The organism is Aeromonas sp. MaB10011B (assembly GCF_017939325.1).
In the GTDB taxonomy this organism is placed as follows: domain Bacteria; phylum Pseudomonadota; class Gammaproteobacteria; order Enterobacterales; family Aeromonadaceae; genus Aeromonas; species Aeromonas caviae.
The window spans coordinates 2310-57068 of record NZ_JAGKRK010000072.1; the positions used below are offsets into that span (position 1 = coordinate 2310).

Below are 54759 nucleotides of genomic sequence, written 5' to 3' on the forward strand. Positions count from 1 at the left end.
ACCTGGATCGCATGGATCTGATGGCCAACACCACCCTCAATATGCCGCTGCAGAACGAGGTGTCACGGTATCTGCAGCAACTGGCAGACCCTGCATTCGCAGCCCAGGTGGGCCTGTTCGGTGAGCGCCTGCTCTCGCCGGAGAAGACGGGTGATGTGAAGTACAGCTTTACCCTGTTCGAGAAGACGCCGGAAGGGGTCAAGGTGAGGGTGCAGACCGACAACACGGACCAGCCGTTCGATATCAACGAGGGCAGCAAGCTTGAACTGGGATCCACCGCCAAGTTGCGGGTGCTGACCACCTATCTCGAGATTGTCACCGAGTTGCATGACAGCTACGGCAATATGCCGGTGGAGAGCCTGCGAAAGATCGAAGTGTCCGATCAGGACAACATCAGCCGCTGGGCCATCGCCTATCTGATGAGTGCCAAGGACAGAAGCCTGCCGGTGATGCTGGAGGCCGCACTGGACCGCAAGTATTCCGCAAGTCCCTATGAAGGCTTCTTTACCGGCGGTGGCATGCACACCTTCAACAACTTCCGCAAGGAAGACAACGGTCGCATCCCGCCCATTCGCGATGCGCTGCGGGAATCCATCAACCTGCCCTTCGTGCGCTTGATGCGGGACATCGTCCGCTACAGCCTCTACAAGGAGGGAAATCGTGCCCAGTTGTTGAAAGATGACAGGGATCCTCGCCGTACCGAGTACCTGGCCAAGTTTGCTGACAAGGAGGGCCAGACCTACCTGCTGAGGTTCTGGCGCAAATATCGTGGCAAGAGTGCAGAAGAGCAGCTCGATACCTTCCTCGATGGTCTCAAACCCAGCGCGGTGCGTCTCGCCGCCGTGCATCGCTATCTGATGCCGGAAGCCTCCCAGGCCGACTTTGCCGCTTTCCTGGCCAAGCGCCTGCCGCGGGAGAAATTGACCGAGAAGCGCATCGAGCAGCTCTATACCAATTACGGCCCTGGCAAATATTCTCTGCCGGATCAAGGTTATATCGCACGGGTGCATCCACTTGAGCTGTGGTTGCTTGCCTATCTCAAGGAGTTTGACAAGGCCACCTTTACCGATGCGGTAACCGCCAGCCGTGACGAGCGTCAGGAGGTCTACAGCTGGCTGTTCAAGACCCGTCATCGCAGTGCCCGGGATAGCCGGATCCGCACCATGCTGGAGGTTGAGGCCTTCCTCGACATCCATCAGCGCTGGGCTCGCCTGGGCTACCCGTTCGATCACCTGGTTCCGTCCCTGGCGACCGCACTGGGCAGCTCGGGCGATCGTCCTGCAGCGTTGGCCGAGCTGATGGGGATCATCCAGAACGGCGGCATTCGTGCACCGACTTTGCGCATCGAGCACCTCTCCTTTGCCAAGGGGACCCCCTTCGCCACCGTCTTTGAGCCGGCGAACACCCAGGGGGAGCGGGTGATGCCTGCCGAGGTGGCCAACGCCTTGCGCAATGCACTCTCCAAGGTGGTGGAAGGGGGGACGGCGCGGCGTATCGCCGGGGCCTTCGCCTTGCAGGATGGTACTGTCCTGGCCCTGGGGGGCAAGACGGGGACCGGGGACAACCGGATCGAGACGGTTGGTCGCTACGGCAATGTGACCAGTTCACTGGCTCGCAACCGGACTGCGACTTTCGTCTTCTACATCGGGGATGATCACTTCGGCACGCTGACGGCCTATGTACCCGGCAGCCAGTCCGACAAGTTCCGCTTCACGTCGGCGCTGCCTGTACAGGTGCTCAAGGGGATGGCCCCCCTGCTGGTACCCTATCTGCAACCCGCTACTCACACCCAGTGCATGGCGGGCAGCTGAGCGGACATCGCATGAAAAAACGGGGCCATTTCGGCCCCGTTTGATTGTGTACTGCACGCCGCCATGAGGTGGACGTGAGTCATCACTTACAACAGATCTTCAATTTCACCGCGCAGGTACTGGTACATCTCGCGATAGGCTACCGGCGGCTTGTTCAGCTCCCGCTCCTTGTTGGCGGTGCGGATCAACTGGCGCAGCTTCTGGCGATCCAGCTCGTGGAACTGGGACATCAGCTCGTTAAGGGCGCTGTCGCCTTCGGTGATCAGCCGCTCACGCCACTGTTCGAGGCGGTGCAGGCGGGCGTTCACGGTGGAGTGACGCATCTTGATGATGGAGAGGGCCTCTTCGATGGGGGCGATATCGCGGCTACGCATCAGACGGCCGATGAACTGGAGATGGCGGCGGAAGGACTCATCCTTCTTCGGCTTGAGCTTGCGGCCCAGCTCGACCGCTTCGGCAAGCTCTTCATCCAGGGGGATCTTCTCCAGCTCGCTGTGACTCAGGGAGACGATCTCTTCCCCCATCTTCTGCAATGCCTCGGCATCACGCTTGAGTTGGCTCTTGCTAGGGCCCCAGTCTTCCCACTCGTTGTCGTCTTGATATTGACTCATCGGTCTCTGTATTCCTGTCATTCACGTTTGGCGGATATGTTACCAGCTTCTCCCGCTGGGCGCAGGGGTCTGATATGCTTAGCCCCTTTCCTTCCCTTCATACAGATGTGAGTTATGGACCAGCAAGATCAAATCCGCCAGGATCAATCCCATCTCGAGGCCGTGGTCGCCGAGGCCCTTGAGATAGCGAAAGGGCTGGGCGCCGGGCTTGCCGAAGTCTCCATCAGCAAACAGACCGGCCTCTCGGTGAACACCCGGGGCTGCGAGCTGGAAAGCATCGAATTCAACAAGGATGGCGCACTCGGCATCGCCGTCTATCGCGACGGTTGCAAGGGGTCCTCCTCCACCACGGATCTGACCAAGCCGGCCATTCGCGCCGCCGTGGAAGCGGCCATGGAGATCGCCCGCCACACCTCTCCCGATGACTGCGCCGGTCTTGCGGATGCGGATCTGCTGGCCTGGGATGCCCCGGACCTGCAACTGTGCCACCAAATCGAGCTGGATCCCCAGCGTGGCATCGCGCTGGCCATCGAGTGCGAGCGGCTGGCCTTGGGACGGGATGCCCGCATCAAGCACTCCGATGGAGCCAGTTTCTCCAGCCACCTGGGCGTCAAGGTTTATGGCAACAGCCACGGCTTCGTCAAAGGCTATGCTGCATCGCGCAACTCCCTGAGCTGCGTACTGATCGGCGAGCAGGATGGCGACATGCAGCGCGACTACGGCTACTCCTCCAGCCGCTCCCTGGACGGGCTGTGGAGCCCCCAGCGCATCGCTGACGAGGCGGTGGAGCGCACTGTTTCCCGCCTGGGGGCTCGCAAGATCAGCACCCGCCATGCGCCTGTGCTATTCCACCCCGATACCGCTGCCGGTCTGTGGGGCCATCTGGTGATGGCCATCAGTGGGGGGAACCTCTATCGCAAGTCGAGCTTCCTGCTGGACAAACTGGGCAAGCAGATCCTGCCCGAGTGGCTCACCATCCAGGAGTTCCCCCACTTGCCGGGAGGACTTGCCAGCACCCCGTTCGACGGGGAAGGGGTTCGCACCCGCGACATGGACATCATCCGCAACGGCGAGCTGATGAGCTGGCTGCTCACCTCCTACTCCGCCCGCAAACTGGGCCTGACCACCACGGGCCACGCTGGGGGCATCCATAACTGGCAGGTCTCCAATACCGGCCAGGACTTCCAGGGCATGCTCAAGGAGATGGGTACCGGGCTGCTGGTGACCGAGCTGATGGGGCAGGGGGTCAACATCGTCAATGGTGATTACTCCCGCGGCGCAGCCGGTTTCTGGGTTGAAAATGGCGAGATCCTCTATCCTGTGGAGGAGATCACCATTGCAGGCAATCTAGCCGACATGTTCAGCCATATCGTGGCGGTGGGCAGTGATGAGGATGAGCGTTCCAGCCTCAAGACCGGTTCCGTACTGGTCGAGCAGATGAAACTGGCGGGGCACTGATCCCCTCCGTCCGATCTGGACTATGGTGTCTAGTCCTGAGATAGGTCTACACATTTTCAGCTAGCTTTTAGCACTCAGAACCCCCGATGCGTCACATCAGGGGTTCTGTATTTCAATGCCTGATGCGGTTGCTCCAGGTTATAAGTATCCACTGCCTTTCGCACTTTTCCCCGCCTGCGCCAGCCTCTGCAGGCTTTGCAGCAGTGACTCTCTTTTCAAGATCTCAGTGCATTTTGGTGACAGTTATGAGTATCTGTCATCAAGCATTTGACCCCGTGTTGTTCATGCAATGACTGATACAACCCCGAACAATACTGCACCTGGTGGTCCGAATGATGAATAAGCTCTCCGTGGTCACGTTGTTGCTTCAGTGTTTTCTCGATCACCATCGACTCGGCATTCATCTCTTAGTTGCCACTATTTTGCGTGAGAAGGTGTGCGTCACCTAGCTCAGGTAGAGCGGCCCTGAGTGTCATAACGCGTCTGCGTCTGTTTATAGGTGAGCTTGCCTTCTTCAATCTGCTCGACCAGGGCCAGTTTAAAAATCAGAGTAATTGTGTTGTGTTCGTTTACGCCCTGTCCCATCGAGATCTCCATCTATTCGGAGGAGAAGATGCAAACCATATTCAGGCAGATGCGCCGATCAGACGTCGGCCAGCTGCAATGCCTGGCGGTAGTACTCGTTGGCCTTGTTGGTCAGGCGGCGCTTGTCCATCACCTGGCCGAGGGCGTGGTAGAGGGCGGCATCAGGCGCCTTCGCCACTTCCTGCTCCAGCAGCCGCTGGGCGTCGTCCAGCTGACCGGCCAGCAGGCAGACCCGGGCCAGCGCCGCTTCGGCGCCCGGTTGATCCTGGATCTTTCTGAGCAGGGTCAGCATGGGCTGGTAGTCGTCCAGTTTGAGCTTGGGCAGACGGGCGAACAGCTCGGGGGAGGGATCCTTGCGCAGGGCCTCCAGCCAGAGATCGGCGGCTTCGGCATCGGCCCCCAATCGGCGCAGGCGATCCCCGTAACTGGCCAGCAGCACGGGATCCTGGCGCTGTTTGCGGGGCAGACCCTGCCAGACCGTGCGCAGGGTGTCGAGGGAGCCGCTGGCGGCCTCCAGACGACCGCACCACGCCTGGTGCAGCAGGGTCTCTTCCTGCTGAGCGGTCAGCTTGCCCACCTTGCGCAGGGCAGGGGCGAGATCGATGAGGGCCGCCCAGTCTTCACGGGCCAGATACACCTGACGCAGCTGATCCAGCACCATGGGGTGGCGCGGGTTGAGGGCATAGATGGACTCGAGGCGACCGAGGGCGCTGTCGTACTGGCCCTGCTCAATCTGCAACTGGGTCTGGATCAGGGTCAGTGCCAGCTCTGCCTTGGGGTTCTCTTCCTGAGCTTTCTGCAGGTAGTGATCCCGGCGCACGTCATCGCCCCGGGCCTGGGCCACCCGGGCGGCGCTCAGGTAGTTGAGCAGCGGGGTGTCGCTGTTGTCTGCGCCCTTGATGAGGAGCTTCTCGGCCTGGTTGTAGTGCCCCTCGGCCATGGCCAGGGTGGCATTGACGGTTTGCAGGTTGGCCTTGCGGCGGCGGCGCGAGCCGAACCAGCCCTGGGTCTTGCGGCGCAGGCCGAACAGGCGGGCCAGCACCCATTCCACGATGAGCAGGGCACCGTAGAACAGCACCGCCAGGATCACCGCGCTGGTGACCGAGGATTCCACCGTGTAGTTGCCCAGCGAGATGAGCACATAGCCCTTGTTGCCGGAGGCTTCGGGACCGAAGATGAGGCCCGCCACCATCACGGCGACTATGACGATCAGACGAATCATGGTCTCCTCCTCAGTTGCCGGCCAGGATGCGTTGCAGGCGTTCGGTCAGCACCTGTTCCAGCATGGTCTGGGTCTTGAACTGATCCGGGTAGTCAAACTGGATCTGCTCGCCTTTGAGCTTGTCGAGCTCGGACTGCATGTACTGGGTGGCGCTGTTGTCGGCATCGAAATACTGGGTCAGCCAGCGCTGGGCCTTCTCCAGGCTGTCGACATAGAGGGACTGCTGTTCACGATAGACGGCGAGCTGGGCCTGCAGCAGCTTGGTCTTGAGGTTCTCCCGCAGGAAGATCTCCTGCTGCGGGGAGAGCAGGGCTTCCACGGCGCCATCGCGGCGACGAATGGTGATGAAGTTTTCGGTGAACTTGACCCAGTTCTTCTTCAGGTTGCTCTGCCACTCGTCCGGGTTGGTGCTGACGGTCTGGTCGGGCTCGCTCTTGGCTTCCGGCATGCTGACGGTGGAGAGGGGCAGCAGCTCGATCTGGTCCGAGAGGGCGGCCAGCTTCAGGGTCAACCCCTCGCGATCGACTCGCGGCATCCCCTTGAGCTTGGCGATGTCTTCCGCCAGCGCCTTGCGAATGGGCATCAGGCTGGGGTCGTTGAGTGCCTTGATGCGCTCGTCGGCGTTGCCGAGCAATGTGATGGCGGAGACGATGTCGTGTTCGAGCCACAGCTTGCGGCCCGCCATGCGCACCAGGTATTCGGATTCGGCCAGCATCCAGTCATTGGGGCGCTTGTCGTCCAGATCCAGCACCTTGGTCTGCAAGGCGTCCAGCGCCTCCTGCAACTGCTGCTGGCTCTTGCCGAGGGCACCGATCTGTTCGGCATCCTTGCTGCTGCCCTGATCAATCCTGGTCATGGCGTCGGCCAGTTGCTGCTTGAGGGCTACCAGTTCGGCCTGCTGGGCAACGGCGTTCTGGTGTCCGTGCACATAGAGACCACCGGCCAGCCCCAGGGCCAGCAGGATGGCGATGCCGCCAAGCACGGTGCCAGAGCTGCCCTTCTTGCTCCCTGTTGTTCCGGGAGCGGGCTTGTTGTTGTCGGCCACGGTGGCCGCGGCACTCGGCTGGACTTCTTGCTGTTCAGTCATTCCATCTTCCTCAGTTCCAGGGCGGCCACCAGAGCCTGGTTGGATGCACCTTGGGCAATCACGATACGGGTAAAACCAGCCCCTTCTGCCATCTCGGCCACCCGGGGACTGGGCACCACCAGCAGGCGGTCATAAAGCCAGGGGTGCTGCGGGCCGGGCACCAGGGCCAGCAACCGCTGCAACAATTCGCCACTGGTGATGAGCAGGCTGTCGAGCCCGGCTGCCTGCCAGTGGCGGGTCAATGCGTCCCCGTCAAGATCGGGGTAGTGGCGCTCATAGGTGGCACAATAGTGCACCAGTGCGCCCCGTGAGGCCAGCGTCCGGGCGATGAGATCCCGCCCGTCGTTGCCGCGCAGGATCAGCACCCGGCGGCCACTCACCCCTTGCAGCGCCGGCAGGGCCAGCAGCCCTTCACTGCGGGGATCGGCCGGGCACAGGGCCTGGATGCCCGCCTCGGCGAAGGCATCCGCACTCGCCTGGCCGACTGCAAAGTAATCAATATGTGGCCAGGTCTGACCAGTTTGCAACAGAAAATGATGTGCAAAATGAACGGCATGCATGCTGACGGCGATAACGAGGTCCGCCTCTCGCAGCATGTCACCCAGGTGAGGGAGGTCGCATCCTGGCCGGGTTTCCAGCAACGGACAGCAGAGCGGTGCATGACCCAGCTGGTGCAGCATCTGCACCAGCTGGTTGGCCTGGGCGGCCGGGCGCACCACCAGGGGGACCATCAGGCGGCGCTCCAGGCAGATGACCGTGAACCTGGCTGTGCTGCACTCATGCCCGGTAGACCTCGGCCAGGATAACGTCGGCGCCGGCGGCCAGCAGGCGCTGGGCCAGGGTGTGGCCCAGCGCCTCGCCCTCTGCCAGGGGGCCGCGGATCTCATCGCGAATGACGTGGCTGCCATCCGGGCTGCCCACCAGGCCGCGCAGCCATACCTCTTCTCCCTGTACCAGGGCATAGGCCCCGATGGGCACCTGACAGCCACCTTGCAGGGCGCGGTTCATGGCGCGCTCGGTCAGCACCCGGATGCGGGTCTCGGGGTGTTCGAGCGGCGCCAGCAGGGCGTGCAGCTCAACATCATCCAGGCGGCATTCGATGCCGACCGCCCCCTGGCCGTTGGCGGGCAGGCTCTGCTCGGGTTCGATGAAGGCGGCGATGCGATGGGCCATCTCCAGTCGTTTCAGGCCGGCGGCGGCCAGGATGATGGCGTCATATTCACCGGCATCCAGCTTGGCGAGGCGGGTGTTGACGTTGCCCCTCAGGTCGCGGATCACGAGATCAGGGCGGGCAGCGCGCAGCTGGCACTGACGGCGCAGGCTGGAGGTGCCGACCACGGCCCCTTGAGGCAGCTCGTCTATCTGGTTGAAATGGTTGGAAACAAAGGCATCACGTGGGTCTTCGCGCTCACAGATGGTGTGCAGGCCGAGCCCGTCGGGGAACTCCACAGGTACGTCTTTCATGGAGTGGACAGCGATGTCGGCACGCCCTTCCAGCATGGCAGTCTCCAGCTCCTTGACGAACAACCCCTTGCCGCCGACCTTGGCGAGGGGGGTGTCGAGGATCTTGTCACCCTGGGTGCTCATGGGCACCAGTTCGACCTGCAGATCCGGATGGAGTGCCTCCAGCCGATCTTTCACAAAATTGGCCTGCCACAGGGCCAGTGGGCTCTTTCGAGTGGCAATTTTCAGGGTTCGGGCTGCCATATCAATCAGTTGTTTCATCTTTTGAGAGGAAAACGATCTTACCACCCTTTGCAGGGGCTTTCATGGCGCAGCCCGCAAAAGCGGGGCCAAGCTCAAAAACGGGGGCTGAAAATTATTTTCATTCAGCCAATAATTGATTTTAAGCCATTGAAAATAAGCAGCTTTATTGCTTTCCGTTGATACCGTTACGGACGGGGTCAGAAATAATCCGGTGATTGTGTGCGGGCTTGTTTACCACTGCTGTTTGCATTGTTAACATGATCACACTTTTTTGACGTCTCCCCGTTTTGGTGCGTCATTTCTCTTCCCCATAGGTAGGGCATTGCTGGTTAAACTCGACACGCTGGTGGCGCGCTACGACGAACTCAATCGTCTCAAGACGCAACGAGCGCTGGATCTCATGAGTCGCTACGGGCAGCAGGTTTTCCACTTGCTGCCTGTCATGCTGCACTTCAATCACCCCCTGTTGCCCGGTTATGTGGCAGGGGATGTGCCTCATGGTATCTGGAGTTTTGTCGCCAACGAGGCCCAGCAGGCCTTCATCCAGGATCTCTGCCAGAACGCCAACTGCCAGGGCGGTCTCAGTACCCACGACAAGTCCATCCAGGGCCTCTACTCTATGGGGAGCACCTCCTCCATCGGTCAGTGCTGCCACTCGGATCTCGACATCTGGGTCTGTCATGTGGCTGGTCTGTCGAGCGAGCGCCTCGCCCTGCTGGAACAGAAGTGCCAGCACCTCTCCATGTGGGCCGAGCAGCGGGGGGTCGATCTCAACTTCTTCCTGATCCCCGAAGACAAGTTCCGTCAGCGCAACGATGCCCAGATGCAGGGGGAGAGCTGCGGCAGCGCCCAGCACCTGCTGCTGCTTGACGAGTTCTACCGCAGTGCCATGCACATCGCCGGCAAGCGGCTGCTCTGGTATCTGGTGCCGGCCGAATATGACGATCACTACGACGACTACGTCAATGGCCTGTTTGCCCACGGCAAGTTGAGCCAGGATGACTGGCTCGATCTGGGGGGCTTTGATCGCATTCCTGCCGAGGAGTATTTCGGCTCCGCCCTGTGGCAGCTCTACAAGGGGATCGACTCCCCCTACAAGGCGGTGCTCAAGTCGGTGCTGATGGAGGCCTACTCCCACGAGTATCCCAACACCCGGCTGCTGTCGGTGACCAGTCGCGACTGGTTCCAGCACAACGAGGGGATGCACTACCGCCTCGACAACTACTGCCTGATGCTGGACAAGGTGACCAACTACCTCAAGTCCATCGGCGACATGCAGCGCCTCGATCTGGTGCGTCGCTGCTTCTATCTGAAGGTGTGCGACGGGCTGAGCCATCCCAAGGAAGATCACTCCCCGGACTGGCGCCGGGAGCAGATGGCCCAGCTGGTGGCCTACTGGGGCTGGAGTCCGGAGCGACTTTACCACCTTGATCACCGCCAGGAGTGGAAGGTCGAGGACGTCAAGGTGGCCTACGCCGAGTTGTTGGAGGCCCTGATGCAGAGCTACCGCAATCTCATCCAGTTCGCCCGGCGCAACAACATCAGCGAGTCCATCAACCCGGAAGACATCGGCATCCTGTCGCGCAAGCTCTATGCCGCATTCGAGAGCCTGCCGGGCAAGGTGCAGCGCATCAACCTCAAGATTGCACCGGATCTCGGCGAGCCGGATCTCAGCCTGGTACAGGTGCCCCACGGCCGCCTGAATCGCGCCGGCTGGTATCTCTACAAGCATTCCCTCGAACCCGCCGACATCATCGGCCGGGCGCCGCTCGAATATAACGGCTACATAAGCAAGCTGGTGGCCTGGGCCTATTTCAACGGCCTGCTGACGCCCCAGTCCCGGGTGCACCTGTTCAACCAGGGCTCGGATCTGCACATCGACAACCTGCATCAGTTTTGTCGCGATCTCTCCGGGACCTTCCCGGTCAAGTATCCCCGTGCGACCAACCTGGCCCTGAGCCGGCCGTGCGAGATCCGCCAGCTCTCCATCTTCCTGAACCTGGAGACGGACCCGTCCAGCCACTGGGTGGGGCAGGTGATCGAGTTCGATGCCAACGCCGCCGATGTCTTCTCGTTCGGTCGCAACCAGGAGTGTCTGGTGGGATCCGTGGATCTCGTCTATCGCAACTCCTGGAGCGAGATCCGCACCCTGCACTTCGAGGGAGAGGAAGCCGTGGTGGACGCCCTCACCACCATCCTCGGCAAGATGCACCAGGACGCCGCGGCCCCCGAGATGATCGAGGTGTTCTGCTACAGCCAGCACTTCCGCTCCCTGGTGCGCACCCGCTTCCAGCAGCTTGTGGCTGAATGCATCGAGCTGCGTCTGGCCCGGGACAAGCAGCAGCTGGTCAAGACGCTGGCGCTCGGCAAGGAGAAGTACGGCATCTTCTTCGAGCGGCGCGGGGTGTCGGTCAAGAAGCTGGAAAACGCCATCGACTTCTACCGTCACATCTCCCACAACAAGCTGGATCACCTGCCGCTGCGCCTCGACAAGACTCACAGCCAGCACCTGCCCGGCATCGTCGACGCCTACGCCAGCGAAGGGTTGGTGCAGTTCTTCTTCGATACCCGGGATGCAGGCACCAACATCTATATCCTGGACGAGGCGAACCGGGTGGAGATCTACCAGCACTTCGCCGGCAACAAGGACGAACTGGTACAGGGGGTGAACCGGTTCTACACCTCGGGTCACGAGCGATTCAGCAATGCGGGTCAGTTCAGCAACTTCAACCTTCCCCAGTACTACGAAATCGTGCAGGTGGGTGACAAACTCGATGTGATCCCCTACCGCAGCCAGAGCCCGCAGCGGGACAATCCGGGGGCGGCCCGGGAAGTGGGATGATGTGCTGAGAACATCGCCGGGAAGATAGCAAACGGCCTGCTGATGCAGGCCGTTGTCGTATTTGGGGGGCTGTCAGGCGCTTAGGCGGGCCAGCAACCAGCTGCGAATGTCGCCCAGCTGGGGGCGGCAGATCTCGTGGCGCATGGGGTATTCGTGCCACTCGGGGCTGAGTCCCACCGCTTCCAGCCGGTTCTTGGCGTCCCAGCCCATGGAGAGGTTCACCACGTCGTCATAGATGCCGTGCATGTAGCAGATGGGCAGGGCGCGGGCCGCCTCGCTCATTTCGCCGGGCAGGGCATCGGGTACCGCCAGATAGGTGGACATGCAGAGCAGGCCTGCCAGTGGCACCGGATGGCGCAGGGCGGTGAAGGAGGCGATGACGCCCCCCTGGGAAAAGCCGGCCAGCACGATGCGCTCGGGGGCGAAACCCTCGGCCACCAACTGTTCGATCAGCGAAGCGATACGGGCCGCTGACTCCCTGACATGGGACTCCACGGCGCGATCCGCCGGATCCTCGAAGCTCTTGATGTCGTACCAGCCGCGCATCCGGTAGCCCATGTTGATGGTGATGGGGCGCTCGGGCGCATCCGGCAGCAGATGGCGGACGGGCAGGTCGGCGGGCAGGGCCAGCGCCTCCACCAGGGGGGCGAGGCCGGCGCCGGAGTCCCCCAGCCCGTGCAGCCAGATCACCGCATGGCGGGCACCTTCGGGATGCAGATCCGTCATGAGAAGACCACGGGCTCGCCGGCCTGGGTGGTGCAGGCCCGGGTCAGCAGGGCCTTGAGCTCGTCGCCGAAGCGGTTGTCGATCCAGCTGTCACCGCGCAGCTCGAAGTGGAAGCCGTTCTCCCGGGTGGCGACCCAGATCTGGTGCAGGGGCTCCTGCTTGTTGATGATGACCTTGGTCTTGTTCTCGAAGCTCAGGGTCAGCACCCCGCCGGCGCGTTCGCAGTCGATATCCGGATACCCCTCGTCGATGGTGTCTTCCACATACTGGAAAAAGGCGTCGGTCAGGGCGTGATACTCGTGATCCTTCATCGGTTTATCCTGTTGCTTTTAACAATGTGAGTGCGATTATAGAGGGCCAAAAATTTTTTCGCAGCGAACCATTATGATTACCCAGTTCACCAAGTGCCTGTTTGCCGCGTCGCTGTCGCTCGGGTTGGCCGCCTGTGGCCTGACGGGGCCGCTCTACATGCCGCCGGCCGAACAGCCCGCACCTGCAGAGCAGACACCGCCCAAGACAGAGAGTACACCGCAAGCCGCCTCGCCTGCGACCGCTACACCGGCCTCAGAGGCCGCGCCGCAATAATCTAGGAAGGAACCGCCCCCTTGGATCACTTTAACTACGACGCAGACGGTCAGCTTCAGGCCGAACAGCTTCCCCTGCAACAGCTTGCCGACCAGTACGGCACTCCGCTCTATGTCTACTCCCGCGCCACCCTGGAACGCCACTGGCATGCCTTCGACCAGGCGGCTGGCGACATTCCCCACCTGATCTGCTACGCGGTCAAGGCCAACTCCAACCTGGCCCTGCTCAATCTGCTGGCACGCCTCGGTTCGGGCTTTGACATCGTCTCCGGCGGCGAGCTGTCCCGGGTGCTGGCGGCGGGCGGTGATCCGGCCAAGGTGGTCTTCTCCGGCGTCGCCAAGAGCGAAGCCGAGATGCGCCTTGCGCTGGAAAAAGAGATCCTCTGCTTCAACCTGGAGTCCGAAGCCGAGCTGGAGCGCCTCAACCGGGTCGCAGGCAGCATGGGCAAGAAGGCGCGGGTCTCGGTGCGGGTCAACCCGGACATCGACGCAGGCACGCACCCCTATATCTCCACCGGCCTCAAGCAGAACAAGTTCGGCATCCCCATCGAACAGGCGCCCGCCATCTACCGCAAGGCAGCGGCCATGGCCCACATCGAGATCAAGGGGGTGGATTGCCACATCGGCTCGCAACTCACTGAATTGAATCCCTTTATGGAGGCGGCGGACAAGCTGCTCAAGCTCATCGACGAGCTGGCGGCGGAAGGCATCCACATCCATCACCTGGACGTGGGCGGCGGTCTGGGGGTCAACTACGGCGCCGAGCAGCCGCCGCACCCCACCGAGTATGCCGAGGCGCTCAAGCAGAAGCTGGCGGGCCGGGATCTGACCCTCTTGTTCGAACCGGGCCGCGCCATCGTCGCCAACGCCGGTGTGCTGCTGACCCGGGTCGAGTTCCTCAAACCCGGCGAGACCCGCAACTTCGCCCTGATCGACGCCGGCATGAACGATCTGCTGCGCCCCTCCCTCTACGGCGCCTGGATGAACATCATCGAGGTGGACAGCCGGGCGACCCACGAGAAGGCACTCTATGACGTGGTGGGCCCGGTGTGCGAGACCGGCGACTTCCTCGGCAAGGAGCGTACCCTGGCGATTGCCGAGGGCTCCCTGCTGGCGGTGCGTTCCGCTGGCGCCTACGGCTTTACCATGTCCTCCAACTACAACACCCGACCCCGTGCGGCCGAGGTGCTGGTGGACGGTGACCAGGCGCACCTCATCCGTGAGCGGGAGCAGTTGGCGGATCTCTGGCGTGGCGAGCACCTGCTGCCGTGATGGATGGATTTTCAGCGTTCCTCCATGTGAGAGCGTGATTAACGGTGAGACAGGAACGCGCGATGTTGATTGAGTTTTCCAAAATGCACGGCCTCGGTAACGACTTCATGGTGGTGGATGGCGTCACCCAGAAGGTGTTCTTCAGCAACGACATCATCAAGAAGCTGGCGGATCGTCACTTCGGTATCGGCTTCGACCAGCTGTTGCTGGTGGAGCCGCCCTATGACCCCGAGCTCGACTTCCACTACCGCATCTTCAATGCCGACGGCAGCGAGGTGGAACAGTGCGGCAACGGGGCCCGTTGCTTCGCCCGTTTCGTGCGTCTCAAGGGGCTGGTCAACCGGGATCGCATCGCGGTCAGTACCGCCCGGGGCCGCATCACCCTGCAGCTAGAAGGGGAGAATCAGGTCACGGTCAACATGGGGGTGCCCCAGTTCGAGCCGGGCAAGATCCCGTTCCGTGCCCAGAAGGCGGAGAAGACGTATCTGCTGCGGGCCCAGGATCACACCGTGATGTGCGGTGCCGTCTCCATGGGCAACCCTCACTGCGTCATCGAGGTGCCCTCGGTGGCCGATGCGCCGGTGGAGACCCTGGGACCCATCATGGAGCGCCACGAGCGCTTCCCCGAGCGTGTCAACGTCGGCTTCATGGAGATGGTCAACGCCAGCGAGATCAAGCTGCGGGTCTTCGAGCGCGGGGTGGGGGAGACCCTGGCCTGCGGGACCGGGGCCTGTGCGGCCGTGGTGATAGGCATCAGCCAGGGCAAGCTCAAGGAGCGGGTCACCGTCACCCTGCCGGGTGGCAAGCTGACCATCGCCTGGAAGGGACCGGGTCAGCCCGTCTACATGACGGGGCCGGCCCAGCACGTCTTTGACGGCCAGATAGAGTTGTAGACAAGGAGCGGGTGATCCCGCTCCATCAACGGATCATATCGGGGCCCTTGGCCCCTTTTTCGGATGGATCAACCAAGTTATGAGCGAACTCAAACGGCAGGAATCACTGGTGGATGAAGCCACAGTGCTGGAGTACCTGGCCCGTTATCCCGAGTTTTTCCTGCGTCACGGGGCCATGCTGGACAAGATCCGCATTCCCCATGGGCAAAAGGGCACCATCTCCCTGGTGGAGCGCCAGCTGGACAGACAGCGGGAGCGCATCGAGCAGCTGGAGCAGGAGATCACCGAACTGATGGGGGTCGCCAGCGAGAACGAGCGGATCTTCCGGGTTTACGCGGATCTCTACGGGGAGATCTACGGCTGCCAGACCTTGTTCGAGCTGAGCGCCGTGATGGGCAAGGCCTTCGTCCAGCGGCTGCGACTCACCGGCCTGCGGCTCTGGCTCAATCCCAGGCATTTCCAGCTGAGCGGCCCCGAGCAGCGTTTCCTGGCGCAGGGCAAACAGCTCGAACAACTGCTGGGGCAGCGCCTGCCCGGCACGGACTACTATTTCGGCCGCCTCAACCAGAGCGAGAAGCAGGTGCTGTTTGGCAATGATGTGCTGGTCAACTCGGTGGCCCTGATGCGGCTCGGGGAGCTCGGCGTGCTGGCCTTCGCGAGCTCGGATCCCAGCCACTTCACCCCCCACAACGACACCCTGCTGCTGGGTCAGCTGGGGCGTCTGTTGCAGCTGCGTCTGCCCGAGCTGGCCCGTGGCTAAGGCAACGACCCGATCCCCTGCCAGGACGCCCCCTGCCGCCGACCCCCTACCGGTCGCACTGGCGGGGGAGCTGGACGCCTTTATCGAATACCTGCGGGTCGAGCGCCAGCTCAGCCCCCACACCCGCAGCAACTATCAGGCCCACCTGGAAGCCATGACCGCCGAGCTGGTGAAGCTCGGGGTCGACGACTGGGCCCGGCTCGAGGCGAGCCAGGTGCGCAGTCTGGTGACCCGCATGCACAAGGGGGGGCTGGCGCCCCGTTCCCTTGCCACCAAGGTGTCGGCCCTGCGCAGCTTCTGCGACTGGCAGGTGCGCCAGGGGCGGCTCACCGCCAACCCGGCGCGTGGCATCGTCACCCCCAAGCAGGGGCGGCCCCTGCCCAAGAACCTGGACGTGGACGAGATGTACCAGCTGCTCAACATCACCGACGAGCAGGATCCGCTGGCGGTGCGGGATCGCGCCATCATGGAGCTGATGTACTCCTCCGGCCTGCGCCTTGCCGAGCTGGTGGGGCTCAACCTCGCGGACGTGAAGCTCGAGGAGCGCCAGCTCAGGGTGATCGGCAAGGGCTCGCGGGAGCGGGTGCTGCCCATCGGGCGGATGGCGGTGGAGTGGTTGCACAAGTGGCTCAAGGTACGCCCCCTGCTGGCCGGTGACGAGGGGGAGGCATTGTTCGTCTCCAAGCGCAGGCAGCGGCTCTCGGCCCGCTCGGTACAGGAGCGGCTCGACGGCTGGGGCAACAAGCAGGCGCTCAATGCCCACGTGCATCCCCACAAGCTGCGCCACAGCTTCGCCACCCACATGCTGGAATCCTCCGGCGATCTGCGGGCGGTGCAGGAGCTGCTGGGGCATGCGGATCTCTCCACCACCCAGATCTATACCCACCTCGACTTCCAGCATCTGGCCAAGGTATATGACAGTGCCCACCCGCGGGCGAAGCGGGATCCGGAAACGCCGGAGGATGAGTGATGTGGTGTGTGATCTGCGGAGATGACAATCTCCACGTCGCCCGGGTCAGGCGGGAGCTCGCAACGCCAGAGGATGAGGAGTAAAGAGGAACAGCCATGCAGTTTTACCGTCGCTGGCAGCCGGTGGCCGCCATCTCGTTCGATCTGGACGACACCCTCTATGACAACGGCCCCGCCATCGCGCGGGCGGAACAGTGGATGCTGGACCACCTGCGCAGCGAATACCTGGCTACCGCCATGCTGGACAAGCCGCGCTGGCTCGCGCTCAAGCGCCAGTTGCTGCTGGACCACCCGGCGCTTAGCCACGACGTCAGCCTGGCGCGCCAGCGGGGCATTCGCGAGGCTCTGGTGCAGGGGGGCATGGAGCCCGGGCTGGCGGAGCAGCAGGCCAGGGCGGTGTTCACCGGCTTCATGGCCGAGCGCTCGAAGATAGAGGTGAGCGAGGCGACTCACGCCCTGTTGGCTCGTCTGGCGGCGCGCTACCCGCTGGCGGTGATCACCAACGGCAACCTGGATCTGGAGCAGGCGGGTCTGGCTGGCTACTTCACCCTGGTCTGCAAGGCGGGAGCGGGAGCCAGAATGAAACCGGCACCCGACATGTTCGTGCAGGTGCAAGAGGCCCTGGGGCTGGCCCCCGGCCGCATCCTTCATGTGGGGGATCACCCGGTGACCGACGTGCTGGGGGCCAGGCTGCACGGCTTTCGGGCCGCCTGGCTCAACGAGAGCGGTCAGTCCTGGCAGTCGCTGTCGCTGCTGCCGGATGTGGAGCTGGGGCAGTTGCAGGATCTGGCCACCCTGCTGCTCTGAGCTGGGGATGAGGGACAGATTCCGTGATCTATATCTGACAATAACAACAAGGGAGCAAGGGCGTGAAGGGAATGAAGGGTGTCATCTGGCTGGCGATCCCCGTGGTGCTGGCGGGATGCGATCTGGTGCAAGACCGTTACCGGATGGAGTTCAGGGACGGATCCTGGCGGGAGATCGCCATCTCCCCGTTTTCCAACGAGGCGCGCTGGCGCGAGGGGTGTGCCACCGGCGAGATCCAGGTGGACATGACCCTGCCCCTGAAACGGGGCAAGGTGGTGAATGGCCGGGAGCAACTGCTCATCGGCGGCGAGCTGTTCGAGCTGGAGGATGCCCGTCTCTATCGCGGCAACGGCATGGTGCTCGGGCAGGCCCCGGACCATATCCAGCGGGGCCTCAAGGGGCTGGATGTCTGCCGAACCCTGCGCCCTGATCGCGGGGCCCTGCCCAAGCTCAAGGGCAAGGGATTTGGCGACTAGCGCTTCTGCTGCTTGAACGGGCAGGAGGCGTCGCCGAAAGCAGTGGGCAGCTTGATGGCGTGGGGGGGTCACAGGCCCGCCACGTCGGATGCCTCTGGGCAGCCCCCGATGCACGGGGCCCTGCCCAGGCTCAAGGGCAAGGGGTCGGCGACTAGCCGACCTGCTGCCTGAATCGGCGGCAGGCGTCGCCAAAGGCGGTGAAGAGCTTGATGGAGTGGGGGTTCTCGCTGGCCTTCCACTCCGGGTGCCACTGCACCGCCAGCAGGAAGGGGGAGAGGGCGGGAGCGTGGATCGCCTCGATCAGCCCGTCTTCGGCATGGGCCAGGGGGGCCAGCCCCTTGGCCAGCGTCTTGATCCCCTGCCCGTGGAGGGAGTTGACCGGAATCGACGGCTGCCCCATCAGTTCGGCCAGCCAGGTGCCGGGCACCAGCTCGACCTGATGGCTCTCGCCATACTGCTCGTCCACCGGGTCATCCGCATCCTCCCGATGATCGTCATAACCCGGCTCGCAATAGACCTTCTGGTGAATGTCCCCCCCCAGGGCCACGTTGATCTCCTGCATGCCGCGGCAGATCCCGAGGATCGGCAGGCCACGGTCGAGGGCGGCGCGCACCAGGGGAATATCGAACAGATCCCTGTCCCTGTCCTGGGGCTTCTCCGGGGTGAGGTTCTCCTGGCCATAGAGGGCAGGATCGATGTTGGATCCGGCACCGCTCAGATAGACCCCGTCGGCGAGGTCCAGATACTGCTCCAGATCCTCGGTGCCACAGCAGGTGGGCACCAGCAGCGGCACGCAGCCGCTGATCTCCACCAGAGGCTTGATGTATTTGTGGGTCATGACCTGGTAGGCGTGGCCACTGCGGGTCTGGGCCCCCATGGTCATCAGCACGACGGGTTTGTTATGGGAACTGGGGTTGGGCATAGGTCACCTTGGCTATCCTTGGCGGTCTCATCCTGCGCCTTGGGAAGGCCCTTGCCGCCTCGGCTCGCAAGGGCATGCCTCAAGGCATGGTCGTGGGATCAGGGTCGCGCCAGCGTGCCAGAATCGTCGGTCAGCCTTGGCAACGACAGCCTGGATCCTGTCTCCAGTCTGCCAAGGCCGTTCAATATGTCAAACAAAATGATGCAATTATGTTAACCATTGATGTCGAGATACGGCTGCGAGTCCCATTTAAAGGGACTTGAGGGGGGGGGGCTGGTGCGGTGAGAAATTTCATGGTGGATATATTAAACATCTGGCCGGGCGGCCGGATAGCAGAAGGGGCCCACAGGGCCCCTTGTCGACTCAGGCGTTCAGGATGAAACGTTCGATCACCTGGGCGACCCCGTCTTCATCGTTGCGCCCCGTGGTGTGCTGTGCCAGCGCCTTGATCTCGTCGGTGGCGTTGCCCATGGCGACCCCGAGTCCGGCGTAGGCGATCATGTGGTGATCGTTGCCCGCATCCCCCACCGCGATCACCTGGGAGGCATCCAGCCCCAGGTGCTCGGCCAGGGCGGCGACGCCGGTGCCCTTGTTGCTGCGCTTGTTCATGAACTCGAGGAAGTAGGGGGCGCTGCGCACCACGGTATAGCGCTCGTGGAGTTCGACGGGCAGCTGGGCGATGGCACGGGAGAGCAGGGGCTCTGGGTCAATCATCATCACCTTCATGATCTGCTCGTCGTCGGGCAGGGTGGCGAAGTTCACCAGGTTGATGGGTTGACCGATGAGGCGGGATTCGTGCTCGGTGTAGGGGCTGATCCTGGGGCTGATGAGCCCCTGGCGGACGGAGAAGCCGTGGATGTTCACCCCCAGCTCACAGGCCAGGTGGGCGATGGCACGGGCATCGCTGCCGGTCAGCAACTGGCTACGGATGATGCGTTGCTCGGACACCTGCTGCACCAGGGCGCCGTTGTAGCAGATGACGTAGTCATCCTGGCCGGTGAGGCCCAGCTCGGTCAGGGCGGCGGTCATGCCTTCCAGCGGGCGGCCGGAGGCCAGCACCACGGTCACGCCCCTGGCGCGGGCTGCCGCGATGGCGGCCTGGGTGCGGGGGGAGATTCGGCCCTCTGGGGTCAGCAGGGTGCCATCCATATCCAATGCGATCAGCTTGTACATCTTCTCACTACCTGAGTCTGGCCGGCCCGCCCGATGGGGCCATGGGGAGGCCGAGTGTAGCGAAAATCGCCGCCGGGATCACGCCGCCTGCCGAAGCGGGGGCACGTTGCCCCTCAGCGCTGGCCCTGGTAGGGGGTCAGTTGCAGCTGATCTTCCCGGATGGCGAAGTGGATGGGGCCGTGCTCGATGTCGACCCTGTTGTGGTGATGGGCCATCTCCACCTCGACGCCGGGGAAGAGGCGCTGGGTGGCGATGATGTCCATGTTGGCCATGAGCGCCTGCAGCTCCCGCTGCGCCTCGGCGAGCTGCTCGTCCAGGCTCTTGCTCTCGTCGAACTGGCGGGTGCGCAGCGCCTTGATCTTCTGCAGGGTCTCGGGATTGCGCTTGTCACGGGGCAGTTGCAGCAGCCGCAGGATGAGATCCTGCAGCTTGTCTATCTGCTCGGCGCAGGTCTGTTTGCGCTGGCGCAGCGCCAGCTCCTGTTCCTTCTGGCTGAAATAGCCACCGAGGATCTGCAACCGGGTCCGATTGGCCGCCGAGGCTCCGAGCACCGGTGCCATGATGAGCCGGTTGGCGATGTTGATGCCGCCGATGAGGTGCCCCTTGCGCATGGCGCTGTCCCCCACCTTGAGATCCTGGCCGCTGCGGCAATAGCAGTGACTGAGCTGGCTCAGGATATGGATGTCGCCATCGGCCTCCAGCCTGGCGTACTGGGCATAGCTGGCGTGGATCTCCCCCCCGGCGTTGAGGTGGCAGAGGTATTCGTCGTCCGCCAGCTTGCGCCCTATGATGCCGTTGCGCACCGTGATGGTGCCGCCGGATTCGATGTAGCCGCCCTCGACGAAGCCGCCGATCACCACGTCCCCGCTGGTCTTGACGCGCATGCCGGGCATGACGTCCCCGGTGACCAGCAGCGATCCCTCGAACTCGACGTGGCCGTGGCGGATGTCGACCTGCTTGACGTTGAGTACCTCGTCGACCCGCATCCCGGCACGCTCCTGACAGGGGAGCCCCGGGCGGGTCGCCAGCAGCAGGTCCGGATCCTCGGGGGAGAGGCAGGTGCCATCACCCGGCGTCATGGCGCTCTCCTTGCCGTGGCGGGCGGTCAGGGTCTGGCCCGTCACGGTGAAGCCGTCGATGCCCTGGGTGGCGGGGTGCCTGCGCATCAGCAACGCCCCCGCCTTGACGGTGAGCAGGGTACCGAGGTCGCGCATGTCCACCTTGCCGTGATCCCGCTCCTGGGGTTTTAGGATCCGCTCGGCTGCGGTCTCCACCAGCCGCTCCAGGCGGGTATCCAGGCCGTGCCTGGCGGCCTTGCCGAGGGCGATGACGGGATTGAGCTGGACACCGGGTGCCGCCTCACCCGCTGCCTGGATGGCGGCGGCAAGCAGCCGCTCGCTCACCCCCTGCTTGACCGTGCTGGCCGCCAGGGCCTCCTGCAACTGGGCCAGGGTCAGGGGCTGGCCACCCCAGTCCGCGGTGATCTGCGCCCTGGCGCTCATCTGGTCCTTGTCCACCTGGATGAGCAGCCTGGCATCCTGGCGCCGGGCAATGGGGACTGGCGGATGCGCGGGGGCATCCGGCTCTGCGATGAGGGCGTTGAGCAGGGTGACGGCTTCGCGGATCCCATCGCCGAGGGGTTCGTAGCGCCGACAGTTGGAGAGTCGCAGCAGGGCCAGGACGTCGCTTTCCTGGATGGGCTCGGTGAGGCCCGGGGTGATGCGCAGGCAGACATAGCTCATGTCGGCCGACAGCTGAAACCACGCTTTGCTTAACACCGGGCCCTCCTTCGTTGTCCCTGTCCGGTTTGCCCCATGCCGGGGCCTCTCCTTGCCGGCATCCAATGCCGCCGGGGCGGATCCAACGCGCAGTATTCGGGTATTTTTCCTTCCGGGTCAACGATCTGAATGCAAATGGGTGAGCCGGGTTGAGGAAAAATCGGCTGACGGGAGAGGGGCAGAGCCGGCCATGCCATGGGCTCCATTGCAGTATTTTAGCGCAATATGCTGACGTTTTATGCTTTCGCTATCCAGAGTGTCCATCACGTTGAAGGTGGCGATGCAAATCACCTTGCCAGGCAGGAAGAGAAGGATTTTAATCTGTCGCCGCCCCAGGGCGAGGACCCTGGTCGCCACCGATCAGCCCCTTTTTCTGTCCAACCGAACGAGCCCCATGACCGCCCAAGGCCACCTGCTATTTTCCGTCACCTGCGTCCTGCTTGCCCACAAGGTCGAACTGACTCCGGCCCTGGCCGATGCCAGCCTGTGGCACATCGTCCCCATGGCCCTGGCGAGCGCCCTGCTGCCGGATCTCGATCACCCCCGTTCCCTGCTCGGGCGGCAACTGCCCTGGATCTCGGGGCCGCTCTCCCGGCTGTTCGGCCATCGCGGTTTCACCCACAGCCTGCTGGCGGTGGGGATGGGGGTCTGGGGGCTGGCCCAGGTGGAAGCCCCCTGGTTGCTGTCGGGGGCGGTGAAGGATGCCCTCATCGTGGGCTATCTCAGCCATCTACTGGGGGACTGGCTCACCCCCATGGGCATTCCCCTGCTCTGGCCCTGGCGTCGGCGCTTTCGCCTGCCCGGCCTGCCCCTCAAGAGCGGCGGGGGTTACGAGAGGGCCTTCTGCCTGCTGACCCTGGCGCTCGCCGGGTACTGGGTCCATGGTGGCGCAGGTTTGGCTCACTTCTAGCCCCGGGCGCCCTCCTGGCATGTGGCCGTTCGGGTCAGGGTGAGGTAATCGGCGAGCACCGGCAGCCCCAGCAGGTGGCGGCGCAGCATGTCGAGGGCGGCGAAGGCGAGGATCCGGCGACCGCTCGCGGGATCCGGGTGGCTGACCCTGAGCGTCTGGCCGTGCAGTTGCCCGTCGGCGCAGAGCAGCAGCGGCACGCCGTCCGGCCCGGCACGGCCTATGGTGAGGCTCAGGGGGGCGGCGGGCACCGCCAGTTGAGTCAGATCGTCGCTCAGGGTGTGGCTGAAGCCAGCGGTCAGGGCCGGGTGCCCGTGACACATGGCCAGCAGGGCGCCCCGGCTCTCCCCTTCCTGCAGGTGCAGCGACCGCTCCCCCAGCAGGGCCAGGATCTGGCTGGCAGGCGCCTCGTTGCCACGTCCCACCAGCCAGGGGGCGATGGCCGCAAGCAGCCTCGCCTCGGCGGCGTCCATGTCGGCGGTGCTGGCACCGTGGCCGATGAGCTTGAGCTCGATGAGGGGCATGGAGGAGCGGTAGCCCAGCTCGATGCCGGCAGGCCAGGGGGCCGCATCCAGCATGTCGCTGAGGGCGGACTCCGAGACGCCGAAGGTGTAGAAACGGCGCAGCTCGGTGTCGGTCTCTTCCCCGGCCAGCGCCTTGAGGCGGGGCATGATCTGTTCGCGCACCATCTGCTTGAACTCGAACGGCACGCCCGGGGTGAAGAAAAGCCGGCTCTGGCCGTGGCTGGCCGGGTGGCGGACCACAAAGCCGCAGGCGGTGCCCACCGGGTTGTCGAGGATCTCGCAGTGCCGGGGCAGCCAGGCCTGCTTGGTGTTGCTCCGGGCCATGGTGCGGCCCCGGCTGGCATAGCGTTCGGCCATGGTGGCGAGCCAGTCCGGGAACAGGGTCAGGGGCTGGTCAAACGCCTCGGCCGCGGCCTGGGCGGTGAGGTCGTCCGCCGTGGGGCCGAGCCCCCCGCACACCAGTACCACCTCGGCGCGGTTGGCGCTCTCCTGCAGCACGGCTGTCAGATCCGCGAGGTTGTCCCCCACGGTGGCGCGGCGGCGCACCTGCCAGCCCTGCTCCAGCAAGAGGGCGCTGAGCCAGGCGGCATTGGTGTCCACCACCAGGCCGGTCACTATCTCGTCGCCTGTGCTGATGATCTCGATGCGCATGGGGACTCCTTGGGTGGGGCCAGCCCTCTCAGGGCTTGCCGTGTTCGAAGTAGTAGCTGATCCGGGTGCGGGGGTTGAGGTATTCGAACACCGCCGGGGGCAGGCGTTTGGGCTGGATCACCTTGGCGATGGTCAGCCCGGCCGCGTCGAGGTCGATGATGGCCGCCTCCTGGCGCGGAATGCGGGGGTCGTATACCAGCACGGCGGGGTAGAGCAGGCGGGAGGCGTTGACCGACATCACTAGCCCCACCTGGCCGTTGGAGAGCTGCACCACGCTGCCCGGGGGATAGACCCCCATCAGCCGGATCAGCATGCCGAGGTGATCGGCGTTGAACTGGGACTTGCGCTGCTTGTAGAGGCTGCCGAGGGCCGCGTAGGGCACCTTGGCCTCCAGGTGGCAGAGGTTGTCGTACTCGTTGATGAGGGAGACGATCTGGGTGAGGGGATCGAGCTGATCGCCCTTGAGCCCCTGGGGGCCGGTGCCGTCCAGGTACTCGTGGTGGTTCTGCACTATCTGCTTGGCCGCTTCCGGAAAATCGCTGACCAGCCCCAGCAGTTCCAGGCCGTAGCGGGGATGCTGGGCCATCAGGTTCTGCTCCGGCTTGGTCAGCGGCTCCGTCTTGCGCAGGATCTGGCTCGGGATCCTCAGCTTGCCGATGTCGTGGAACAGGGCCCCCATGCCGACCTGACGGATCGCCTCGGCCGGCAACTTGCACTCCCGGGCGAGCAGCATGCTGAGCACGCTGACGTTGAGGGAGTGAAACTGCAAGCTGTTGCCATCATCGCTGTCGGAGACCAGGTGCAGCACCATCTCGTCCACCGAGAGGAGCTGCTCCGTCATGGCGTTGATCAGCTCCTGTGCCTCGCTGATGGCGTTGAGGGGGCGGGACTGGATCTTGCCCATCAGGTTGCGTACCTGAGCCAGGGATTGGCGGAACTGTTTCTCGCACTGCTGCAGGTCGCGGCGATAGCGCTGCAACTGCTCGATGCGCCGCAGTTTCTCCTGCTGCATCTCCTCCTGGCGGGCGACGAGACCCTCCCCCTCAACCTCATCTGCCTGGGGCTGGGTCTGGCCGAGGGGCTTGGGCGGCGTGTCGCTCTTGTCGGGAATGATGGTCACCAGCTTGAGGCCAAGGCGACGAATAAGCTCGATCTCCTCTTCGCTCTTGAGCTTGAAGCTGGAGAACAGAAACGGGTGCTCACGCCATCCCAAAGGCAGGGAGACATAATTGCCGACTTGCAGCCGTTCTACGGAGATCTTGATTCCTGTCATGGGGTTGGGCACGAGGGACACACTGAGCCGTATGCTAGTCAAAGGGCGGGGTGAATACAAAAGGTATCTGATGACAGCGGGAGCGCTTTATTATAGGCTTCTAGATGTCCAGACATATTTACCGATGCAGTACAGGGAGTCAGCATGCCGATCAAGATCCCGGACCAGTTGCCCGCCGCCGAAGTGCTGGGGCAGGAGAACATCTTCGTGATGACGGAATCCCGGGCCGTCACCCAGAACATCCGCCCGCTGCGGGTGCTCATCCTCAATCTGATGCCCAAGAAGATAGAAACCGAGATCCAGCTGATGCGGATGCTCTCCAACTCGCCATTGCAGGTGGACGTGGATCTGTTGCGCATCGATGATCGGGAGTCGAAAAACACGCCCCAGGCGCACCTGGAGAATTTCTATCACGACTTCGAGCAGGTGAGAGGCAACAACTACGACGGCATGATCATCACGGGGGCGCCGCTCGGGCTGGTAGAGTTTGAGGAGGTGGTCTATTGGCCCCGCATCGTCGAGATCATCGAGTGGTCCCATCAGCATGTCACCTCCACCCTCTTCCTCTGCTGGGCGGTGCAGGCGGCGCTGAAAGCCTTGTACGGCATGGAGAAACAGACCCACGGCGAGAAGCTCTCCGGGGTCTATCGCCACCACCGCCTCGACGAGCACGAGGCGCTGCTGCGCGGCTTCGATGACGAATTCGTGGCGCCCCACTCCCGCTATGCGGCCTTCGACGGGGATCTCATCCGCGCCCACACCGATCTGCAGATCTTCGCCGAGTCGGAAGAGGCGGGCGTCTATCTGGCCGCCACCAAGGATTGTCGCCAGGTGTTCGTCACCGGCCATCCGGAATATGACGCCCTGACCCTGGATGGGGAATACCGGCGGGATCTGGCGGCCGGGCTCACCCCCGTCATTCCGGTCAACTATTACCCGAACAACGACCCAAGCCAGACCCCGCGCGCCACCTGGCGTAGCCACGGTCACCTGCTGTTTTCCAACTGGCTCAACTATTACGTCTACCAGTTGACCAGCTACAAGGTGGAAGACATCGGCAAGGTGTTTACCTACCAGCAGCCCAAGGGATAGAGCCCATCAGTCCGCTCCGGCCAGCCGCCGCCCACGGGTATCGAGCCAGTGACGGTGGCAGGCCAGGGTGAAGGCGCGTGGCCGTCTGGCCCGGATGAGGGTCATGGCCTCCTGCTGGGGCAGCCCCTGGGTCATCAGCAGCAGGGCGGCCGCCAGCCCGGTACGCCCGCTTCCTCCGTGGCAGTGAATGGCAAGGTGCCGTCCCTCGCGTAGCAGGGCGAGCAGTCGGGGTTGCACCCCGGGCCAGGCCTGTTCGAAGGCGGCATCCGGTGCCTCGTCATCCGCAATGGGCAGATGGAACCAGCTCATGCCTCTGGCCTGCACCAGCTGCCCGAGAGAGAGGGGCCCGCACAGGGCCAGCTCCTCCACCGTCATCAGGGTCAGCACCCCGCCGGCACCGGCCAACTGCAACTGGGCAAGGGCGTCGGCCATGGGGACCTGCTGGCTGCCGGGGCAGGGGGTGAGCAGGAGCTGGCCGTCGAGCCGTGGAACGTCCAGGCTCCAGAAGGGATGGGCACTGAGCATGGGGTTCCTCGTGGTGGTCGGGGTCAACGGGATCGGCATCCCGCGGGTGCGGCACAGCATAGAGGGGCCGGAGGCGATGTCAATCTGCGTTGTGTTCGGCCCGGTTTACGGGCAGAGTCTAAAAAAATCGAGCGATGCAAGGAGTAAAGATGAGAAACCTGGATCAACTGGACTTGGACATCCTGGCCCATCTGTTTCGCGATGCGGGCATGACCAACAAGGATTTGGCGGCCCTGGTCGGGGTGGCGCCGTCCACCTGTCTGGAGCGGGTGCGCAAGCTGCAGCAGGATGGCGTGCTCAAGGGGGCGCACTGCGAGGTGGATTACCAGGCCCTGGGCGGACACATCCAGGCCATGGTCTCCCTGCAACTGGCCCGTCACAGCCGCCAGATCATCGATGCGTTTCGCGACGCCATCCTGGCCCTGCCCGAGGTGATCAGCCTGTTCCACATGGGCGGCAAGGATGATTTTCTGGTGCACCTGTGCGTCTCCGATACCGAACATCTGCGCAATTTCGTCTTCGATCACTTCACCTCCCGGGAAGAGGTGGTGCACCTCGAGACCTCCCTGGTGTTCGAGCACAGGTTCAGCCGCTCGCTTCCCTGCTTCCCCCACCCCTGACGGGGCGAGCCGCAAGAAAAAACCGCCCGAGGGCGGTTTTTTTGTGGGCGGTTCCTCAGTTGAGAGCCAGCCGGCTGTCCTGCGCCGTCCGGTAGAGCCCCTGCTGATAGGCCAGGCTGCCCCACAGGACCAGCCCCAGGGTGGCATCCTTCATGGCGCCCGGCTGCGGCGCCGGGGTGAGCGTCTCGGTCGCATCCTCGTAGATGAAGCCTTCCGGCGCCCGCTCGGGCTGCAGGATCACCACATCCTTGCCGCGCATCAGGGCGAAGTTCTTGTCGTATTGCATGATGGCGCGCCCCGGCCAGTCGGCGGGCATGCGGGTGAGATCCTTGCCCAGCATGGGGTAGTCGGCACTTATGCCCATGAGGGAGAGCAGGGTCGGGGCCATGTCGATCTGGCTGACGATGCGAGGGTCCTTTCTCGGTGCTATGCCGTCCCCCAGGATGACCCCCGGGATGTGGAAGCGGGGGATGGGCACCAGGCTGGCTCCCCCGACCCGGCTGTCGTGATCGGCGATGACCAGGAACAGGGTGTCCTGCCAGTAGTCCGATGCCCTGGCCTTCTTGAAGAACTCGCCGACGGCGTAGTCCGCGTACTTGGCGGCGTTGTTGCGGGTCTGCTTGGGCTGCTCGTACAGGGCGATGCGGTTGTCGGGGAACTCGAAGGGATCGTGGTTGCTGGAGCTGAACACCAGGCTGAAGAAGGGTCTGCCCTCCTTGTGCAGCGCCGCGAAGGTCTCGTTGGCCTTGGCCATCAGATCTTCATCCGAGGCGCCCCAGGATCCCTCGAACACCGGGTTCTTGAAGTCCTTCTGCTCGACGATGGTGGTGAAGCCGTTGCCGAGGAAGAAGCTGCGCATGTTGTCGAAGTGGCTCTCGCCACCATAGATGAAGCTGGTGTCATAGCCTCGCTGCTTGAGCAGGTCGGCGATGGTGAAGAAGTTGGTCTGGCTCTTGCCGAGCTTGACCACGGCCTGGGCCGGGGTCGGCGTGAAGCCGGTGAGCACCGCCTCGATGCCGCGTACCGAACGGGTACCGGTGGCGTAGAGCTGCTCGAACGCCCAACCCTCTTTCGACAAGGCATCGATGTTCGGGGTGAGCGGCAGGCCGCCGAGGGAGCCGACGAACTGGGCCCCCAGGCTCTCTTGCAGCAGGATCACCAGGTTTTTGGGCTTGCCCTGGTAGCTGGCCGTGTTGAAGGTCTGACTTGGCAGATCGGCAGAGGTGAAATCCCCGAGAGGGCGGCCGCTCTCCTCGCGGACTATCTCGAGTACCTGATGGTCAGCCATCTTGCCGTAAAACTGGCTGGCGTCCTCCTCGGCCCCCATCTGCTTGATGGCAAAGAAGAGGGAGTAGGCGGAGTTGACGGTGAGGGCGTTGACCAGGGGATCGTCGGCAAAGGCCACCATGGCCGGATTCAGGGCGCGATGGCCGAGACTGGAGCGGGCGCCGAGGAAGCCGACGGCGAGGATCAGCAGGGCGAAGGCGGGGCGCCAGTACCAGCGGGGGAAGCTTAGGTCACGCACCAGGCGGCCGCTCAGCCACCAGCCACCGCCCAGCACGGCGCCGCTGAAGATCACGGCCAGCAGCAGCTCGCCCTTGCGGCCAGCCCACAGCATGGAGAGCACCTCCTTCGGATAGATGAGGTACTCCACATAGAGGCGGTTGGGGCGCACTCCGTATTCGGTGACGAAGGCGGGAGTGGAGATCTCGAGAAAGAGCATCAGCCAGAGCCCCAGGGTGAGCCAGATCCGGATAAGCTGCATCCAGAGCCGCCCCGGCGCGTGGGGCCCGGCCAGCAACTGGGTCAAGACGGCGGGTACGCCCCAGACCCAGCAGAGGGTGGCGACGTCGACGCGAATGCCTTGCAGCAGCATCTCCTGCCAGCCAGAGACGGCATCCACCCGTTCCAGTTGCCAGAGCCCCAGGCCAAGGCGGCTGACGGTCAGGGAGATGAGCGCGATCAATGAAAAGACGGCGATGGGCCAAACCGGTCCCAGCCATTGTCTGATGGTGGTCATATTGTTCCTGCAAACCTGTTTGCGCCCAGTCCCCGGACGCATTGTTGTTATGGTGCAGGAGTATGACAGTGGCGCCTGGCAAAGGTTGCATGGGCATGGGGTATAAAATGGAGAGGTTGGCACGTTTTATGATTTTTTGTGACGGGATGCAGGGTTCGAAGAGAGCATAAAACGCTGGGGAAACTGTGATCCTGCTGGCACATCGAGACAATGGTCGTGCCTATAATGGCGCCGGATTTCTCAATCGGAGCCGAAGGGATGCCGGTCTTCATCGATGTGGAATATATGCAGGGCTGGTCTCTGTTCGTGGTGCTCTCCGACGGCACCACAGGCGTGCTGGATCTCACCCCCTGGCGCGGCCAGCCGCTGTTTGCGGCCATGGAGACCGAGCGTCGCTTCGCCCGTGTCTTCATCGATGATCGCCATCAACTGGCGTGGCCCACGGGCTTCACCCTGGCGGCCCACGAGGTCTACCACCTGATCCTGCCCATCGACGAGCGCGCCGCCTTCCCCGATCGCAACATGCATCGATTCTGACATGCTAACTCGTTGAGTCAGGTAACGTTTTCAGTCACAGACCCGCGTCGGTCAGGTCGTTATCATGACCCCAGTGCGGCGCTTTGGGCGCCCATCCACCACAGCGGGAACATAACAATGAAACAAGGAACGTTGCGTCGTGGCGGCCTCATCGGGGCCGCCCTGTTACTGACGGCTTGCGGCAGCGGGGGAGGCGGTGGCAGCAGTGACCCCCAGCCTCCGGTGGTCAATCCGCCCCCCGCGTCGGCCAGCCGCGCCTGCTACGGCAATGATCAGCCAGCCTGCAACCTGCGCACCTACCAGGTGATGGTGGAGTCCTTCGTTGACGGCGACGGCAGCGCCAACTACGGCGTCGGCTACGGCCCCTCCCGGCACAACGGCGATCTGCAGGGGATCATCGACAGCCTCGACCACATCAAGAGCCTCAACGTCAACGCCATCTGGCTCACGCCGGTGTTTGACTCCTGCGCCGGCCAGGCCGGGGACGACCGGCTGGATGCCACCGGTTACTTCGCCTGCGACTTCTTCAACGTGGATCCCAACTTCGGCAGCAACGCCCAGCTTAAAAAACTGGTGGACGGGGCGCACCAGCGCGGGCTCTATGTCTTCCTCGACGGGGTGTTCGGCCACGTCAACAAGGTGGGGGTGAGCAAGCCTTCACCAGAGGGGCGGCTGCCTGCCTTCAAGAGCGGCGGCGCAGGCTACCCGGGTCAGCTGGTGGATTACGGCCAGCCCGAGAGTCTGGCCTACTTCAAGGAGGTGGCCCGTTACTGGGTCGAGCAGTACGGCATCGACGGCTGGCGCCTCGATCAGGCTTATCAGTTGGGGCTGGATGACTGGCGCGCCATTCGCAGCGAGGTGGCGCAGGCCAGCGCGGCGCGCAAGGCCGCCGGCCAGCAGTGGGGCACCCTCGGCTACATGGTGGGGGAAGTGTGGAAGGGCGCCGACGAGATCCGTGCCCAGGCCTATGGCCCGAGCGACAACCCGGCGCTCTCTTCGGCGTTCGACTTCCCCCTGCGCTACGGCCTGGTACAGGCGCTGGCGGTGGAAGAGTCTGGCAAGGGCGGGCAGGGGGCCAGCGTGCTCGACGCCAGTTGGAACAAGGTGGAGAACTACCCGGACCACGCCATGCCCAACCTGATGCTGGGCAACCACGATCTGGTGCGCTTCGGCGATCTGCTGGAGCGGGGCAACTTCAATGGGGTGGACTACTGGCAACGCCACAAGGCGGCCTTCAGCTTCATGGCCGCCCGCTCCGGTCCCATTACCTTCTACTATGGCGAGGAGTTTGGCGACGAGGTGCCTGGCTTTGCCAGTCAGGTGGGGGGCGACTGTGCGGCCCAGGGGCTCTGCGATGATCACGTGGCCCGCAGCGATGGCAAGGTTCCCGGTGTCACCGGCTTCGTGCCGAGCAGCGAGCAGGCCGAGCTCAAGCAGTGGCTGAGCGATCTGCTGGCCTTGCGCGCCGGGCACCCGGCCCTCTATCAGGGGGAGCGGGTCAAGCTGGTGGCCGAGGGGAGCATCTATGGCGACATCAAGCAGACGGCTGGCGAGCAAGTAGTCTACCTGCTCAACGTCTCCACCACGCCCCAGAGCTACGCCGTGCCGGTCGGCAAGCTGCGCAGCGGCAGCGCCCTGGTGGATCTGCAGAGCGGCGAGAATCTGGCCATCGGTGGCAGCAGCGTGACGGTGGACTTGCCACCCCTCACTGGCCGCTTCCTGCTGGTGCGCTGAGGGAGGCAGGCAACAAAAAGGGCTCCATGATGGAGCCCTTTTTCATGGTGGCGGCTTACTTCTCGATGCCGCTGCCCAGATCGTCCCGGCGGGAAGAGACCGAGGACTCGGCCCCGTGGCGCCAGTGTTCCAGCCGATTGTGCACCCCGCGGCGCAGGCTCTTGAAGCTGGCTTCCAGGTAGTCCACCCCCACCAGGATGGAGAGGGTGACGACGGTGAGCAGCAGCGCCTGATGCAGCATGTCCATGCCGATGAGGGCGCCGAGGGCGGCCAGCATCCAGATGGCGGCGGCGGAGGTCACCCCCAGCACCTGACCATCCCGGGTCATCATGACCCCGGCCCCGAGAAAGCCGACCCCGGTGATGAGCTGACCCAGCACCCGCGCCTGATCGGCGCCCTGAGGACTGACGGCGGCGCCGATGGCGAGAAAGCAGTAGGTGCCGAGCACGATGAGGGAAGAGGTGCGGATCCCCACCGGTTTGCCGCGAAGCTGCCGCTCCAGCCCCACCAGGGTGCCACACACCAGACAGACCAGGATGTTCTCCCAGCCAAGGGGCGCGATGTCCCACCACTGCATTGTCATCATATCCACCTCTGCTCGCGATGCTTGTTATCCTGTCGCGCTCTGCCCCCGGTTCTCCAGCCGCTGGCGGAAGGCCCGGGCGAGGCGCTCGTAGAGGTCCTTTGCCTCCCTGTCTTCAATATCGCCACGTATCCAGGGGTTGTCGATGATTTCCAGCAACACGCAGCCCTGACCCTGCTGGCGCAGATCCACCCCGAACAGGCCGTTGCCGAGCTGGTGCACGGCGCGGCGGGCGGTTTGCAGCACCCGCTCCGGCACTTCACTGAGGGGCAGCGCCTCGATGCGGCTCATGTCGAGGGGGTGTTTGCGGCGACGGATGCGGTTGCCGGGTTCGGGTCGGTAGCGGCGGCAGGCGAACAGCGGCGAGCCGTCGAGAAAGCCGATGCGCCAGTCGAACTCGGCAGGGATCCGGCTCTGGACCAACAGCAGGGCGGAGCGGGCCAGCCCCTCGTCCAGCAGGCGGGCGAGCTGGATGTCATCGCTGGCCATGGCGAGGTCGCGCCCCTGGGCGCCGTCGGGGATCTTCACCATCAGCGGCAGACCGAGGCGCTGCACCAGTTCGTCCACATGCTGGCGGCCGCGGCGGGTCACGACGGTGGTGGGGGGCATGGGCACGCCGCTGCGCACCATCAGCTCGTAGAGATAGAGCTTGTTGCTGCAGGCGAGGATGGCACGGGAGCTGTCGATGACCGGCATCTTGAGCTGCTCGGCACGGCGGGCAAACTCGAAGGTGTAGTGGCCGACCGCGGTCTCGGCGCGCAGCCAGAGGGTGTCGAACTCCGGCAACCGCTCGATGGCCGAGGGGGGCAGGATCTCGGCCTGGATCCCCTGGGCAGCGGCCGCCTTGATGAAACGCTCCAGCGCCAGAGCATCGCTGCTGGCGCGGCCGTCGTTGGGGTCGACCAGGATGGCGAGCTGGTAGCGTGGCGCCGTCTGCTCCTCGTCCCCCGTGCCCACCAGCGCCTGGGCGTGCTGCACCATCAGCGCCTTCTCGCTCGGGCTCAGCGCCAGCGGTGACAGGCTCTCCTGCTGACGCACCGACCAGCCGTGGCGACCGCGCTTGAGGGTCAGCTCCTGCAGCGGCAACTGGCTCAGGCCGTAGTAATAGCGGGCGAGCCCCGCCAGCTCGCTCTGTTCGCACTGGCCGAAGATGGCGCGCACCCGGATCCTGTCTTCGCTCTGCTGGGCCAGCCAGCCCTGCAATTTGCGCCACAGCTTGGCGGGAGGCTGCTGGGGCTGCAGCCGGCTGATGGCCTGCAATCCGGGCAGGCAGTGGTGGCCGCGGGCCTGGGCCAGCAGGGAGCAGTAATAACCGGCCCCCAGGTGTTCCAGGCTGCGGCAGAGGTTGATGATGCGCGGACGCCCCCCTGTGGTGGGCAGACCGTGTTGCAGGTAGGTGCGGGCGGTCAGCAGATAGTCGGCATGGCAGGGCCAGTCGCCCGGCTCCTCGACGATGACATAGGTACTCATATTTTCAGGCTCCACAGAAAGGACTGCCAGAAACGGCAGGATCCCCAGTGGGCTTCGATGCACCGACAAGCACGACAATGGCGCGAGGGGAAACAAGAGGTTACAGTGCCTAATATTCTGCCTTGGTAACTTGTGATACAAGTCGCATTTCTGGTGCTGAGGATAAATAACCGAACAAGGACTCCCCGTGTTGACCGTGCGCGCCGCCCGAGCCGATGATTTGGGCGCCATCGTGAAGCTGGAACGCTACTGTTTTCCCCCCGAGGTCGCCTTCGGCCGCAGCCGCTGGCACTATCTGCTCAATCAGGCCAAGGGGCGCACCCTGCTGCTGCAAGACGAGAAGGCGCAGGTGATGGGCTATTTGAGCGTGCTGGAGCACAAAGGCTGGGATCGTCTCATCATCCAGACCCTCGCCATCCGCTGGACCGTCCGCCGTCAGGGGTGGGCACGCCGCCTGCTGGAGCAGGTGATCCGGGAAGGGCGCGAGGCCGGCTGGGGGGCGATTCGCCTCGAGGTCGCCGACGCCAACCCAGAAGCCAGGACCCTCTATCAGGGGCTGGGGTTTCGCCCCGGGGTACGGCTGCCCGATTATTACGGGCCCGGACAGCATGCCCACCGCCTGGTGCTGGCGCTGGGGGATGAGCGGCAGGCGCCATCATGAGTTGCGAGGACTGCCTGGCCACCGCCATCAGGGCCAAGCTCGGGCGCTGCCCGGTCTGCGCCGCCCAGACCTTTCTCATCGGGGCCGTCGGCTGGCTGGTCTGGTGGTGGTGCGGCGCCGATACCTCGGTCAACGCCCTGACCGGCCTGCTGTTCGCGCTGGGGGGCTCGGGTCTCTTCCTGCTGCATCTGGCGGTGTTCGCATGGCGAAAGCTGGGCAAACGCGACATATAACGTGCTGATTTTTCAAGAAGACAAATAACAATGGAGGTTCACATGATTGCAATGGTAACGGGCGCCTCGTCCGGCTTTGGTGAGGCCATCAGCCGCCTGCTGGTGAGCGCTGGCCACCGGGTGATCGGCACCGGGCGTCGCGCCGAACGGCTGGCCGCCCTGTCCGAGGAGCTGGGCGAGCAGTTCCTGCCCCTGGTGTTCGACGTCCAGGACAAGGCTGTCACCCGCGCCGCCATCGAGGGGCTGCCGACCGAATGGCAACAGGTGGATCTTTTGGTCAACAACGCCGGCCTGGCACTGGGGCTGGAGCCTGCCCACAAGGCGGATCTGGAAGACTGGGAGCAGATGATCGCCACCAACATCAGCGGCCTGACCCTGATCACCCGGTTGCTGCTGCCGGGCATGGTGGCGCGCAACCGCGGCCACGTCATCAATATCGGCTCCATCGCAGGGACCTACCCCTATCCGGGCGGCAACGTCTACGGCGCGACCAAGGCATTCGTGAAGCAGTTCAGCCTCAACCTGCGCGCCGATCTGGCGGGCACGGCCATCCGCGTCACCAACGTGGAGCCCGGCCTGTGTGGTGGCACCGAGTTCTCCAACGTGCGCTTCCATGGCGACGACGCCAAGGCGGCCACCGTCTATCAGGGGGTGCAGGCCATCCTGCCGGAAGACATCGCCAATACCGTACTCTGGATCAGCGAGCAGCCCGCCCACGTCAACATCAACAGCATCGAGATCATGCCGGTGGCCCAGACCTTCGGTCCGCTCCACATCAGCCGTCGCTGATGTCATGACGAGCAGATTCCTGTCCACAAGAGGCGCCTTCGGGCGCCTTTTTTTGATGGGTCTGGTCGCACTCGTCATGGAGTGCAGAAGGAGGCGTGCTGTGACCCGTGCTGAACCGTGGGATGGCCTGCATTTTGCTGTCTTCGGCCCATGGCGGGGAACCCATCCCCGGAGCCGGCGAGGCCGGCAGTGAGCGTGGAGCCTTCATGGATATCAAACCCTATGGTCATCAACTCGCCCAGAGCGCGTCCCAGAACCGAGCCCTGGCGACCCTCAGCGACAGCGACGACAAGCAGAGCGGCTGGTCTCAGCAGGTCAGCCTCTCCAGCCAGGTGCTGACCGGCAAGGCGCAGCAGGCGCTGACCTACGAGCATCTGGCCAGGAACGGCAAGAACACAGTCCTGACCGGTGGCGTCAAGGATGTGCGGGTGCAGCAGATGGTGGACAAGGCCCTGGGCTTTGATCGCAAAAAATTTGACAATCTCGAGCGTCAGCTCAAGGGGATAGCGGATGACAAGACGCTCTCTGCCGAGGAGCGCGAAACGCAGAGCAAGGACCTGGCCGCGCAGCGCGATGCCATGCTCAAGGAGGCCATGGATCGCCTCACCGGCAAATCCGCCTCCTAGGCATGATGTGATTCAAACGGCAATCTTTGGGCGTTAAAGGCAAGGGGTTGCCCCCTTGCCACGGGGCCGGCAGGCCGTGGGAGGCACGGCCTGCCGTGGTCAGAGCTCAGGGACTCTGGGGGGCGATCCCGATGGCGATGGCGGTGGTCTGCACGGCCTTGATCTGGTCCCCCTTGGCGATGAGGGCGAACTGGGCCGGATCCTGCACCTTGAGGGTCAGGGTATGGTCGACCCCCTTGACCCGGATGGTCTGGTGCGCCTTGTCCACGTCGATGACATCGGCATAGATGGTTACCTGCATGCCGGCGCCGGCTGCGGGTTTCTCCCCGGCGGCCGCCTTGCCCCCTTCCACTTCCACCACCCGTTTTCTCACCCCGGCGGTGCCCTTGAGTAGGGTCAGGTCCAGCAGTTGCAGATATCTCAAGGCCACGACATCTCCCACCTTGAGCTGGGGAAGGTTGGTCACCTCCTCCCCGGCGATCAGATTCAGGGTCTGCCCTTCGGCATTTTTCAGGCTGACCTTGCGGGTGGCCAGGTCGATGGCGGTGACGGTTGCCCTGGCGGTCAGTTCTTCGGCCAGGCTGGCTTGTCCGGGGGCCACGGCCACATGGGTGGTGACCTCGGCGGCATAGAGCAGGGGAGGGGCACAGAGGGTGAGGGCACCCGCAATCCAGGCGTGCTTCAGTTTCATGATAGAGACCCTGTGAGTGGGAAAGGGACCCCGGGAGGGGCTTGAGGGGGCGACGAACTCGTCTGCCCGCTATCACCATAGCAAAGCCGGGCAGGAGCGCCCGGCATCGGCAGGCTGGCATCGTATTTTTGACGACAGGCTCCCGTTTTGACCTGATGGCACGGCAGGCGCACAATTCCCCGGCATGCAATCAACCGAGGGCTCTGCCGTGTACAACTTCCAATATGCCAATCCCACCCGCATCTGTTTTGGTGAAGGCCAGATAGCCATTCTGCCGGAGCTCATCCCAGCCGGCAGCCGTCTGCTGGTGCTCTACGGGGGTGGCAGCACCAAGCAGAACGGGGTCTATGAGCAGCTGACCCAGGCGCTGGCGGGACGGGAGTGGCAGGAGTTTCCCGGCATCGGCGCCAACCCCCAGTACGATCAGCTGATGGAGGCGGTGGCCCTGGTCAAGCGCGAGCGCATCGACTTCCTGCTGGCGGTGGGTGGCGGCTCCGTGGTGGATGGCAGCAAGTTCGTGGCCGCCGCGGCCTGCTTCGAAGGGGCGGACCCCTGGGAGATCCTGCTGCACAAGGCCCCCGTCGAGGCGGCGTTGCCGCTCGGCTGCGTGCTGACCCTGCCGGCTACCGGTTCGGAGAGCAACCCGGCCGCGGTGGTGAGCCGGGGGGAGGCCAAGCTCTCCTTCATGAACCCGCTGGTGCAGCCGGTGTTTGCGGTGCTGGATCCCACTACCACCTACAGCCTGCCGCCGCGCCAGGTGGGCAACGGCGTGGTGGATGCCTTCGTTCACATCATCGAGCAGTATCTCACCTTCCCGGTGGGGGGCGAGGTGCAGGACCGACTGGCGGAAGGCCTGTTGCAGGTGCTGGTGGACAACGGCCCGCGGGCGCTGGCGGAGCCCACCAACTACCAGGTGCGCGCCAACCTGATGTGGGCGGCCAGCCTGGCGCTCAACGGCCTCATCGGGCGCGGCGTGCCGCAGGACTGGTCCACCCACGCCATCGGTCACCAGCTTACCGCCCTGCACGGGCTGGATCATGCCCAGAGCCTGGCGGTGGTGCTGCCCTCCCTGCTGCGGGAGCAAGCGGCCCAGAAGCAGGAGAAGCTGGCCCAGTTCGCGGAGCGGGTCTGGCACTCGACCCGGGAGGACAGGGCGCTGCGCATCGAGGAGGCGATTATCCGCACCGAGCAGTTCTTCCGGCAGATGGGGGTGGGCACCCGCCTCGCCGACTACGGCCTGGATGCGCGCTGCATCCCGGGGATCTGCTCCAACCTCAAGCGCTTCGGCCTGACGGCCCTCGGGGAGCAGCAGGACATAGATCCCGACAAGGTGGCCAGGATCCTTTCCCACGCGCTTTAAGTCAGGGGGCCAGCACCTGGCAATCAGAGTGGCGCGGATCCTCTCTCTCGCCCTCTGATCACCGGCTGGTCAACGGAAAAGAAAACGCCCCGATCTTCGGGGCGTTTTGCATGGCGTTGCCTGTCGCACAGCCGCTTATTCGGCGCTGCAGTCCAGCTCGCGCTCCAGCGCCGCCGCCTTCTGGCGGGCCGGGTGGGTGTTGAGCCGCTGCCAGTAGGCTTCAAGGTGCGGGAATTGGGCCAGCTGGCCGCTCTGGGCCAGCAGGTCCACCAGGAAGGAGTTCAGTATGTCGGCGCCGGTGAGGCGATCGGCCACCAGGTAGCGGCGGCTGGCCAGCACCTCATCGAGGTAGCCCAGCACCTTGGCGCACTCTGCCCTGGCGTAGCCCGGCAGGAAGCGCATCGGGCTGCCATCCTTTCGCACGAAGATGTCGAGCAGCAGCGGCAGTATGCCGGAGCTCTCGGCGAAGTGGAGCCACTGCAGGTACTCGGCGTACTCCGGGCTGTCGGGGGCCGGCGCCAGCCGCTCGGGGGCGTGGCGGGCGATCAGGTACTCGGTGATGGCACCGGATTCCGCCAGCACCCGGCCGTCAAACTCGATGACAGGTGACTTGCCGAGGGGGTGGATGGCCTTGAGCTCGGGGGGCGCCAGGAAGGTGGCGGCATCGCGCTGGTATGCCTGGATCCGGTAGGGCAGGCCCAGCTCTTCGAGCAGCCAGATGATGCGCTGGGAGCGGGATTTGTTCAGGTGGTGCAGGACTATCATGGGAACCTCGACGGGGTGACGGAAGGGCATGATACGCGCCGGCACTGAAACTGGTTCACCGGCTCACAGAAGAAAAGAGCGGGGCTGCCCCCGCTCTGCTGCTGGCTCAGGCCTCCAGCGCCTGATCCAGGTCCGCCAGTATGTCCTCGATGGCCTCGATCCCCACCGACAAGCGGATCATCTCCGGCTTGACCCCGGCCTTGGCCTGCTCCTCTTCGCTCAGCTGGCGATGGGTGGTGGAGGCGGGGTGGCAGGCCAGGGACTTGGCATCCCCGATGTTGACCAGCCGCTTGAAGATCTTCAGGGCATCGTAGAAGCGCACCCCCGCCTCGTAGCCCTCCTTCAGACCGAAGGAGAGGATGGCCGAGGGGCGGCCGGCCATGTACTTCTCCGCCAGCGGGTAGTGGGGGTGGCCCGGCAGGCCGGCGTAGCTGACCCAGGCCACCTTGGGGTGATGTTTGAGGTGATGGGCCACCCGCAGGGCGTTGTCCACGTGGCGCTCCATGCGCAGGCTGAGCGTCTCCAGCCCCTGCAGCAGCAGGAAGGCGTTCATGGGGGCCAGCGCCGCGCCCGTGTTGCGCAGCGGCACTGTGCGCACCCGGCCGATGAAGGCCGCCGGCCCAAAGGCCTCCGTATAGACCACCCCGTGGTAGGAGGGCTCGGGCTGGGTGAGCTGGGGGAAGCGCTCGGCATGGTCCGTCCAGGGGAACTTGCCCGAGTCGACGATGACCCCCCCCAGCGAGTTGCCGTGGCCACCCACGTACTTGGTCAGGCTGTGCACCACGATATCGGCGCCGTGCTCGATGGGCTTGCACAGCACAGGGGTGGCGACCGTGTTGTCGACAATCAGCGGCACGCCACGGGCATGGGCTACCTTGGCGAAGGCCGCCAGATCGACGATGTTGCCGGCCGGGTTGCCGATGCTCTCGCAGTAGACCGCCTTGGTCCTGTCGTCGATGAGGGCGGCGATGGCCTCGGCGCTGTCATCCCTGGCGAAGCGCACCTCGACCCCGAAGCTCGGCAGCATGTGGGCGAACAGGGTGTAGGTGCCGCCGTAGAGCTGGGGCGTGGAGACGATGTTGTCGCCGGCGGCGGTCAGCGCCTGGATGGCGTAGGTGATGGCGGCGGAACCCGCCGAGACCACCAGGCCGGCGATCCCCCCTTCCAGGGCGGCCATCCGCTGTTCCAGCACGTCGTTGGTGGGGTTCATGATGCGGGTGTAGATGTTGCCCGGCACCGCCAGATTGAACAGATCCGCCCCGTGCTGGGCGCTCTCGAACTCGTAGGCCACCGTCTGGTAGATGGGTACGGCCACCGCCTTGGTGGCGGGATCGTGGGAAAAGCCGTGGTGCAGGGCCAGGGTCGCATCTTTCATCACACACTCCTTGTTGGATGTCGCCATCATGGATGGATAGACGTCCAATCTAGCAGGCCCGGCGCCGATGTAAACCACCCAATCCGGTAAAGCAATGCCGGCACGCGGTGGTGGCCATGGGGCCTGTCCGGGGCGGGGTCAGAGGCGGCGGCGATACTCCCTGTCGTCTATCTGGTGCATGTCCCACTGCATCAGGCGGTTGAGCTGGCTCATGGGGTCCTCGATCAGGGTCAGGGGACGGGGCAGGATCCGCAGGAAGTAGCGACGCAGGGTCTGCTGGATCCGGTTCGGCTTGGGGGTGGCGGCTTGGCTCATGATGGTGCTCCTGTGCTGTGGTGTTCACGTTCGCCAGCAGTATTGAGCTAAAATGAGGAAGTAAAAACTGATGACTTTACTCACAAGGATTTCCTCTTTTATGCCCAGCAGCCGCCTCTATCAGCAGTTTCAACGGCTCGCCCAGCAGCTTGGCGGCGACGAACGGGAGACAAGCCTCGCCGAGGTGGCGGAGCTGCTCTGCTGCACCCCGCGCAACGCCCGCCTGCTGCTGCGCCGCATGCAGGAGCAGGGCTGGCTCGACTGGTCGGCCGAGGCCGGGCGGGGGCGGCGCTCCCGCCTCACCCTGCTGGACAACCAGGAGAGCCTGACCCGCCGCCGGCTGCGGGAGCTGCTGAGCCAGGGCCAACTCGCCCAGGCGGTGCGGCTGGCGGAAGATCGGCTGGACCTGCTCACCCCTCTGCTCATCGAGCAGCTCGGTCAGGCCACCCGGGAGGGGCGCCAGATCCTGCGGGTGCCTTACTACCGGCCGCTGCCGCGCCTGCTGCCCACCGACCCCCTGCGCCGCTCCGAGGTGCACCTGAGCCGCCAGATCTTCAACGGCCTGACCCGGCGAAATGAGGAAAATGGGGAAATCGAGGGGGATCTCGCCCACCACTGGGAGTGCCTGGGCCCCTGCCACTGGCGCTTCTACCTGAGGCCGGCGGTGCGCTTCCACCACGGTCGCGTGCTGGCGGTGGAGGACGTGATGGAGAGCCTGCTGGCCTTGCGGGATCGCCCCCTGTTTGCCCATCTCGCCCGGCTGGAGAGCCCCTGGCCGCGCACCCTGGATCTGCACCTCGACAGCCCGGATCCCCTGCTGCCGCACCTGCTGGCAGAGCCGGTGGCCGCCATCCTGCCCCGCGAGCTCAAGGGGGAGCCGGGCTTTGCCCTGCAGCCGGTGGGGACAGGCCCCTATCGGGTGACCACCAACGATCCCCTGCACCTGTGCCTCGAGGCATTCGACGACTACTTCGGCCTGCGGGCCCTGCTCGACGAGATCGACATCTGGATGCTGCCGGAGCTGGCGGATCGGCTGGAGAGCCACCTGCGGCTCGGGAGCGACAGCCCGGAACTCGGCACCATGCGCGGTGAGTCCGAGCTCGAATCGGGTTGCTACTTCCTGCTTCAGGACGACAGATCCCCCCTGCTGCAGGATCCTGCCCTGCGTCAGTGGCTGAGCCGGCTGCTCAACCCCATCGCCCTGATGGCGCGGGTCGCCCCCGAACTGCAGCGGGGCTGGACCAGCGCGCTGGGCCTGCTGCCCCACTGGCGCGAGACCCAGCCCGCCCCCGAGCCCACGCCGACCCGTTTGCCGGAGCGGCTGGTGCTGGCCTGCTTCAACCAGCACCTGGAGTTTGAGGAGTGCGCCGGCGCCATGGCCAGCCTGCTGGCAGAACAGGGCATCGCGCTCGAGGTGCGCACCCTGGATTACGGCCGCTGGGTGAGCGGGGCGGACGAGGACGTGGATCTCTGGCTCGGCACCCTCAACCTGGAGCACGAGCACGCCTTCGCCCCCTACGCCTGGCTCCAGGGCACCCCCTTGCTGCGCCGGATATGGGGGGGGCGACAGGCCCTGTGGCAGGGATTGACGCAGTGGCGTGCCAGCGGCGTCGAGCCCGGCCCGCGCGCCCTGCTGGCCGAAGTGCAACGCCAGGGCTGGTTCGTGCCCCTGTTCCACCACTGGCTGGAGCTGGAGAGCCGGGTCGGCGTGCACGGCGTGCGGATGACGGCCCTGGGTTGGTTCGATTTTCGCAGCGCTTGGCTAAGGCCCGAGCAGGGAATGGCGGCGCCGGAAACCGGAGAGGGCTCTCAGCCAAAGCGCGGGATGCTTGAGTCCTGAGGATGGGCGCGCTAGCCTGTGCGCGGTCCCACGACAAGGAGTCGACATCCATGCTGGAAATGCAGATCCAACCCCGTTTTCAAGAGACGGACGCCCTCGGCCACATCAACAACACGGTGCCGGCGGTCTGGTTTGAATCGGCCCGCGACCCGCTGTTTCGCCTCTTCTCCCCCGAGCTGGACGTGCATGACTGGTATCTGATCATTGCGGGCTACACGGTGCAGTTCAAACGGGAGCTGTTCTATGGCCAGCAGGTGTCGATCAAAACCGGGGTACGCCGCATCGGCACCAGCTCCTTCACACTCTGGCAGGAGGCCTGGCAGGGCGGCGAGCTGGCGGTGACCGCCGAGACGACCCTGATCCATTTTGACTACCGGACCCGCCAGTCCATCCCCCTGAGCGAGGCTCACCGGGAGGGGCTGCGGGCCTGGTTGGTAGAGAGTTAATCCGGCCTTCTGGCCCATCACAGGACAACTATGCGCAACACCCTGATCGCTCTCACGCTGGGACTCTGCTCCCTGCCTTCCCTGGCCGCCACCCTGGCCGAACAGTTTACCCTGATGGAGAAGGGGGCCGAGGGCGCCCTCGACACCCGGCTGTTCAGCCACGACGGCGTCGACATCAAGGCCTGGGTCGACGGCAAGCCCGTCATCATCGCCGTTCCCATTCTGAACGAACAGGGCAAGCAGGAGGGGGAGAGCCGCTACTACTTCAAGGGGGGCAAGCTGTTCGGGGTCAAGGAGCCCGCCGCCCAGTTCGCCTTCGATGACAAGGGCACCCTGACCCAGTGGCTGGACGACAAGGGGCAGCCTGCGGAGTTTGTCAGCAAGATGAGCATGCAGCAGCGGGAAGCCTGGCTGACCAGACGGGCGGCCGAGCTGGGCGGGTTGTTTGCACCGAGCACCGCCGAGGAGAAGGCTGACAAGGGGGGCGTCAAGCTCAAGGGGGCCGAGCTCGCCCAGTGGCTCTGCAATGGCAAGCTGATGGCGCTCGCCGGAGGTGACAAGGTGACCTTCGAGCCGGCCAAACTCAAGAGGAGTGCAGAGGGCATCAAGGGAGAGGTCTCCCTGCGCCAGGAGAAGGGGTGGCAGGATCTCTGCCTCACCTGCGAGGTGCAGGGCAACCGGGTGACTCGCCTCACCTGGCAGCCGCTGCCGGGTGCCAACAAGCCGCAGTAAGGGCGGCAGCGTCAAAGAATGGGGGCCCACTTGCGGGCCCCTTTTTCATGCCGGTTACTGCTCGCCCAGGGTGAGCCGGGTGAGGGCCTCCACCCGTCGCCACTGACCGGGCTCGAACCAGCGTGCCAGGATCTCTGGCTGCTGGCTGACCCGGGCCTCGGCAGGCAGGGGCCTGATCTCGGCCAGATAGCCGGCCAGCTGCTGCTCGAACCCCTGCTGGCTCTCTGCCAGCTGGAGCAACCGGTCTGCCGCCTCCGGTCCCAACTGTTCGCGCAGTGCGGCGTCACGCCCGGCTGCGGGGAGTTGTTCCAGAGCCTGCAGATCGCCGAGCAGGCGGCTGTTGGCCTCCGCCTCCCGAAACCACTGGGGCTGCTCCGCCAGCCAGAGCTCCAGCTCGCTCGCCAGCAGCGGCTTGTCGGTATCGCTGGCCTCCGCCAGCGCCTTGCGGCGCAGGGTCCACTGCTCCATCAGCCTGTCCTCGGCAAACAGCTGCTCCTGCTCGGCCGGGGTGAAGCGCTGCCTGCGCAACTGCTCGCGCTCGTCGAACAGCTTCTGCAAGCTGGCGAGGCCCGGATCCGCCGGCACCGTCAGGCTGCCCTCAGCCGCGAGAAAGGCTTCATGGCGGGCCTGCAGCGAGGACTTATCCGACGGCGGTGCGGCCTGCCTGACCAGAGGGGAAGCGGGCCCGGCATGTTGCGGCGAAGGGGCGGTTGCGTCAGCGGAGGGCCAATACTGCCAGCCCCCCAGCAGCAGGGCCGCCGCCAGCGGAGCAGCCATCAGCCATGCCCTGTTCATAGTCCCAGCCTCTGCAGGCGGTTGGCGTGCTGGCGATAGAGGTTGACCGGGTCGGTCTCGAACAGGTGGCGAATGCCGAACGACTGGTTCACCTCGTCCAGATGGTTCATGCGGTAGTGGGTGCCGATCACCTTGCCGAGGTGGCTGCTGCACACCCCGACCAGGCCGTCACTGGGCTCCTTGAAGAAGCTGCCGGTCAGCGCCAGTGCCGGATCCACCGGATCCAGGATGTTGGTCATGGTGCCGCGTCCGCTCCAGGAGAAGTAGTAGACCCCGTTGGCGGCCTGCATGGGCCCTTCACCGCAATGCTGGCTCGGCAGCCCTTCCGGGTAGCGCTGGTTGAAGCGCTGGGCGCCGGTGCTGGTGAGGGCGTCGAGGGCGTCGAGGGCGGCGAGGGGATCCTGCGGCAGCTGGCTGCCCCCGGAGAGCAGCGAGATGACCCCGGACAGGGCCGAGGCGGCGGCCACCGCCAGCTTCTCGGCCACCGAGCCCGGTGCCACCTTGGCCCGCACCAGGTCGGCGATCTCCGAGCCATGGTTGACCCCGCCCACGCTGGTGGCGGAAGCGACCAGCTCGGGGGCGACAGAAGCGACGTAGCGAATGGTGGGGCCGCCGTGGGAGTGGCCGATGAGGTTCACCTTCTCGGCCCCCGTGATGGCGAGCACCTGCTGCACCTGCTTGAGCAGCTGTTCACCGCGCAGCTCCGAGCTCTGGGTGGCGGAGACCTGGGCCACGTAAACCTTGGCGCCATCCCGGGTCAGGGCCTGGGGGATGCCGTAGAAGTAATCGACACCGAGCAGCTTGTCGAAACCGAACAGACCGTGCACCAGCACTATGGGGTAGCGGGTCTGGGTATAACCGGCGCCCTGACCCAGCATGGGCAGGGCGCACAACAGCATCAATAGCCATCTTTTCATCTTCACCGTCCTTGTGAAAAAACCGGCTGCATTCTGGTCGTCACCGGGGCAGCCACCGGCCTCATGCCAGTACCGGCAGCATGGTAGCTGAACTCAAATGTATCTGTGGGTGGGATCACTAAACCGGGGATTGCAGAAAAACCCTACCCATATGGGCAAAAAAGGCTGCACCAACTATTCCTTGTGTCTGCCCATTAAATAAGTTAAATAATAATTATTATCATTTGAGTGGTCGAGTCATGACGGGAACCTGGGTGAAGGGGTGGGTCGGTACCACCGGAGCGGACAGCAGCATGGCGCACTGGAAGGCGCAGACCCTGAGTGGCAACCGCCATTTCGATGCGGGGGAGTACGCCAGGGCGCTCGACTGCTATCAGCAGGCGCTGTGGCTTGCCCGCCAGCAGTTTGCCGACTGGCACGATGCCGACGAAGCGGTGGCGGCCCTGGTGGTGGCCCATCACAACCTGGCGGATCTGCTGGTGGCCATGACCCTGCCGGATCGGGCCGCCGACCTGCTGTGTCACATCCACGACTGCCTGCTGGCCACCAGCCAGTCCCCCACCAGTTCCGCTGCCCTGCGGGAGGCGGCTGTTCGCCACGCCCGCAGTACCCGTACCGAGCTGCTCGCCTTTCTGGGCAAACACGGTCATCACGACGGCATCCAGCGCAGCCTGGGTCAATGTCTGTGTCAGACCGGCTCTGCCCATCAACTGCATTGAGCCCAACAGGAGAGACAATGAACATGAGCCATACCCTGCCAGCCCTTCCTTACGCTTATGACGCGCTGGAACCCCATATCGATGCAAAGACCATGGAGATCCATCACAGCCGTCACCATCAGACCTACATCAACAACCTCAATGCCGCCCTGGCCGATCTGCCGGAGCTGGCTGCCCTGCCGCTGGAGGCATTGCTTGCCCGTATCGACAGCCTGCCGGCCCAGGTGCAGGGGGCGGTGCGCAATCACGGCGGCGGTCACGCCAACCACAGCCTGTTCTGGCAGGTGATGAGTCCTCAGGGCGGCGGCGAGCCGGACGGCGAGCTGGCCGCAGCGATCGAGCGGGATCTGGGTGGGCTGGAATCCTTCAGACAGGCCTTTACCCAGGCGGCGTTGAGCCGTTTTGGCAGCGGCTGGGCCTGGCTGGTGGTCGATGGGCGCGGCAAGTTGCAGGTGGTGAGCAGCGCGAACCAGGACAGCCCCCTGATGGAGGGGCTCACCCCCATACTCGGGCTGGATGTGTGGGAGCATGCCTACTACCTCAAGTACCAGAACAAGCGTCCCGACTACATAGCCGCGTTTTACAACGTGATCGACTGGGACGAGGTGGCACGGCGTTACGTGGCGGCGCTGGCCTGACGCCCCATTTCACCTGATGAAAGAGACCCGCCTGTTGGCGGGTCTCTGCTATTGAGGGGTCGGCGCGCTGCTGGCAGCCGGATTATCCACGGGCGTTGCTTCGCTCGGCACGGCTGCGCTGGTGGCTGGTGCACCGCTGGTTGCAGCCGCTGCACTGGTGGCTGTTGCCGCGCTTACGGCCGTTGCCTGCTTGGCCTTCGGCTGATGAAGGGGCGGTGCAATGGGCAGGCAGGGCTGGCTCGCCCCTATGGTGCTCAACGCCTGGCAGGGAACGGGAGCGCCGATGACGATGGGCTCGCCGAGGAACTTGGGTCCCTTGTCCAGCACGTAGAGGTCGAGCAGCCCCATCAGGCGGGCAAACACCTCGCGCACCCGGGTCTTGATGCCCTGATAGGCGCTGGGATCCACGGCGTTGAAGCCGACCGCCTCGATGCCGAAATGGCGGGCGATGAAGATGGCTCGCTCGTTGTGAAAGGCCTGGGAGACCACGGTGAAGTGGGCCTGACCGAACACCTCCTTTGCCCGCACGATGGAGTCCAGGGTCCGAAAGCCGGCGTAGTCGCTGTAGATGGCGTTGGCCGGGATGCCGGCCTGGATCAGGGCCCGCCGCATTTGGCGCGGTTCGTTGTACTGCACGGTGGCGTTGTCGCCGGAGACCAGGATGTAGTCCACCTTGCCGTTGTTGTAGAGCTCGGCGGCGGCCTTGATCCGGTATTTGAAGTAGTGGTTAGGGCTGCCGCCAATCAGGTATTTGGAGGTGCCGAGCACCAGGGCGACCCGGTTGTAGGGCACCGCGTTGACGTCGTCGTAGGTGTAGTGACGGGCGTCCGAGACGGTCCACTCGCTGTAGCCAAGCAGGGCGGCGATGGAGGCCAGCAACAGGCAGAGGCAGGCGAGCAGGATCTTGGCAAACTTCTTCATGCGCGGTGCGGTTCGGGTCTGAAGTAAGAGAAGACAGGGGGCCATTCTATTACAAGTTGTTGTGGCGCGTCAGGTTTGATGGCGGCGCAGGGTCTCACTCGGGCAGAGGTTGTCGCAGCGCGCGCCCCGATCCCGGGCTTATCAAACGGCGCCATAAACAAGGGGCGGCCATGGCCGCCCCTTGTCATAGCCGTCTCGTCCTCAGTGGGAGGAGTCGTTGGCCTTGCACTCGTCAGAGTCCTTGTTGGCTTCCCACCAAGGCAGCAGCTCGCGGCCGAGCCACTGCTGGTAGGCCTCGCTGTCGCTTGCGATCAGCGCATCCAGCTCGGCTTCGAAGGCGCTCATGGCCTGCTCTCGATCCGGGCCTCGCAGGGCCCGGGCCATGGCCAGCCAGCTGGCGCCGCGACCCGTCTCGCTGAGGAAGCGGTGCACCGTGTAGGACCAGGAGTAGACCATCTCGCCGCCCTTGTCGTAATCCAGGTGCAGGATGTCGGCCAGGGCCGGACGGTCGCTGGCCGGGCGGCCGGCGACGTTGTCCAGACCGCGGGCGAAGCACTGACCGTGGGCGATGAATTCCGCCAGCCCTTCCGACCACCAGGTGGTGCGATTGAGCGGGTAGTGGCCGAAGCTGCCGTACTGGTTGAAGCGGCCGTCCAGGTAGTGCACGTACTCGTGGCGCAGGTTCCACACCTGGAACGCAGGGCGTTTCCACTCCGCCTCGTAGGCGAAGAAGCGGGCCTGGTTGCCGGGGCGAGCCGGATCCCCTTCGAGGTAGATGCCGCCGTTGTCGGTGGAGACGCCGCCGAACAGGGCACTGCCGTAGCGTTTCCAGTCGGCGGAGGAGTTGAAGACCACCAGTTCCAGCGCCTCGTTGTGATCGTCCGCCACCGGCTGCCAGCCGGTCTCCATCTGCTGGTGGAACTGCTGCTCTTCGGCACCCAGTTCACGGCAGATCCCCTCGGCCTGGCTCATGGTCAGATCCTGGGCCCGCAGGCGCAGGGTCGGCGAGCAGGTATGCTCGAAGGGCAGCACGTCCTCCACCCGGACAGGGGTGCAGAGCCCGGCGAAGTCACCGCTGATGCAGGCTTCGCTGGTGCGGTCCGTGTAGGTCAGGTAGTAGGTGGAGAGGGTCAGTGACATGTCTGCCAGCAGGTCCTGGCTCTGCTGACCACCGGGGATCAGGTCGTGGTGGCGAACCAGTGCAATGACGGCGTCATCCAGCAGCTTGCGGTAGCCATCGAGCTCGTCCGGGCGGGTGTAGCGGGCGACCCGGTAGAGGCGGGTGTAGGCATCCAGCACGTTGTTGAGCAGGAACAGATCGGCGCCATCCCGCCCTTTCCACAACGCGAGTTCGCTCATGCCGAGGGCGTGCAGTTGCTTGCGCAGCTCGCCATCCTGCTGGCGGAAGTCGTTGGTGAAGGGGTCGCTGTAGTCGCTGGCGAAGTCGAGGAAGTTGAGCAGATCGAACAGGCCGGTCGCCCAGGCGTGCTGACCGTTGATCTCGCTGGCATGGCGGGTGCTGTAGGCCAGCATCTGGTTGAATTCTCCGAGCAGGGTGCCAAAACGGCTCTGCACTGCCGGGCTCTTGAACTGGCCGTGCAGGGCGATGCTCCAGGCACCCATGACGGCGCCAACCTCGTCGCTGGCCTGCTCCGGGAAGAGCAGCGGATGGGCGCCCAGCGCGGTCAATGCCTCAGCCAGCGCCTCGGCGGCGGCCGGGCCGTCTTCCTTGTGTTTGCCGTAGTTGTGGTAGTTGTGGGCGCGCACGTATTCCAGCAGCAGCTTCATGGCCGGATGAGCCGGCTGATTGGCCGCCAGCAGGCTCTGGATGCCGCGCGACACGGCCAGCAGCTTGGTGTCATCGTGACCATAGTTCTCCTGCCAGACCGGCGCGGGTTGGCCACTGGCGTCCTGCACTATCTTGGCTGCGTCGGCGTCCAGCAGCTCGGTGCCCGGCAGATCCGGCTCGGAGCAGGCGCGGCCGTCGGCACGGCGACAGTCGAGCTGCTCTTCCTTGCTGGCCAGCACGATGGGGCGGTTGAGCACCCGGCTCTCCTGCCACTCGGTTGTCTCCGGCAGGGTCTGCCATTCGCTGCCCCCCACCGGGTATTGATAGCCGGTGTCCTTCAAGACCACCTGCACTTCGCTGCCAGCGGGCAGGGTTTGACGGCACACCCGATAGCTGATGGTCTTGTCCCCTTCCTGACGGGTCTGGGGTTCATCGCACTCCTGCTGGGTCTTTGCCTGTTCCAGCAACCAGGTGTACTGGCGCCAGACGTGCAGCTCGCTCACCTGCTTGGCGGCCTGGCTGCCCGCGATGGGCTGCAGGCGGAAGAAGGTCTGCTCGAGGCGACCATCCCGTTCATTGGGGGTCTCTTCCAGCACCTTCAATTGCTGCCAGTTTTGCGGCTGGTACTGCCATGGCTGCTCGGCGCAGCGACCTTCGGCGTTGAGCTCGCAGCGATCCAGCTCCTGCTCGCTGTGACCCAGGATGACCCGCTCAGCCAGCGGCAGACGATCCTGACGCGGCGCGGTCGGGGTGCCCGCTAGCGGCTCCCAGCGGCCTTGCTTCATGCCGTAGCCATAGTCATAGCTGCTGGCCGGGACGGCCTTGCCGGCTGGTACCACCTCTTCACAGCTGAGGTAGCGGATCTGCCAGCCCTGCTCGATCTTGAGTTGCGGCTCGCCGCACTGCTGCTCTGCCAGCGCAGCCAGGTTGGCATCGCGCCAGTCGAAGCGGCGATACACCCTCAACTGCTGATAAGAGGCGTCGCCGCTGCGGGCGCTCAGTTCAAAGGTCACTTCGGTGAGACGATCCCCCAGCTGACGGCTGGATTCGCCTTTGAGTTGATACTGTTGCCAGTCGGAGGGGGAGTAGTTGGCCAGCGCCGAGGTAGCGAGCAGGCCTGGGGCTGCCAGGAGCAGTAGTCGGGGAGAGAGGTGCTTCATCATGATCCCTTTGGTGGATGGAGAGGCGTGGGGACCAGAGAGGTTATTGGGCTCCAAAGGAATATCAATTGGCCAGATGGCGCAGCGAAATGATGCATTCGGGAGCAAACAACATAAAAACAGCCCCAAAGGGGGCTGTGTTGATAGCAAGGACTCCGCCCCATATGGGGGAGGCGTCACTCCTCTTGTCGCAAGCTGCGGGCGAGCAGGGTGCGGGAGGGTTTCAGATTGCCGCCGAGATCCGGCCAGGGATGCCACTGGTCCGGCACCATGAAGCCGGGTAACGACAGCCTGATCCAGGCGGCCAGTTCGGCAGGGGGGGCAGGTTCGCCGTGCCAGTCGATGAAGGCGGCGGGGCGCTGCCCCCACTCGTCGCTCGGGATGGGCACCACCAGCGCCTGGGCCACGGCGGGGTGATCCACCAGCCGCTGTTCTATGGTCTCGGGCTGGATGTTCTCCCCTCCCGAGATGAAGAGGTTGTCGAGCCGCCCCTCCACCACCAGATCACCCCCCGGAGTGAGGCGGCCCTTATCCCGGGTGTGGAACCAGCCCTCTTCATCGAGGGGGCGCACCAGCTCGCCTTCCCTGAAATAGCCGGCAAACAGGGTCTCACCGCGCACGCAGATCTCCCCCTGGCGGATGCAGACCTCCCGCCCCAGCAGCGGGCGACCCACCACGCCGGCGGCGCAGGGTTGCCCGGTGCAGACCTGGCTGCCCATCTCGGAGAGGCCATAGCTCACCTTGGGCTCCAGCCCCAGAGCGGTCAGCCGGTTGACCAGGGGCGCCGGGATGGCGGCGCCCCCGAGCAGCAGCTCTCGCACCCGGGTGCGGGATGGGTCGAACCCCTGTGCCAGCAGGCGCCAGAGCTGGGTCGGCACCAGCGAGAGGTGGGTGATGGGCTGATCCTCGAGCCGCGCCTTGAGGGGCCGGGTGCGATCGTCCAGCACCAGGGCGGCTCCCGCCAGGAAGACCCGAAACAGGATGGCGTAACCGCCGACGTGAAACAGTGGCAGGGAGAGCAGCCAGCCGCAGGCTTCGTCCAGGGGGATCAGGGTGGCGGAACCCCGGGCCGAAGCGAGGTGGTTGGCGAGGCGGTGTACCACCGCCTTGGGGGTACCGCTGGATCCCGAGGTGAGGATCATGTTGTTCGGCTGGTCGGGTACCAGCGGGGACTCCCCATCTGCGGCCAGCTCGCCCGTGAAGTCGAAGCTGAGGGCTTGCCAGTCGCCCGCCGGGATCTCGCCTGCCGACCAGAATGCCCGGGCCTCGAGCTGGCTCGCCAGTTCGCTGTGTCTGGTTGCCGGAAAGGCGGGATTGAGGGGGCAGAAGACGATGCCGCTGCGCACGCAGGCCCAGGCCAGCAACACATCCTCCAGAGCGCCGCGCACCACGGCGGCGAGATGATCTCCCCGTTCCAGCCCGGCCCGGGCGAGCTGATTGCACAGGCTGTTGAGGCGCAGGTCGAGGCGCTGGTAGCTAAGAGGCTCCCCGCTGTGGATGGCAATGCGATGAGGGGCCTGTGTCGCCCAGCGTCGTACCGGGCAGGTTTCCTGCCGTGGGATCTGACGGGTCAGCATGGATCAGTCACGGTGAAACAGGGGGTCCATCCTGCCCGGATCGGGTTGCCCCTGCTTGTCCAGCAGATCCCTGGCCAGCCAGCGGCGGGTATCGAGGCCAGGGGCCTGATCCGGCGCCCACTCCCCCGCGAGGCGGGCGAGCTGACCGAGGCCGAGACCGGACTCGAAACAGGAGGAGACGATCACCTTGAGTTTCAGTTCGCGAGCACGGGCCACCAGGGCCTCGCTGTTGGCCAGGGCGCCGAGCAGGGTCGGCTTGAGCACCAGGGCGCGCAGTTGCGGGATGGGCTCCCAGGGCTTGCCCTGGGCCAGCAGTTCGTCCAGCGCCACCGGCATGCCGGTGCGGCTGGCGACGAAGGCGATGTCCTCGAAGTCGGCGCACAGATCTTCGAGGTATTCGATGCGATTCGGATCCAGGTGGCCGCAAAAGGCCCAGGCCTCCTCGCGGGTCCAGCCCTGGTTGGCGTCCAGGACCAGCTTGAGGTTGGGGCGCCGATCGAGCAGTAGCCGGATTAGCGCCAGCTCGTCGCGCATGGGGTAGCGGGCCACCTTCAGCTTGGCCTTGAGGGGGGTCTCGTGCAGCCACTGCTTCCAGTTCTTGAGCAGCTCCTGGGGGGAGCCCTGGATCAGCGGATAGGGCTCGGGCAGGGGGGCACCCTGCTCGGGCCAGCTACGACGGGCGCAGTCGAGCCCGAACTGCACCGAGGGCAGCTGTGGCGTCGGGGTCTGTCCCCGCGCCAGCTGCGCCAGACAGTCGAGGGCCTCGGCCTGGGCGTCGGCCAGGGTCTCTTTGGAAAATCCTGGCAGGGGGGCTATCTCCCCCCAGCCATCGTCGATGCGTACCAGCAGGCCCTCGCGCGCTACCTGCAACTGACCGTGAAAGGCCAGGGGCTGGGTAAAGGGCAGTTGGTAGCGGTAGAGGGCGAGTGTCATCAGGGATTCCGCTTGTATTTGGAGAAGTCGGGACGGCGTTTCTCGTTGAATGCGTTGCGCCCTTCCTGACCCTCTTCGGTCATGTAGAACAGCATGGTGGCATTGCCTGCCAGCTCCTGCAAACCGGCCTGGCCGTCGCAGTCGGCGTTGAGGGCCGCCTTCAGGCAGCGCAGGGCCATGGGGCTGTGTTGCAGCATCTCGCGGCACCAGCGCACGGTTTCACGCTCCAGCTCGGCCAGGGGCACGACGGTGTTGACCAGCCCCATGTCGAGGGCCTGTTTGGCGTCGTAGAGGCGGCAGAGGAACCAGATCTCCCGAGCCTTCTTCTGGCCGACGATGCGGGCCATGTAGGAGGCGCCCCAGCCGCCGTCGAAGGAGCCCACCTTGGGGCCGGTCTGGCCGAACTGGGCGTTGTCGGCGGCGATGGTCAGGTCGCACATCATGTGCAGCACGTGGCCGCCACCGACGGCGTAGCCAGCCACCATGGCCACCACGGGTTTGGGGCAGGTACGGATGTCACGCTGGAAGTCGAGCACGTTGAGGTGATGGGTGCCTTCATCGTCCTTGTAGCCACCGTAGTCGCCGCGGATCTTCTGGTCGCCGCCGGCGCAGAAGGCCTTCTCGCCGAAGCCGGTGAGGATGATGGAGCCGACCTTGTCGTCGTAGCGGGCATCGGCCAGGGCTTGCAGCATCTCTTTCACGGTGCGGGGGCGGAAGGCGTTGCGAACCTGGGGACGGTTGATGGTGATCTTGGCAATGCCCTCTGGGGACTTGTGATAGAGGATGTCCTCGTAACCGGCGGAGCAGTCGTGCCACTCGACAGGGGCATAGAGCTCGGCTTCCGTCATTGCTTCAATCATGGATCTTCTCTTCTGGTTGGTGAGCCCACTCCCGCAGGAGCCGGGCAAAGGTATCGGGCTGGCTTGTGTGCAGATTGTGTCCGCCATCCAGAGCCAAGTGTTTGATATTGCAGCCTTGCTTTACCAACTGGCAAGCGAGGGCATGGAATTTGTGATCCCGGTTGCCGGAGACCCACTGCACCGGCAGCTGGGTATCCCGAAGCCAGGGGACGAGATCCGGCTGCCGCCCCAGGGACGTGGCCCTCAGCATGGCGGCCACGGCCTTGCCGTCGTTGCCAAGGCGGCGTGCGGCCTGGCGGGTGCGGGCATCGTCGTCCAGGTCGGCGAAGACGCCCTGGCGGTACCAGTCGGCAAGCACCCGGGTCAGGGGCTCGCACTCGAAACGCCGGGCCCAGGCTTCATCGTGAGCGATGCGGGCCGGACGTTCACCGGCAGGCAGCCCGGGGTGGCAGTTCTCCAGCAGCAGGGCCTGCAACCCCGCCGGGGTCTGGCTGGCGTGATGAAGCGCGAGCCGCCCCCCCAGCGAATACCCCACCAGCCGGTAGTGGGCGATATCCCGTGCGGCCAGCTCGTCGCAGAGCCAGCGATGGGCCTCGTCAAAGCCGCTCACCCGCAGTGCCCGGTTGCGGCCGTGGCCCGGCAGATCCAGGGCATGGCACGGGACGTCGGGCAGGGTCTGGATGACAGGTCGCCAGTCGTCGGCGTCCCCCAGCAGGCCGTGCAGCAGCACCAGCGGCGCGGCGGGATCAGAGACCACGGATAGCGGCTCCCAGTGCTTTGAGATCCTCGGCGACTTCACTGCTCGGTACCTTGATTTCAATCAGGGTTACCCCGTTTTTCAGGGCTGCGGCATAGTCCTGCTCAAATGCGTCGAGGGTGGTGGGGGCCCGGTAGTGCAGGCCAAACATGGCGGCGGCGTGCTCGAAGTGCAGGCCGTGGGGCAGGCAGTAGTAGGTCTCCAGCAGGGCGTCCTGGGTGGGCACAGGCAGCATGCGGAA

54 protein-coding genes and 2 pseudogenes (1 of these 56 cut by a window edge) are annotated in these 54759 nt (G+C 64.6%); 25 read left to right on the forward strand and 31 right to left on the reverse strand.

Features of this window, described 5'->3' with window-relative positions:
- Positions 1-1811: pseudogene (locus tag J9893_RS14330) on the forward strand (penicillin-binding protein); the annotation flags it as partial.
- An 86-nt stretch (positions 1812-1897) separates the two neighbouring features.
- Here the strand turns inward: J9893_RS14330 and yjgA are convergent.
- Positions 1898-2422, reverse strand: a complete 525-nt coding sequence (gene yjgA, locus J9893_RS14335) for a ribosome biogenesis factor YjgA (RefSeq protein ID WP_282597916.1) — start codon at positions 2420-2422, stop codon at positions 1898-1900.
- 114 nt (positions 2423-2536) lie between these two features.
- Here yjgA and pmbA point away from each other — a divergent pair, with 114 nt between their 5' ends.
- On the forward strand, positions 2537-3880 hold the full coding sequence (pmbA, locus tag J9893_RS14340; protein WP_010672690.1) for a metalloprotease PmbA: 1344 nt from the start codon (positions 2537-2539) through the stop codon (positions 3878-3880).
- A 74-nt stretch (positions 3881-3954) separates the two neighbouring features.
- Here the strand turns inward: pmbA and J9893_RS21775 are convergent.
- The 6 genes and pseudogenes from J9893_RS21775 to hemC all read right to left on the reverse strand — a co-directional run.
- Positions 3955-4349: pseudogene (locus J9893_RS21775) on the reverse strand (integrase core domain-containing protein); the annotation flags it as partial.
- Entirely contained in the window at positions 4331-4465 is a 135-nt protein-coding gene (locus tag J9893_RS21980; RefSeq protein ID WP_010672691.1) for a hypothetical protein, read from the reverse strand. The gene J9893_RS21980 and the pseudogene J9893_RS21775, both read right to left, overlap by 19 nt.
- A 58-nt stretch (positions 4466-4523) precedes the next feature.
- Positions 4524-5687 carry a heme biosynthesis HemY N-terminal domain-containing protein gene (locus tag J9893_RS14345; RefSeq protein WP_069785406.1) on the reverse strand — a complete coding sequence of 388 codons (1164 nt, stop codon included), beginning with the start codon at positions 5685-5687 and terminating at the stop codon, positions 4524-4526.
- 10 nt (positions 5688-5697) lie between these two features.
- On the reverse strand, positions 5698-6774 hold the full coding sequence (locus tag J9893_RS14350) for a uroporphyrinogen-III C-methyltransferase (RefSeq protein WP_039039811.1): 1077 nt from the start codon (positions 6772-6774) through the stop codon (positions 5698-5700).
- Complete coding sequence (locus J9893_RS14355) at positions 6771-7505, reverse strand: uroporphyrinogen-III synthase (protein WP_039039810.1); 735 nt, start codon at positions 7503-7505, stop codon at positions 6771-6773. Before J9893_RS14355 ends, J9893_RS14350 begins: the two co-directional genes overlap by 4 nt.
- Before the next feature lie 46 nt (positions 7506-7551).
- Positions 7552-8481 carry a hydroxymethylbilane synthase gene (gene hemC, locus J9893_RS14360; RefSeq protein ID WP_042865387.1) on the reverse strand — a complete coding sequence of 310 codons (930 nt, stop codon included), beginning with the start codon at positions 8479-8481 and terminating at the stop codon, positions 7552-7554.
- Positions 8482-8803: 322 nt separating this feature from the next.
- Between hemC and J9893_RS14365 the strand changes: the two genes are divergently transcribed.
- Positions 8804-11323 carry a class I adenylate cyclase gene (locus J9893_RS14365; RefSeq protein WP_143236985.1) on the forward strand — a complete coding sequence of 840 codons (2520 nt, stop codon included), beginning with the start codon at positions 8804-8806 and terminating at the stop codon, positions 11321-11323.
- A 72-nt stretch (positions 11324-11395) separates the two neighbouring features.
- On the opposite strand, the gene J9893_RS14370 is transcribed toward J9893_RS14365, so the two are convergent.
- Together J9893_RS14370 and cyaY are read right to left on the reverse strand one after the other, a co-directional pair.
- Complete coding sequence (locus J9893_RS14370; protein ID WP_143236986.1) at positions 11396-12049, reverse strand: alpha/beta fold hydrolase; 654 nt, start codon at positions 12047-12049, stop codon at positions 11396-11398.
- Positions 12046-12360 carry an iron donor protein CyaY gene (gene cyaY, locus J9893_RS14375; RefSeq protein WP_010672698.1) on the reverse strand — a complete coding sequence of 105 codons (315 nt, stop codon included), beginning with the start codon at positions 12358-12360 and terminating at the stop codon, positions 12046-12048. Before cyaY ends, J9893_RS14370 begins: the two co-directional genes overlap by 4 nt.
- A gap of 73 nt (positions 12361-12433) precedes the next feature.
- On the opposite strand from cyaY, the gene J9893_RS14380 reads away from it, so the two are divergent.
- The 7 genes from J9893_RS14380 to J9893_RS14410 all read left to right on the forward strand — a co-directional run bounded on the left by J9893_RS14380 (position 12434) and on the right by J9893_RS14410 (position 17810).
- Positions 12434-12634, forward strand: coding sequence for a lipoprotein (locus J9893_RS14380; RefSeq protein ID WP_082180910.1), 201 nt, complete (start codon positions 12434-12436; stop codon positions 12632-12634).
- Between the two features lie 20 nt (positions 12635-12654).
- Positions 12655-13905 (forward strand): diaminopimelate decarboxylase, encoded by a 1251-nt coding sequence (gene lysA / locus J9893_RS14385; RefSeq protein ID WP_039039806.1) that lies wholly within the window; start codon positions 12655-12657, stop codon positions 13903-13905.
- A 62-nt stretch (positions 13906-13967) separates the two neighbouring features.
- Complete coding sequence (gene dapF / locus J9893_RS14390) at positions 13968-14798, forward strand: diaminopimelate epimerase (protein ID WP_210599864.1); 831 nt, start codon at positions 13968-13970, stop codon at positions 14796-14798.
- A gap of 79 nt (positions 14799-14877) precedes the next feature.
- Entirely contained in the window at positions 14878-15558 is a 681-nt protein-coding gene (locus tag J9893_RS14395; RefSeq protein ID WP_185975501.1) for a DUF484 family protein, read from the forward strand.
- Complete coding sequence (gene xerC, locus J9893_RS14400; protein ID WP_069785411.1) at positions 15551-16528, forward strand: tyrosine recombinase XerC; 978 nt, start codon at positions 15551-15553, stop codon at positions 16526-16528. Before J9893_RS14395 ends, xerC begins: the two co-directional genes overlap by 8 nt.
- Before the next feature lie 95 nt (positions 16529-16623).
- Positions 16624-17334 (forward strand): HAD-IA family hydrolase, encoded by a 711-nt coding sequence (locus tag J9893_RS14405; RefSeq protein ID WP_043154052.1) that lies wholly within the window; start codon positions 16624-16626, stop codon positions 17332-17334.
- Positions 17335-17405: 71 nt separating this feature from the next.
- Positions 17406-17810: a hypothetical protein gene (locus J9893_RS14410; protein ID WP_143238281.1), complete on the forward strand. Its 405-nt coding sequence runs from the start codon at positions 17406-17408 to the stop codon at positions 17808-17810.
- 151 nt (positions 17811-17961) lie between these two features.
- Here J9893_RS14410 and J9893_RS14415 read toward each other — a convergent pair whose 3' ends face one another.
- The 3 genes from J9893_RS14415 to J9893_RS14425 all read right to left on the reverse strand — a co-directional run bounded on the left by J9893_RS14415 (position 17962) and on the right by J9893_RS14425 (position 21683).
- The gene (locus J9893_RS14415) at positions 17962-18732 is read right to left on the reverse strand and encodes a gamma-glutamyl-gamma-aminobutyrate hydrolase family protein (protein ID WP_010672706.1); all 771 of its coding nucleotides are present in this window, start codon (positions 18730-18732) and stop codon (positions 17962-17964) included.
- 363 nt (positions 18733-19095) lie between these two features.
- The gene (gene yidA / locus J9893_RS14420) at positions 19096-19905 is read right to left on the reverse strand and encodes a sugar-phosphatase (RefSeq protein WP_143236987.1); all 810 of its coding nucleotides are present in this window, start codon (positions 19903-19905) and stop codon (positions 19096-19098) included.
- Positions 19906-20018: 113 nt separating this feature from the next.
- A complete protein-coding gene (locus tag J9893_RS14425) occupies positions 20019-21683 on the reverse strand; it encodes a FapA family protein (protein ID WP_328222101.1) in 1665 nt (554 codons plus the stop codon).
- 394 nt (positions 21684-22077) lie between these two features.
- On the opposite strand from J9893_RS14425, the gene J9893_RS14430 reads away from it, so the two are divergent.
- Positions 22078-22593, forward strand: a complete 516-nt coding sequence (locus J9893_RS14430) for a metal-dependent hydrolase (RefSeq protein ID WP_010672710.1) — start codon at positions 22078-22080, stop codon at positions 22591-22593.
- Here J9893_RS14430 and J9893_RS14435 read toward each other — a convergent pair.
- Both J9893_RS14435 and J9893_RS14440 read right to left on the reverse strand, forming a co-directional pair.
- Positions 22590-23765: a CinA family nicotinamide mononucleotide deamidase-related protein gene (locus J9893_RS14435; RefSeq protein WP_143236988.1), complete on the reverse strand. Its 1176-nt coding sequence runs from the start codon at positions 23763-23765 to the stop codon at positions 22590-22592. The genes J9893_RS14430 and J9893_RS14435 overlap by 4 nt on opposite strands.
- A 28-nt stretch (positions 23766-23793) precedes the next feature.
- Entirely contained in the window at positions 23794-25038 is a 1245-nt protein-coding gene (locus J9893_RS14440) for an HD-GYP domain-containing protein (RefSeq protein WP_029313584.1), read from the reverse strand.
- Between the two features lie 144 nt (positions 25039-25182).
- Between J9893_RS14440 and metA the strand changes: the two genes are divergently transcribed.
- The gene (gene metA / locus J9893_RS14445) at positions 25183-26130 is read left to right on the forward strand and encodes a homoserine O-succinyltransferase (RefSeq protein ID WP_010672713.1); all 948 of its coding nucleotides are present in this window, start codon (positions 25183-25185) and stop codon (positions 26128-26130) included.
- A 6-nt stretch (positions 26131-26136) separates the two neighbouring features.
- On the opposite strand, the gene J9893_RS14450 is transcribed toward metA, so the two are convergent.
- On the reverse strand, positions 26137-26655 hold the full coding sequence (locus J9893_RS14450) for a tyrosine-protein phosphatase (RefSeq protein ID WP_010672714.1): 519 nt from the start codon (positions 26653-26655) through the stop codon (positions 26137-26139).
- A 149-nt stretch (positions 26656-26804) separates the two neighbouring features.
- Between J9893_RS14450 and J9893_RS14455 the strand changes: the two genes are divergently transcribed.
- The gene (locus J9893_RS14455) at positions 26805-27275 is read left to right on the forward strand and encodes an Lrp/AsnC family transcriptional regulator (RefSeq protein WP_010672715.1); all 471 of its coding nucleotides are present in this window, start codon (positions 26805-26807) and stop codon (positions 27273-27275) included.
- Positions 27276-27330: 55 nt separating this feature from the next.
- On the opposite strand, the gene J9893_RS14460 is transcribed toward J9893_RS14455, so the two are convergent.
- Positions 27331-29295: an LTA synthase family protein gene (locus J9893_RS14460; protein ID WP_143236989.1), complete on the reverse strand. Its 1965-nt coding sequence runs from the start codon at positions 29293-29295 to the stop codon at positions 27331-27333.
- 258 nt (positions 29296-29553) lie between these two features.
- Between J9893_RS14460 and J9893_RS14465 the strand changes: the two genes are divergently transcribed.
- Together J9893_RS14465 and J9893_RS14470 are read left to right on the forward strand one after the other, a co-directional pair.
- Positions 29554-29832 carry a DUF2442 domain-containing protein gene (locus tag J9893_RS14465; protein WP_041214353.1) on the forward strand — a complete coding sequence of 93 codons (279 nt, stop codon included), beginning with the start codon at positions 29554-29556 and terminating at the stop codon, positions 29830-29832.
- Positions 29833-29949: 117 nt separating this feature from the next.
- Positions 29950-31566 carry an alpha-amylase family protein gene (locus tag J9893_RS14470; RefSeq protein ID WP_143236990.1) on the forward strand — a complete coding sequence of 539 codons (1617 nt, stop codon included), beginning with the start codon at positions 29950-29952 and terminating at the stop codon, positions 31564-31566.
- 55 nt (positions 31567-31621) lie between these two features.
- Here J9893_RS14470 and J9893_RS14475 read toward each other — a convergent pair whose 3' ends face one another.
- Positions 31622-32152, reverse strand: coding sequence for an MgtC/SapB family protein (locus J9893_RS14475; RefSeq protein WP_045523053.1), 531 nt, complete (start codon positions 32150-32152; stop codon positions 31622-31624).
- A gap of 24 nt (positions 32153-32176) precedes the next feature.
- Complete coding sequence (locus tag J9893_RS14480) at positions 32177-33619, reverse strand: RimK family protein (RefSeq protein ID WP_041212263.1); 1443 nt, start codon at positions 33617-33619, stop codon at positions 32177-32179.
- 187 nt (positions 33620-33806) lie between these two features.
- On the opposite strand from J9893_RS14480, the gene J9893_RS14485 reads away from it, so the two are divergent.
- The 4 genes from J9893_RS14485 (at position 33807) to J9893_RS14500 (ending at position 35928) form a co-directional block, all read left to right on the forward strand.
- On the forward strand, positions 33807-34280 hold the full coding sequence (locus tag J9893_RS14485) for an N-acetyltransferase (RefSeq protein WP_103259406.1): 474 nt from the start codon (positions 33807-33809) through the stop codon (positions 34278-34280).
- A complete protein-coding gene (locus J9893_RS14490) occupies positions 34277-34513 on the forward strand; it encodes a DUF3624 domain-containing protein (protein WP_039039791.1) in 237 nt (78 codons plus the stop codon). The genes J9893_RS14485 and J9893_RS14490 overlap by 4 nt, the downstream gene beginning before the upstream one ends.
- Before the next feature lie 42 nt (positions 34514-34555).
- Positions 34556-35302: an SDR family oxidoreductase gene (locus J9893_RS14495; protein WP_143236991.1), complete on the forward strand. Its 747-nt coding sequence runs from the start codon at positions 34556-34558 to the stop codon at positions 35300-35302.
- A gap of 206 nt (positions 35303-35508) precedes the next feature.
- Positions 35509-35928, forward strand: a complete 420-nt coding sequence (locus J9893_RS14500; RefSeq protein WP_143236992.1) for a hypothetical protein — start codon at positions 35509-35511, stop codon at positions 35926-35928.
- A 106-nt stretch (positions 35929-36034) separates the two neighbouring features.
- Here J9893_RS14500 and J9893_RS14505 read toward each other — a convergent pair whose 3' ends face one another.
- Complete coding sequence (locus J9893_RS14505) at positions 36035-36619, reverse strand: hypothetical protein (protein ID WP_103243818.1); 585 nt, start codon at positions 36617-36619, stop codon at positions 36035-36037.
- A gap of 184 nt (positions 36620-36803) precedes the next feature.
- On the opposite strand from J9893_RS14505, the gene J9893_RS14510 reads away from it, so the two are divergent.
- Positions 36804-37979: an iron-containing alcohol dehydrogenase gene (locus tag J9893_RS14510; RefSeq protein ID WP_143236993.1), complete on the forward strand. Its 1176-nt coding sequence runs from the start codon at positions 36804-36806 to the stop codon at positions 37977-37979.
- Positions 37980-38114: 135 nt separating this feature from the next.
- Here J9893_RS14510 and J9893_RS14515 read toward each other — a convergent pair whose 3' ends face one another.
- The 3 genes from J9893_RS14515 to J9893_RS14525 form a co-directional block, all read right to left on the reverse strand.
- Complete coding sequence (locus J9893_RS14515) at positions 38115-38744, reverse strand: glutathione S-transferase family protein (protein WP_185975502.1); 630 nt, start codon at positions 38742-38744, stop codon at positions 38115-38117.
- Between the two features lie 106 nt (positions 38745-38850).
- On the reverse strand, positions 38851-40119 hold the full coding sequence (locus J9893_RS14520; protein ID WP_143236995.1) for an O-acetylhomoserine aminocarboxypropyltransferase/cysteine synthase: 1269 nt from the start codon (positions 40117-40119) through the stop codon (positions 38851-38853).
- A gap of 138 nt (positions 40120-40257) precedes the next feature.
- Entirely contained in the window at positions 40258-40434 is a 177-nt protein-coding gene (locus tag J9893_RS14525; protein ID WP_084202829.1) for a hypothetical protein, read from the reverse strand.
- Between the two features lie 100 nt (positions 40435-40534).
- Here J9893_RS14525 and sgrR point away from each other — a divergent pair, with 100 nt between their 5' ends.
- Genes sgrR through J9893_RS14540 form a run of 3 tightly spaced genes read left to right on the forward strand, consistent with a single transcriptional unit; the run spans position 40535 to position 43452 of the window.
- On the forward strand, positions 40535-42274 hold the full coding sequence (sgrR, locus tag J9893_RS14530; protein WP_143236996.1) for an HTH-type transcriptional regulator SgrR: 1740 nt from the start codon (positions 40535-40537) through the stop codon (positions 42272-42274).
- Between the two features lie 50 nt (positions 42275-42324).
- Complete coding sequence (locus J9893_RS14535) at positions 42325-42720, forward strand: thioesterase family protein (RefSeq protein WP_143236997.1); 396 nt, start codon at positions 42325-42327, stop codon at positions 42718-42720.
- Positions 42721-42750: 30 nt separating this feature from the next.
- Positions 42751-43452, forward strand: a complete 702-nt coding sequence (locus J9893_RS14540) for a hypothetical protein (protein WP_143236998.1) — start codon at positions 42751-42753, stop codon at positions 43450-43452.
- Between the two features lie 54 nt (positions 43453-43506).
- Here J9893_RS14540 and J9893_RS14545 read toward each other — a convergent pair whose 3' ends face one another.
- Both J9893_RS14545 and J9893_RS14550 read right to left on the reverse strand, forming a co-directional pair.
- Positions 43507-44247, reverse strand: coding sequence for a lipase secretion chaperone (locus J9893_RS14545; protein ID WP_143236999.1), 741 nt, complete (start codon positions 44245-44247; stop codon positions 43507-43509).
- Positions 44244-45164, reverse strand: a complete 921-nt coding sequence (locus J9893_RS14550) for a triacylglycerol lipase (protein ID WP_143237000.1) — start codon at positions 45162-45164, stop codon at positions 44244-44246. The genes J9893_RS14545 and J9893_RS14550 overlap by 4 nt, the downstream gene beginning before the upstream one ends.
- A gap of 293 nt (positions 45165-45457) precedes the next feature.
- On the opposite strand from J9893_RS14550, the gene J9893_RS14555 reads away from it, so the two are divergent.
- Both J9893_RS14555 and J9893_RS14560 read left to right on the forward strand, forming a co-directional pair.
- Positions 45458-45883 (forward strand): hypothetical protein, encoded by a 426-nt coding sequence (locus J9893_RS14555; RefSeq protein ID WP_029313599.1) that lies wholly within the window; start codon positions 45458-45460, stop codon positions 45881-45883.
- A 23-nt stretch (positions 45884-45906) separates the two neighbouring features.
- The gene (locus J9893_RS14560; RefSeq protein WP_042880836.1) at positions 45907-46521 is read left to right on the forward strand and encodes a superoxide dismutase; all 615 of its coding nucleotides are present in this window, start codon (positions 45907-45909) and stop codon (positions 46519-46521) included.
- Between the two features lie 48 nt (positions 46522-46569).
- Here J9893_RS14560 and J9893_RS14565 read toward each other — a convergent pair whose 3' ends face one another.
- The 7 genes from J9893_RS14565 to menD form a co-directional block, all read right to left on the reverse strand.
- A complete protein-coding gene (locus J9893_RS14565; RefSeq protein ID WP_210599865.1) occupies positions 46570-47487 on the reverse strand; it encodes an ElyC/SanA/YdcF family protein in 918 nt (305 codons plus the stop codon).
- A 156-nt stretch (positions 47488-47643) separates the two neighbouring features.
- On the reverse strand, positions 47644-50391 hold the full coding sequence (locus J9893_RS14570) for a collagenase (RefSeq protein ID WP_210599866.1): 2748 nt from the start codon (positions 50389-50391) through the stop codon (positions 47644-47646).
- A gap of 176 nt (positions 50392-50567) precedes the next feature.
- Positions 50568-51968 (reverse strand): o-succinylbenzoate--CoA ligase, encoded by a 1401-nt coding sequence (gene menE, locus J9893_RS14575; RefSeq protein ID WP_210599867.1) that lies wholly within the window; start codon positions 51966-51968, stop codon positions 50568-50570.
- A gap of 3 nt (positions 51969-51971) precedes the next feature.
- Positions 51972-52901, reverse strand: a complete 930-nt coding sequence (menC, locus tag J9893_RS14580; RefSeq protein ID WP_041212276.1) for an o-succinylbenzoate synthase — start codon at positions 52899-52901, stop codon at positions 51972-51974.
- Complete coding sequence (gene menB, locus J9893_RS14585) at positions 52901-53749, reverse strand: 1,4-dihydroxy-2-naphthoyl-CoA synthase (RefSeq protein WP_010672740.1); 849 nt, start codon at positions 53747-53749, stop codon at positions 52901-52903. The genes menC and menB overlap by 1 nt, the downstream gene beginning before the upstream one ends.
- 4 nt (positions 53750-53753) lie before the next feature.
- Positions 53754-54518, reverse strand: a complete 765-nt coding sequence (gene menH / locus J9893_RS14590; protein WP_210599868.1) for a 2-succinyl-6-hydroxy-2,4-cyclohexadiene-1-carboxylate synthase — start codon at positions 54516-54518, stop codon at positions 53754-53756.
- A protein-coding gene (gene menD / locus J9893_RS14595) for a 2-succinyl-5-enolpyruvyl-6-hydroxy-3-cyclohexene-1-carboxylic-acid synthase (protein ID WP_210599869.1) crosses the window boundary here: on the reverse strand, positions 54508-54759 show its 3' end. Its footprint extends 1494 nt past the window's final position; the window shows 252 of its 1746 coding nt (coding positions 1495-1746); its start codon lies beyond the right edge, outside the window; its stop codon occupies positions 54508-54510. The genes menH and menD overlap by 11 nt, the downstream gene beginning before the upstream one ends.

Excerpts from the sequence above, each read along its gene's own strand:
- J9893_RS14435 (WP_143236988.1), bottom strand. The coding sequence starts at position 23,765 with ATGCGCATCGAGATCATCAGCACAGGCGACGAGATAGTGACCGGCCTG.
- J9893_RS14470 (WP_143236990.1), top strand. The coding sequence starts at position 29,950 with ATGAAACAAGGAACGTTGCGTCGTGGCGGCCTCATCGGGGCCGCCCTG.
- J9893_RS14370 (WP_143236986.1), bottom strand. The coding sequence starts at position 12,049 with ATGACGGATCTGCATCCCGAAGGTGCCCGCCATGCGGTGATCTGGCTG.
- J9893_RS14405 (WP_043154052.1), top strand. The coding sequence starts at position 16,624 with ATGCAGTTTTACCGTCGCTGGCAGCCGGTGGCCGCCATCTCGTTCGAT.
- J9893_RS14430 (WP_010672710.1), top strand. The coding sequence starts at position 22,078 with ATGACCGCCCAAGGCCACCTGCTATTTTCCGTCACCTGCGTCCTGCTT.
- J9893_RS14510 (WP_143236993.1), top strand. The coding sequence starts at position 36,804 with ATGCAATCAACCGAGGGCTCTGCCGTGTACAACTTCCAATATGCCAAT.
- J9893_RS14535 (WP_143236997.1), top strand. The coding sequence starts at position 42,325 with ATGCTGGAAATGCAGATCCAACCCCGTTTTCAAGAGACGGACGCCCTC.
- sgrR (WP_143236996.1), top strand. The coding sequence starts at position 40,535 with ATGCCCAGCAGCCGCCTCTATCAGCAGTTTCAACGGCTCGCCCAGCAG.
- J9893_RS14520 (WP_143236995.1), bottom strand. The coding sequence starts at position 40,119 with ATGAAAGATGCGACCCTGGCCCTGCACCACGGCTTTTCCCACGATCCC.
- J9893_RS14345 (WP_069785406.1), bottom strand. The coding sequence starts at position 5,687 with ATGATTCGTCTGATCGTCATAGTCGCCGTGATGGTGGCGGGCCTCATC.
- J9893_RS14570 (WP_210599866.1), bottom strand. The coding sequence starts at position 50,391 with ATGAAGCACCTCTCTCCCCGACTACTGCTCCTGGCAGCCCCAGGCCTG.
- yjgA (WP_282597916.1), bottom strand. The coding sequence starts at position 2,422 with ATGAGTCAATATCAAGACGACAACGAGTGGGAAGACTGGGGCCCTAGC.
- J9893_RS21980 (WP_010672691.1), bottom strand. The coding sequence starts at position 4,465 with ATGGGACAGGGCGTAAACGAACACAACACAATTACTCTGATTTTTAAA.
- J9893_RS14450 (WP_010672714.1), bottom strand. The coding sequence starts at position 26,655 with ATGCTCAGTGCCCATCCCTTCTGGAGCCTGGACGTTCCACGGCTCGAC.
- dapF (WP_210599864.1), top strand. The coding sequence starts at position 13,968 with ATGTTGATTGAGTTTTCCAAAATGCACGGCCTCGGTAACGACTTCATG.
- J9893_RS14410 (WP_143238281.1), top strand. The coding sequence starts at position 17,406 with ATGAAGGGTGTCATCTGGCTGGCGATCCCCGTGGTGCTGGCGGGATGC.
- J9893_RS14355 (WP_039039810.1), bottom strand. The coding sequence starts at position 7,505 with ATGGTCCCCCTGGTGGTGCGCCCGGCCGCCCAGGCCAACCAGCTGGTG.
- J9893_RS14395 (WP_185975501.1), top strand. The coding sequence starts at position 14,878 with ATGAGCGAACTCAAACGGCAGGAATCACTGGTGGATGAAGCCACAGTG.
- J9893_RS14380 (WP_082180910.1), top strand. The coding sequence starts at position 12,434 with ATGATTACCCAGTTCACCAAGTGCCTGTTTGCCGCGTCGCTGTCGCTC.
- metA (WP_010672713.1), top strand. The coding sequence starts at position 25,183 with ATGCCGATCAAGATCCCGGACCAGTTGCCCGCCGCCGAAGTGCTGGGG.
- menE (WP_210599867.1), bottom strand. The coding sequence starts at position 51,968 with ATGCTGACCCGTCAGATCCCACGGCAGGAAACCTGCCCGGTACGACGC.
- J9893_RS14525 (WP_084202829.1), bottom strand. The coding sequence starts at position 40,434 with ATGAGCCAAGCCGCCACCCCCAAGCCGAACCGGATCCAGCAGACCCTG.
- J9893_RS14565 (WP_210599865.1), bottom strand. The coding sequence starts at position 47,487 with ATGGCCCCCTGTCTTCTCTTACTTCAGACCCGAACCGCACCGCGCATG.
- J9893_RS14460 (WP_143236989.1), bottom strand. The coding sequence starts at position 29,295 with ATGACCACCATCAGACAATGGCTGGGACCGGTTTGGCCCATCGCCGTC.
- J9893_RS14415 (WP_010672706.1), bottom strand. The coding sequence starts at position 18,732 with ATGCCCAACCCCAGTTCCCATAACAAACCCGTCGTGCTGATGACCATG.
- hemC (WP_042865387.1), bottom strand. The coding sequence starts at position 8,481 with ATGGCAGCCCGAACCCTGAAAATTGCCACTCGAAAGAGCCCACTGGCC.
- J9893_RS14495 (WP_143236991.1), top strand. The coding sequence starts at position 34,556 with ATGATTGCAATGGTAACGGGCGCCTCGTCCGGCTTTGGTGAGGCCATC.
- menC (WP_041212276.1), bottom strand. The coding sequence starts at position 52,901 with ATGACACTCGCCCTCTACCGCTACCAACTGCCCTTTACCCAGCCCCTG.
- menB (WP_010672740.1), bottom strand. The coding sequence starts at position 53,749 with ATGACGGAAGCCGAGCTCTATGCCCCTGTCGAGTGGCACGACTGCTCC.
- J9893_RS14505 (WP_103243818.1), bottom strand. The coding sequence starts at position 36,619 with ATGAAACTGAAGCACGCCTGGATTGCGGGTGCCCTCACCCTCTGTGCC.
- J9893_RS14560 (WP_042880836.1), top strand. The coding sequence starts at position 45,907 with ATGAGCCATACCCTGCCAGCCCTTCCTTACGCTTATGACGCGCTGGAA.
- J9893_RS14555 (WP_029313599.1), top strand. The coding sequence starts at position 45,458 with ATGGCGCACTGGAAGGCGCAGACCCTGAGTGGCAACCGCCATTTCGAT.
- J9893_RS14465 (WP_041214353.1), top strand. The coding sequence starts at position 29,554 with ATGCCGGTCTTCATCGATGTGGAATATATGCAGGGCTGGTCTCTGTTC.
- J9893_RS14515 (WP_185975502.1), bottom strand. The coding sequence starts at position 38,744 with ATGATAGTCCTGCACCACCTGAACAAATCCCGCTCCCAGCGCATCATC.
- J9893_RS14545 (WP_143236999.1), bottom strand. The coding sequence starts at position 44,247 with ATGAACAGGGCATGGCTGATGGCTGCTCCGCTGGCGGCGGCCCTGCTG.
- cyaY (WP_010672698.1), bottom strand. The coding sequence starts at position 12,360 with ATGAAGGATCACGAGTATCACGCCCTGACCGACGCCTTTTTCCAGTAT.
- yidA (WP_143236987.1), bottom strand. The coding sequence starts at position 19,905 with ATGTACAAGCTGATCGCATTGGATATGGATGGCACCCTGCTGACCCCA.
- J9893_RS14550 (WP_143237000.1), bottom strand. The coding sequence starts at position 45,164 with ATGAAAAGATGGCTATTGATGCTGTTGTGCGCCCTGCCCATGCTGGGT.
- J9893_RS14475 (WP_045523053.1), bottom strand. The coding sequence starts at position 32,152 with ATGATGACAATGCAGTGGTGGGACATCGCGCCCCTTGGCTGGGAGAAC.
- pmbA (WP_010672690.1), top strand. The coding sequence starts at position 2,537 with ATGGACCAGCAAGATCAAATCCGCCAGGATCAATCCCATCTCGAGGCC.
- J9893_RS14350 (WP_039039811.1), bottom strand. The coding sequence starts at position 6,774 with ATGACTGAACAGCAAGAAGTCCAGCCGAGTGCCGCGGCCACCGTGGCC.
- J9893_RS14490 (WP_039039791.1), top strand. The coding sequence starts at position 34,277 with ATGAGTTGCGAGGACTGCCTGGCCACCGCCATCAGGGCCAAGCTCGGG.
- J9893_RS14440 (WP_029313584.1), bottom strand. The coding sequence starts at position 25,038 with ATGACAGGAATCAAGATCTCCGTAGAACGGCTGCAAGTCGGCAATTAT.
- J9893_RS14455 (WP_010672715.1), top strand. The coding sequence starts at position 26,805 with ATGAGAAACCTGGATCAACTGGACTTGGACATCCTGGCCCATCTGTTT.
- J9893_RS14540 (WP_143236998.1), top strand. The coding sequence starts at position 42,751 with ATGCGCAACACCCTGATCGCTCTCACGCTGGGACTCTGCTCCCTGCCT.
- J9893_RS14500 (WP_143236992.1), top strand. The coding sequence starts at position 35,509 with ATGGATATCAAACCCTATGGTCATCAACTCGCCCAGAGCGCGTCCCAG.
- J9893_RS14480 (WP_041212263.1), bottom strand. The coding sequence starts at position 33,619 with ATGAGTACCTATGTCATCGTCGAGGAGCCGGGCGACTGGCCCTGCCAT.